This is a genomic window from Stenotrophomonas sp. INTA L402-1 (assembly GCF_059295135.1).
Map to the genome: position 1 here is coordinate 1 of NZ_JCAFWP010000027.1, position 57,671 is coordinate 57,671.

Here is a 57,671-nt window from a genome sequence, read left to right on the forward strand (position 1 = left end):
CCCCCCCCCCCCCCCCCCCCCCCCCCCCCCCCCCCCCCCCCCCCCCCCCCCCCCCCCCCCCCCCCCCCCCCCCCCCCCCCCCCACTTTACCAGCCGAAGACGCCATCCGAGATCCTCTCGGGTCTCGTGGGCTCGGTGATGTGTATAAGAGACAGGGCCGGCAACCCCATGAACGATGGCAGGATGTTGCAGTTGCCGGCCAGCGGCCGGCACTACCGGTAGATCCACGCCATGCGTGGATGGAAGCCGGCAGAATCAACCGCCGCCGCCCGCCAGTAGATCCACGCCATGCGTGGATGGAAGCCGGCAGAATCAACCGCCGCCGCCCGCCTTCCAGTAATACCTCACCACATGGAAGAACACCGGCGCGGCGAAGCATACCGAGTCCAGCCGGTCGAGCATGCCGCCATGGCCCTCGATCATGTGGCCCCAGTCCTTGATGCCACGATCACGCTTGATCGCCGACATCACCAGGCCGCCCCAGAACCCCATCAGGTTGATCAGCAGCGACAGGCCGAACGCCTGCAGCGGCGTGAATGGGGTGATCCACCACAGCGCCGCACCCAGCGCACTGGCACTCAGCACACCGCCCACGAAGCCCTCCACCGTCTTCGACGGCGACAGCTTCGGCGCAATCAGATGCCTGCCCAGCAGCTTGCCCCAGATGTACTGCAGCACGTCCGAAGACTGCACCACGATCACCAGGAAGGCGAACAGCAGCACGTTGCGCGACGGGTCATGGCCGGGCACGTGCAGGTTCAGCAGCAGCGGCACGTGCGAGATGCAGAACACGCAGATCATCAACCCCCACTGCACCTTCGCGGTCCGCTCCAGGTAGTGCGTGGTGTCACCGCCAATGGTCGACAGGATCGGCAGGAACAGGAACGCATAGACCGGAATCAACAGCGTGTACATGCCGTACCAGTCGATCCAGACCAGGTAGTACTGCCACGGCAGCACGATGTAGAACGCGGCCAGCAGGGCGTAGTAGTCGCCCGAGCGGGTCGGCGCCAGGGTGATGAACTCGCGCAGTGCGAACAGCGAGATGATCGCGAACAGCACGATCACCCCGGCACGACCGAAGAACAGCGCCAGCCCGACCACGATCGCCATCACCCACCACGCGCGGATGCGCGAGACCAGGTTGGCGATCACCGCGCTGGGCTGCCCACGCTGGCGCCAGCGCAATGTCTCGGCCACCAGCGTGGCCAGCACCAGCACCGCACCCACGCCAGCAAACAGCAGGCCGGTCTGCTGGCCGACACTCTGCGTGGCCAGGTCGCCGGACACATCGATCAGGAAACTCATGCCCTGCCCCCGTTCGGCGCCAGGTCCAGCAGCGCCTGCCGGCTGCGGGCCAGGAAGGCGGCCTTGTCCTCGTCGGCCTGCAGCCGCAGCGGCGTACCGAAGGTGGCCGTGCACAGCAGCGGCAGCGGCAGGAACCGGCCCTTGGGCATCACCCGCTTCAGGTTGTCGATCCACACCGGTACGAATTCCAGCTCCGGGCGTTGCCGTGCCAGGTGATAGATGCCGCTCTTGAACGGCAGCAGCGGCTCATCGCCCACGTTGCGGGTACCTTCCGGAAACAGGATCAGCGAGCAGTCTTCGTCCACCGCGTCACGCAGGGCCTGCAGCGGATCCTGCTGGCGCTGGCCGGCCTCGCGCTCGACCAGCACGCCGTTGAACACCGCATCGATCAGGTAGCGACGCAGGCCATCGCGCTGCCAGTATTCGGCCGCGGCCACCGGGCGCACCTGGCGCCGCAATGCCGGTGGCATCGACGACCAGATCAGCACGAAGTCACCATGGCTGGCGTGGTTGCCGTAATACACGCGCCGTTCGCTGGACGGCGCACAGCCGATCCACAGCGCGCGGGCGCCGGTCACTACATGGATCGCGCCACTGCAGGCGCGCGCAATCAATTCAGCGAACATCGGTCCCTCCCGTTCACGTCTGCGGCCACAACACGGCCAGCACCAGCAGTGCGAACTGCACTGCAGTCAGCAGGTACTGGCGCAGCAGCAGGCGACGCATGCCGGCCCAGCGCGCATCCCAGCCGCGCAGTGGCGCATCGGGCGACGCGCGGCGCAGGCCACTGGCGTGCAGCAGCTGGTCGGTGCGGCGCGCGGCGGCTTCGTCGTCCAGGCTCTCATCGCGCAGCAGCTGCAACAGGCTGGCATCCAGCGCCACCCGCCACGCGTGGTAGATCTGTGCGATGCCCGCGGCAACACTGAGCAGCAACAGGCCGGCGGCAATCACCGCCAGGCCAGGTTCGGTGCCGAGCAGCAGCAGCGCCACCAACAGCAGGCCCAGCGACAGGCCCGCCGGCCAACGGCCCTGCCGCAGCAGCAGCTGCATGGTCGCCAGATCGGGAACCGTACTCACGTGCGTACTCCCGCTGCAGCAGTGATGGCATGCAGATGCGCCGCGCCCAGCACGACGCCCGGACGTGCCGTGCGCACGATCGCCACCGCGGCATCGGTATCGGTGGCACGACCACTGCGCAGCAGCCAGGCCGCCACACTGGCAGCACTGCGCGAATAGCCCAGCGCGCAACACACCAGCAACGGTCCATGCGCACGCAGCCGCTCGATGACCTCGGCCGCCTCGCGCAACTGGTGCGGCGTGGGCACCACCAGGTCCAGCATCGGCACGCTGGCATACGCCGCGCCCGGTGCACGACAGGACAGTTCGGCACAGGCATCGACCACGCCGACCAAGGGTGCCGGCAATGCAGCGCAGGGAACACGCCCCAGCCATACACCGTCCATCACCGGCACCGGCTGCGGCGCACGCCGCGTCCACAGCCGCTAATTGATCCAGGCCGCACCCAGGTACGGCGCCAGCAACCAGCGTGCCGCCATGGTCAGGCGACCATCGGCACGCTTCTGGAACACCGCCGTACCGAGCCCCGCATACGCCAACGCCACCAGCAGCAGCGATACCACGGGCCACAGCAGCCACAACGCCGCGCCACGCAGGAGCACCACCGGCACCAGCAATGCAGCGGCCCCCAGCAGGTACAGCGCTGCCAGGCGCCAACGTCTGGCGTCACGCGCGGTGCGCCAGGCACGCAAGGGTGGCGTGCCCTGCTCCGGCCACAGCCAGACGCACAGCCAACCGGCCAGCAGGCCGGTCGGGATATCGATGAAATGATGCTGGAATGTGGTCAGCACCGAGACGCCGATCAGCAGCGCCCACACATGCAGTACCCAACGCCACACCCCATGCAGGTACTGCGCGAATTTCACCCACAGCACGATCAGCAACACGATGTGCAGTGATGGCGCCTGGTTGAACGGCTTGTCGAAGCCCAGCAGCACATCGAACAACCAACCGAACACACCGCCGATCTCCGGCCGCTCGAAACTGAAGCGCAGTGGCCACAGCAGGAAGCAGGTCACCGCGATCAACTGTGCACTGAACAACCGCAATGCATGCCGGTCCAGCTCCAACCGTTGCCGGCACAGGAAGAAGGAAACCGCATAGAACAGATCGATCGACCAGTACGGCACGATCGTCCACGGTACGAACGGAATCTGCGTTTCCCACCCGAACGCCATCACCGGCAGTTCGGCATGGCGGCCAGCCATCCAGTTGGCGAAGCCATAGCTGGCGAAGAAAAATGGGCCCAGCAGGGCCAGCCACAACAGGGCGCGCCGCCAGGGGCGCCCCTCTGCGGCCAGCGGGGATGCGGCGAGCGTCGCCATCACGCGGTCCGGCGCGCCAGCGACACCGTGAAGATGCCGAAGTCGTCGATACGCTGCGCCACCTTCTCGAACCCGGCCAGGCGCACCAGCTCGTCCATTTCCTGCTGGGTACGGCGGCGCATCACCCACGCGGCGCCGCCACGGTGGCTGGTCAGTGCGCGTGCGATGAACTCCAGCTGCGGGTGCCACGGCTGGCCGGTATAGGCCAGGTAGCCGCCCGCCGGCACCGTCGCAGCAATGCCCTGCAGCGAGCGCAGCACCGCATCGTTGTCGGGGAACAGTTCGTACAGGCCCGATACCACGGCCAGCGTCGGTGCTGGATCGACCTTGGCCAGCTGTGCCGGGTCGAACGCATCACCCTGCTCGAAGCGCGCGATGTCGGCCGCCCCCAGGCGCTCGATCAAGGCCTGACCCTGGGTGACGTTCAGATCACTGAAGTCGCGCAGCACGATGCGCTCGGCGCGCTGTTCGCCCTGGCCCAGCGCTTCCAGCACGTAGCGGCCATGGCCGGCAGCCACGTCCAGCACGCGCACCGGCGTGCCCTGCCCGCGCAGGCGCTGGGCAGCGTCGCGCAGCAGTTCCTGCAGGTGCTGGCCGCGAATGCGGATGCCGCGCCAGCCGATCGCATCCAGATAGTTGCGATCGACCATGCGCCCCAACGGGCCCTTGCCGCGCGCCTCATCGCGATAGATGTAGTCGAGCGTGCTGCCCGAATCGAATCCGGTCTGCAGACCCAGCGCGATGCCTTCGGACAACGTTCCGCCGAAGCGCAGGCCGCCACGTACCACGCGCCAGCGCAGGTCGGCCAGGCTGTTGCGTTCCGGTGGCCAGGCCAGGATCTCCGATTCTTCGAAAGTCGGCCCATGGCGGTGCGCATCGCGCCGCGACAGTTCGCGCAGCGGCTCGGCGAAACGTGCCTGGATGAAACTGCGGATACGCGCCAGCGCCGGCGCCCGATCGCGCTCGCCCAGCGTGTCGTGGAAGAAGCCCGGCAGATGCACGCGCTCCTTGATCGGGCTGGACAGGCGCTCGTAGAAGCGGTCCTGCGGGCCACGGTGCACCACGAAATCCGAGCCGGACACCAGCAGCTGCACCGGCACGCTGATCGCCTGCGCATCGGCGACGATGCGGTCGGCCGCTTCGTACAGGCCCAGCAACACGCGCACCGAGATCGGCCGGGTGATCAGCGGATCGGTGCGGTAGCTTTCCACCCGCGCCGGATCGTGGGTCAGCCACTGCGGCTTGACGTAGCTGTTGACGAAGAAATTGCCGCGCAGCTTCTGCATCAAGGCCAGGCCCGGGCGTGCGAACGGCACGTACAGCTTCACCTTGAACGCCGGCGAAGCCATCACCAGCGCGCGCAGGCGCGGCGCGTAGTCGTGCACCCAGGTGGCGGCGACCACCGCCCCCACGCTCTGTGCGATCACCACGATGTCTTCCACCGCGATGCCATGCTCGGCGCCGATGTGGGCGATGAAGCTGTCCAGATCACGCACCAGCGCCGGGAAGCCCGGGGCATCGCCACGTGCGCCGGGCGAACGGCCATTACCGCGTGCATCCCAGGCGAAGAAGGCGGTGTCGGGCAGGTCCAGCTCATCGACCAGGTGGGTGACCCGGCCAGAATGTTCATGGCCGCGATGCAGCAGCACGACAGCCTTGGTGGCTGCGGTCGCGGTGGTGCTCGCCCAGTACCGGTAGAACAGCGGTACCTGGTCGAAGCTGTGGAATTCCCGTTCCTGCGCCTGACGCATGCAATCTCCTGATTGTCTTTTTGTATCTGCTTGATTAATTCGGCGAAACCGCCGCTTCCCGCAGTCCGCGACGGACGCGATTGATCATCGTCAGCACGCACAGCACCGCCATGGCCGCGGCCACGCCAGTGACAGTCATCGCAGCCCCCCAGCCGAACGCCAGCAGCAGGCCCAGCACGCCGATGACGAACGCGCGGTCGCTCTTGCCCATCGGGCCGTCATAGCGGCGGCTGGCACCGACCATCAGCCCCAGCACGCCGGCGTACTCGCTCAGGGCCGCGGTCCAGGCCAACAACCACAGCGCTTCCGGGCGCACGCCCGGCACGCTGAGCAGGCTCAGGTACAGCGCCGCATCGGCGATCACATCGCACAACTCGTTCAGATAAGCGCCCAGCCGCGACTGCTGGCCGAACTCGCGGGCCAGCATGCCGTCCACCGCGTTGAGTGCCATGCGCAGCAGCATCCACAGCGGCAGCAGCAGGTACAGCAGGGGCTGGGACGGCGCGCAGCACCACACGGCGGCAGCCACCAGAAGCGAGACCACGGCGGCGGCCACGGTCACCGTATTGGCGGTGATCCCCATGCGGTACAGACCGCGTACGGCTGGACGCAACAGGTCCTGGAAACGTCCTTTCAATGCATAGATCGACATGATCCGTACCCGCTGATCCTTGGCAGTGCGGGCACAGCCTACCCCATCGTCGGCAGATTCCGACAACCCGGCTCCGGTCCACAGCCCAGCCCCCGGACCAGTCCGGATCGATGTGCCCGACCCGCCCTTACGTCGATTGCCATGGCAAATTGCCCCTTCCAGCGCCCGCCACCGGCCCCCACCGCCTACAATATCGGCCCCGCTCCGCTGCCGATTCTGTCCCATGACTGCTGATCTGTTGCCCGTCCGCCGGGCCCTCCTCTCCGTTTCCGACAAGACCGGTCTGGTCGAGCTGGCCACTGCGCTGGCGGCACGCGGCGTGGAGCTGCTGTCCACCGGCGGCACCGCCAAGGCGATCCGCGATGCCGGCCTGGCCGTGAAGGACGTGGCCGACGTCACCGGCTTCCCGGAAATGATGGACGGCCGGGTCAAGACCCTGCACCCGATGGTGCACGGCGGCCTGCTGGGCCGTTCGGGCCTGGATGATGCGGTCATGGCCGAGCACGGCATCGGCGCCATCGACCTGCTGGTGCTGAACCTGTACCCGTTCGAGTCGGTCACCGCCAAGGCCGACTGCACCCTGGCCGACGCGGTCGAGAACATCGACATCGGCGGCCCGGCCATGCTGCGTTCTGCGGCCAAGAACTTCGCCCGCGTGGCAGTGGCCACCGACCCGTCGCAGTACGCCGAACTGCTGGCCTCGCTGGAGGCCAACAACGGCCAGCTGACGGCCGCCACCCGCTTCGCGTTCTCGGTGGCCGCGTTCAACCGCGTCGCCCAGTACGACGCCGCGATCAGCAACTACCTGTCGGCGGTCACCGCCACCGACGCTGCGGTGCCGGCGCGTACCGAGTACCCGGCACAGATGAACTCCACCTTCGTGAAGGTGATGGACCTGCGCTACGGCGAGAACCCGCACCAGAGCGGCGCGTTCTACCGCGACCTGTACCCGGTGCCGGGCACGCTGGCCACGTTCCAGCAGCTGCAGGGCAAGGAACTGAGCTACAACAACCTGGCCGACGCCGATGCGGCGTGGGAATGCGTGCGCCAGTTCGACGCGCCGGCCTGCGTGATCGTCAAGCACGCCAATCCGTGCGGCGTGGCGGTGGGTGCCGGCAACGGCGATGCCTACGAGCTGGCCTACGCCACCGACCCGACCAGCGCCTTCGGCGGCATCATCGCCTTCAACAAGCCGCTCGACGCTGCCACTGCCAAGGTGATCCTGGACCGCCAGTTCGTGGAAGTGCTGATCGCCCCGGACTACGAGCCGGCCGCGCTGGAGTACGCGCAGAAGAAGGCCAACGTGCGCGTGCTGCGCATCCCGCATGGTGATGGCCTGAACAACTTCGACAGCAAGCGCGTCGGCTCGGGCCTGCTGCTGCAGTCCTCGGACAACCGCGGCATGACCCGCGACGAGCTGAAGGTGGTCAGCAAGCTGGCGCCGACCGACAAGCAGTTCACCGACCTGCTGTTCGCCTGGAAGGTGGCCAAGTTCGTGAAGTCCAACGCGATTGTGTACGCCAAGGACAACCGTACGATTGGCGTGGGCGCCGGCCAGATGAGCCGCGTGTACTCGGCCCGCATCGCCGGCATCAAGGCCGCCGATGCGAACCTGGTGGTCGAGGGTTCGGTGATGGCTTCCGATGCGTTCTTCCCGTTCCGCGACGGCATCGACGCCGCTGCTGCCGCCGGCATCAAGGCGGTCATCCAGCCGGGCGGTTCGATGCGCGATGCCGAAGTGATCGCCGCCGCCGACGAACATGGCCTGGCGATGGTGTTCACCGGCGTGCGCCACTTCCGCCACTGATCCGCATCACGAAGCCGGGCCCTGCCCGGCTTTTCTCTTCCGTACCCGAGAACCCTGTCCCATGAAGATCCTCGTCATCGGCTCTGGCGGCCGCGAACACGCCCTGGCATGGAAGCTGGCCCAGTCCTCCCGTGTCACCGAAGTGATCGTGGCACCCGGCAACGCCGGCACCGCCAGCGAAGACAAGTGCCGCAACGTGGCGGTGAAAGTCACCGATATCGACGGTCTGCTGGCGCTGGCCCAGGCTGAAGGCGTGGCACTGACCGTGGTCGGCCCTGAAGTACCGCTGGTGGCTGGCGTGGTAGACCGCTTCCGCGCCGCCGGCCTGCGCATCTTCGGGCCGACCACCGCCGCCGCGCAGCTGGAAGGCAGCAAGGCCTACGCCAAGGACTTCCTGGCCCGCCACAACATCCCCACCGCGTTCTACGCCGTGCACACCGACGTGGACGCCGCCCTGGCCTACATCCGCGAGAAGGGCGCGCCGATCGTGGTCAAGGCCGATGGCCTGGCCGCCGGCAAGGGCGTGATCGTGGCGATGACCCTGGCCGAAGCCGAGGACGCGGTGCGTGACATGCTCTCGGGCAACGCGTTCGGCGATGCCGGTGCGCGCGTGGTGATCGAGGAATTCCTTGACGGCGAGGAAGCCAGCTTCATTTCGATGGTGGACGGCGTGCATGCGCTGCCGATGGCCACCTCGCAGGACCACAAGCGCGTCGGCGACGGCGATACCGGCCCGAACACCGGCGGCATGGGCGCCTATTCGCCGGCCCCGGTGGTGACGCCGGAGGTGCATGCACGGGTGATGCGCGAGGTGGTGAACCCCACCGTGCAGGGCATGATCGCCGACGGCATCCCGTTCACCGGCTTCCTCTACGCCGGCCTGATGATCGATGCCAGCGGCGCGCCGAAGGTGATCGAATTCAACGTGCGCTTTGGCGACCCGGAAACGCAGCCAGTGATGCTGCGCCTGCAGTCGGACCTGGTCGAGCTGGTGGAAGCCGCCATCGATGGCCGCCTGGACCAGGTCGAAGCGCAGTGGGACGTGCGCCCGTCGCTGGGCGTGGTGCTGGCGGCCAGGCCGTACCCGGAAGCGCCGATCACCGGTGACGTGATTTCCGGCCTGGGCGATGTGCCGGCCAGTGCCAAGGTGTTCCATGCCGGCACGGCATTGGATGCGCAGGGCCAGGTCGTCAGCGCCGGCGGCCGCGTTCTGTGCGTGGCCGCACTGGGCGACAGCGTGCGCGACGCGCAGGCGAATGCGTATGCAGGCGTGGCCAAGGTGACCTGGGCCAATGAGTTCCACCGCAACGACATCGGCTGGCGCGCGATCGCACGCGAAGAGTGACGGCCGCGCCGCAGCCACGCATGGCGTGGCTCTACTGACACTGGGTAGATCCTCGCCATGCGTGGATTGAACGCCTCGGAAAAACAAAGGCCCGGCAGAACCGGGCCTTTGCTTTACAGGACTGCTTCGAGTCCCTTCCGATCAATCAGGTTAAGCAACTTCAGTGACGGTCCGCTGGGCTTCTTTTCGCCCTGCTCCCAGCTGCGTACGGTGGAAACGCTGGTATTGAGAACTCCCGCAAAGACCGGCTGACTGAGCTGCAATGACGTACGCAGGGCACGTATCTGGGCACTGCTGTACTCAGGCACCGGCTCAAGGCAAAGCGCTTCGTAGCTGCTCAATCGACGTTTATCGATGAAACCATGCGCGTGCAGACTCACAGCGGCATCATGCACCGCTTCAAGAAGCGCACTTTTCGCGCGCCGTCGCTCAGGGGTCTTCGTCATGGTCGATCTCCTGTAGATCCCCGTACTCCACGGCACGATTCAACTGCGCCGCACTCATTTTCAGGAACTCCGATGCGTACAACTGCAGCGCATCGCGTTCCGCATTCGTGATCGCAGCACGCTCATTCTTCTCGTAGCCGAAAAGTAAGAACCAATGCCCGCCTCGCTGTGTGGCGACGATGATTCGAACGCTCCCACGCTTTCCTCGCCCCGGCAAGGCAACGCGCTTCTTGAAGATTCCGCCGCCAAGATCAGCATCCACCAGACCCGCTTCCATTTCACGTACCGACCGGTACAGCGCAGCGTCGGACAGGGTGGTCCTGCGCATGCTGCGATTGAAACTTCGTGTGAGGAAGACGCGTGGCATGATCATACCGTGCCACTGCGTGGTACAGCGTGAACATCAGCATCCAGCACATGATCAGGTCGGCGCAACCACCGTCCTGGCGTCAGAATAGAGCCACGTCATGCGTAGCTAAGCCCCACAAACGAAAAAGGCCCGGCACTGCTGCCGAGCCTTTCACAATTGCGACGCCTTTCCGCTTACGCGGTGAACAGCGCCTTCATCTTCTTCAGCGCGTTCGCTTCAACCTGGCGGATGCGCTCGGCGGACACGCCGTACTCGTCGGCCAGCTCCTGCAGCGTCACCTTGCTGTCGGCATCCAGCCAGCGGCGGCGGATGATGTCGCGCGAGCGGGCGTCCAGCTCGGCGAGGCCTTCGCGCAGCAGCTGCATCTGGTTGTCTTCGCTGTCCGCGCGCTCATAGGCCATCGACGGATCTTCGTCATTGGCAACCAGGAACGCGGCCGGCGACGGCGGTGCGTGTTCGTTGTCCTCATCGGTCGGTGCATCGAAACCGATATCGCGACCCGACAGGCGCGATTCCATTTCCATGACCTCGCGCTCGGACACGTTCAGGTCCTTGGCCACCGCGCTGACTTCGGCCGCGTTCATCCAGCCCAGGCGCGTCTTCGACTTGCGCAGGTTGAAGAACAGCTTGCGCTGCGCCTTGGTGGTGGCGACCTTCACGATGCGCCAGTTCTTCAGGATGAACTCGTGCATCTCGGCACGGATCCAATGCACGGCGAAGGAGACCAGGCGCACGCCCATGTCGGGGTCGAAGCGCTTGACCGCCTTCATCAGGCCGATGTTGCCTTCCTGGATCAGGTCGCCCAGCGCAAGGCCGTAGCCGTTGTAGCCGCGGGCCACGTGCACCACGAAGCGCAGGTGCGAATGCACCAGCTCGCGGGCGGCGTCGAGATCGTTGCCGTCGCGAAAGCGACGGGCCAGGTCCTGTTCGTCATCGACCGACAGCACCGGGATCTGGTGCACGGCACCGATGTAGGCGTCCAGCGAACCGAGCGCACTGGGAATCGGGAGATTGTTTGCCACAAGGGCAGTAGAGGTGTTCTGGCTCATAGGCACCCATCTTAGCAGTCCGGCATTTGGACTGCTAAAGGAGGAAAAAGTTCCAGCATCCTATTGATGCAACACTGGTCCCAAACAGAGCCCTACCGTAGCGCGATTTGATGACAGTGGCGAGCACGCTTTTCGGGATTCACAATCCCTTGGAATTCAATCAATTACCTGCTGGAAACCGGCCGATTCCGGTCAAGCGGAGCTGAACGGGCCGTTCTTGAGGCCCATTCAGGCCAGAAGACGTTGCCGGGTGTTCAGGCCCGAAGGCTGAGGGCCGCACCTTTACTACTAAGAAACCCGTTGACAGCCATCCGGCGACATGCTCCGATGCATCAACTAATTCATACGTAGAAGCGCATGGCCCGCCCTGTCTCGCAGAATCCCACCCCCGCCGAGCAGGCCATCCTCGACATCCTCTGGGACAAGGGCGAAGCGTCCGTCCGCGATGTGGCGGATGTGCTCGGCGAACACAAGCCGGTCGCGTACACCACGGTGCTGACCATGTTCAACGTGCTGGCGAAGAAGGGCTTTGTCAGTCATCGCCAGGAAGGTCGCGCCTACATCTATCACGCCACGCTCAGCCGCGAGCAGGCCCGCCGGCAAGCGCTCGACCATCTGCTGCATCAGTTCTTCGACGGCTCACCGAACGTGTTGGCACAGCACCTGGTGGACGAACGCGAAATCGACCGCAACGAACTGCAGGCACTGCAGCAGCGCATCAGCGATGCCAGGGCCGGGAGGAAGGAATGAACCTCATCGACATGGCGATGGCACTGGGCCTTCGGCAGTTGCTGTTGTCTGCCGTTGTGCTGCTGCCCGCGCTGTGGCTGGCACGGCGGCGGGCCCTCAGTGCCGAACAACGCTCCTGGCTGCTGACCGCCGCGATGGCAGCGGCCCTGCTGTTGCCGCTCAGCGCCTTCCTGCCGGGCTGGTCAACCACCCTGCCCGCACCGGCGCCACCCGCCGCCGCGTTCCACCCCATGCCCGGCGAAGGGGCAACGGCGGGAGAGGCCATCTTCGAAGCTGGACGGCAGCCCGACATCTATTACGTCGAACTACCGAAGACCCTGCCGACAGTGCTTGCAGTGGTGTGGATGCTGGGCACCCTGTGGCTGGGCATGCGCCTGCTGGACGCGATGCTGCATGCGCGCCGGCTGCGGCGGCTGGCACAACCGGCGTCCGCCGGACTGCGCGTGGTCCTGGCCGACATCGTGCCCGCCCACGTGACGATCGCCACCTGCGCCGTCGACGGGCCGATGGTTGTCGGCCTGTGGCGCCCGCAGATCCTGCTGCCCCGCCCCTTGCTGGCACGGCTGGACAACAACGTGCTGCGCGACATCGTCCGCCACGAGGTTGCACACCTGGATCGACGCGATCTGTGGACAAGCACGCTGCTGCGGGCGGGAACAGCACTGTTCTGGTGGAATCCGCTCCTGCACCTTGCCCAGGCACGCCTGGCGGTACTGCGCGAGATGGCCTGTGATGCACGCGCTGCGATGCAGGCACGCGAACCGCTGGACTATGCAGGTTCGCTGCTGGCCAGCGTCGAACAGCTGCAGGCCCTGCGCGAGGAGGCGCCGACGCTTGCACTGGGTATGTTCAGTGCGCGCAGCCAGCTGGCGCAGCGCATTGATCAGCTGGTGGACGCCGGGCCACCCACACCCCGGCACCGCAGCCTGTTGGTGCTGGGCCTGCTGCTTCTGCTGGCCTGCACCGGCACCGCCGTGGCTATCTCACCACGGCTCGCCCCATCACCGGCTGCCAGCGCCTCCGATGCGCGCGTCATCAAGCTGTTCCAGGCCGCCAGCACGCATGACGTCGCGCAGGTCCGTCTGTTGGCGGCGGCCGGCGTCGATCTTGATGCACGCGTGCTCGGTGATGGCACGGCGCTGATCCAGGCCATCCGCGCACGCGATCCGGTGATGGTCGACGCCCTGCTGCAGCTGGGAGCCGACCCTGATCGCGCTGCGCTGGGCGAAGGCAATCCGTTGATCGTCGCCTCCGCGCTGGGCCTGCAACCCATTGTCGAGCAACTGGTGCAGGCCGGTGCAGACGTCAACCGGGTCGTGACCTATGACGAGACGCCACTGATCAACGCCTCGCGCGAAGGGCACCTGGTTACCGTGCAGTTCCTGCTCGCGCACGGCGCCGACATCAACCTGGGCGTGGAAGCCGACGGCTGGCTGGGGCGCTGGCGGACACCGCTGAACCAGGCTGGCAACGCGGCCGTGCGCGATTACCTGCTGGCGCAGGGCGCCCGCCGCGAACGACGCTGACTCCGCCGCCGCATCGCCTCCTGCGCTGCGGCGGCAACCCGTTCCACCCGCAACGACCGGACGCGGCAGGCGTGCGTGGCAACGCCTGCGCCGATCCCAACCCTCTTCCACTCCCGCAAGGATGTCGATGATGAACCGCCTGTTGCTGTGTTCGCTGCTGGTCTGCCTGACCCCGTTCCACGTGATGGCCACTGACGCCAGCGCTGAAGACGCTGCGCGCTTTGCCCAGGCAATGGCCCATGGCCTGCGCCCCAGCACCGCGCAGCTGGGCGCGGCGCTGCCGCAGTGGTCGATCGAGGAACGCCTTGCCCATTACAAGGTGCCGGGTGCCGCCGTTGCGGTGATCCGCGATGGCAAGGTGGTGTACGCCGCCGGATACGGCCTGCGCGAGGTGGGCACGCGCGACGCGGTGGATGCCGATACCGTGTTCTCGGTGGGCTCGGTCAGCAAGATGGGCGCTGCGGCGACCACCCTGAAGCTGGTTGCTGCCGGCAAGGTCTCGCTGGAGGAGAACATCGATCCCCGCCTGCGCCGCTGGCATGTGCCTGCCGATGCGCAGGGACTGCACCCGCCGATCAACCTGCGCATGCTGCTCTCGCACACCGCCGGCTTCAATGTGCATGGCTTCCAGGACTACCAGCCGGCCGAAAGCTTGCCGACCCTGCTGCAGACACTGGATGGACTGGCGCCTGCAAAGAATGAACCGATACGCCTGATCCACGTGCCCGGCCAGCAGGTCGACTATTCCGGTGGCGGCTACACGGTGGTGCAGCTGGCGATCGAAGACCTGACCGGCAGAGCATTCGCCGACGTCGCACGTCGCGAGGTGTTCGCGCCACTGGGCATGTCCCGCAGCACGTACCAGAATCCCTTGCCTGCCGGCTACGTCAACGTTGCCCATGCGCACGACAACAAGGGCCTGCCGGAGGCCCTGCCACGCGGCTGGCAGAGCTTTCCAGAACAGGCGGCGTCCGGGCTGTGGACCAGCGCCAACGACATGGGCCTGTTCGTCGCGGCCCTGCTGCGCAGCATCCGCACCAAGGATGGATGGCTGCCGCAGTCATTGGCCCTGCAGATGGTCAGCGAAGTGGCGCCGGCGGGTCGTGGCCTGGGACCGGAGCTGGCCGGCACCGGCGCCAGTCGCCGCTTCTTCCACAATGGCAGCAATGACAGCTATCACGCCGGCATCGAAGGCTACCCGGAGAGCGGCGATGGATTCGTCATCCTGACCAATGGCGACAACGGCCCCGCACTGCGCGGCGAAATCCGCAATGCCCTTTCCGACGCACTCGGCCACAATGCCAAACCAGTCATCCGCACGCTTGACCCGGCGCTTCTGCGCGACAGCTACCCAGGTTTCAGCGGCCACTTCGTACTCGATGGCGCGCTGCCGATGGACGTCCGCGGCGGTCTCGCTGACTGGTTCGAAGCCACGACGTTGGACGTACAGGCAGGCCAAGCGGGACTGGAACTGCGCCTTCCAGGACGGGGCAAGGCCGTCATGCTCCAGGCACTGACCCCTGTTCGCTTCCTCGCCGGCAGCGTAGGTGCGGAGCTGCTGTTCCACCGTGGTGGCGACGGCACGGTCCAAGCCCTCAGCGTGATTGCCGAAGGCGCGCGTGCCTACTATCGGCGCGCGGATATCGCGCCAGCAGCGGGCCATTGATCCATCGCTGGCGGCGCCGGGCTACTGCCCGGCCCGCTCAGAGCGCCGAACGCGGCGGCAGCGACCAGTCGATCGGGGCCTGCCCACGACGCTGCAGGTACTCGTTGGCCATCGAGAAATGCTGGCAGCCCAGGAAGCCGCGGTGGGCCGACAGCGGCGACGGGTGCGGCGACTTCAGCACACGGTGGCGGCGGGTGTCGATGACCTTGCCCTTCTTCTGCGCGTACGCGCCCCAGAGCATGAACACCAGGCCGTCGCGTTCGCGGTTGAGCACATCCACAACGTGGTCGGTGAAACCTTCCCAGCCACGCCCCTGATGGGCACCGGCCTGGCCCTCTTCCACCGTCAGCACGGCATTGAGCAGCAGCACACCGCGCTGCGCCCACGGGATCAGGCAGCCATGGTCCGGACGCGGGATACCGAGATCGCTCTCGATCTCCTTGTAGATGTTCAGCAGCGACGGCGGCACCGGCACTCCGGGCGCCACCGAGAAGCTCAGCCCATGCGCCTGACCGCGGCCGTGGTACGGGTCCTGGCCGAGGATCACCACCTTCACCTGCTCGAACGGCGTGGCATCGAACGCAGCGAAGATCTGCGGGCCGGGCGGGAACACCGCCGCACCGCTGGCCTTGCGCTGGCGCAGGAAGCTGGACAGCTCGCGCATCTGCGGCTGCATCAGGTAATCGCCGACATGCTGCTTCCAGCTCGGCTCGAGCTGGATCGTCGGGGTGCCAGCTACTTCATCAATCATCACGCCACTTCATCGAATCAGGGGTCCATCGTTCAACCGGGCCAGGCGCAGCTGGAACAGCACCTTGGTGACCAGCAGGCGCTCTTCGATCGGCTTGAGCACCAGGTCGTTGGCACCGGACTGCAGCAGTCCGGTCTGGTTGTGCGGGTTGCCATCGCCGGTCATCACCAGCACCGGCAGGCGACGCTTGCCGTAGCCGAAGTCCACGCGCACGCGCTGCACCACGTCGCGACCGCTCAGTTCGCCCTTCAGGGTGACGTCGGTCAGCACCAGGTCGATGCGGTGGCGACTGCGGCCCAGCGACTCGGCAGTGAGCAGGGTGAACGCTTCTTCGGCGCTGACCACGTGCAGCACGTTCAACTGCTGGCGTTCCAGCATGCGCTTGGTGGCCTCGGCGACCACGCGGCTGTCCTCGATGTAGAGGATGGTGGCGCCGGGAATGGTCTGCGGCTGCACGTAGCCGCGGATGAAGGTCGCCAGTGCCTCGTGGCCCAGCGCCTTGTCGAAATAGTCGGTGACGTACTCGGTGAAGCGGCGCTGCTCCAGATGCTGCTGGGCATCGCCGGAGACCACGATCACCGGCACATAGGCCTGGCCTGCGGCTTCGCGGACCATCCGCGCCAGTGCCAGGCCGTCGCCATCACGCAGGGTCAGCGAGGTGGTCACCAGATCCACCGGGCCCTGCGCCAGCGCCAGCTGCGCATCCTCGATGCTGTCGCAGCCGATCACTTCCACGCCCGGCAGGTCGCGCTGCAGGACGTCGGCGATCAGTTTGCGGACCAGCTTTGACCCATCGACCACCATCACCCGCGTCGCGGGCCCTTCAAGGTGCTTCAGCGCTTGCGGTTGCATGCCGGTCTCAGGTGTCGGTCGGGCGGGTCTGGCGAAGGAAATGGCCGGTCACCAGCCACGCGCCCAGCCAGCCCAGCAGCAGTGTGCCGAGCAGGACCAGGCTGCCATGCAGCAGGTCCAGGCCGTGCAGCACGAACGGGCTGCCGTAGCTGCGCGAGAGTTCGGCCAGCGGCACGCGCAAGGCGGCGCCGGCCGCAGCAATCAGGGCCAGCGCCACCGCGCCGGCACCCAGGCCATACCACGCGCCCAGGTACAGGAACGGGCGGCGGATGAAGCCATCACTGGCGCCGAGCAGCTGCAGCACGCCGATCTCTTCGCGGCGGGCCTGGATGTCCAGGCGCACGGTGTTGCCGACCACCAGCGCGGCGCCCACGCCGAGCAGCACCGACAGCACCTGCACCAGCCGCGCACCGAACGCCAGCCAGGCATCCAGGCGCTGCCGCCACAGCGCATCGTGCTGCACCAGGTCGGCCTCGGGCAGGCTTTCCAGCGCGCGCGCCAGGCGTGCGTCGTCCTTGCCCTGGCCCGGGGTGATCACCAGCAGCGAGGGCAGCGGGTTGTCGTTGAGTGCATCGATCGCCTCGCCGAGGCCGGCATCGCGCAGTTCCTGCAGGCCCTGCTCCGGCGTGCGCACGTTCACTTCGGCCACGTCATCGCGATCGCGCAGCTGGCCGGCCAGGCGCAGCGCGCCGGGACCATCGACGTTGCCCTTCAGGAACACGTTGATGTCGCGCGACTGCTGCACGCTGCCGGCGAACTGCTTGAGGTTGTCCAGCGCGATCGACAGGCCCAGCGGCAGGGCCAGCGCCAGCGCCATGACCATCACCGTCAGCAGGGTCGCCCACGGCTTGCGGCAGGCGCGGCCGAGGCTGAACACCACGCTGTGCACGTGGTGCTGGAACCAGACGCCCACACGCGACGGGGCGGCGGCTTCGCTGTTTTCGTTCTTCGCCATCGATTACTCTGCCAGGTCCTGCGGCGAGATGTCATCCACCAGCCGGCCGTGGTCAAGGATCAGCACGCGCTTGCGCATGCGGCGCAACAGCGGCAGGTCGTGACTGACCACCAGCACGCTGGTGCCGCGCGCGGGCAGTTCGGCGAACAGGGCCATGATCTCCGCCGCCAGGGTCGGGTCGAGGTTGCCGGTCGGCTCATCGGCCACCAGCAGCTTGGGCTCACCGACAATGGCGCGGGCGATGCCGACGCGCTGCTGCTCACCGGCCGACAGCTGCGAGGGCAGCGCCTTCTCGCGATGGCCCAGGCCCATCCGCTCCAGCACCGAGCGCACACGCTTGTTGATGTCGCTACGGCGGGTGCCGCGCAGGATCAGCGGCAGCGCCACGTTCTCGGCAATAGAGCGGTCCATCAGCAGGCGGTGGTCCTGGTAGACCGCGCCGACCGCGCGTCGATGGCGGGGCACGTCGCCACCGCGCACCTTCAGCAGGTTGCGCTCGTCGAACACCACCGCGCCGCGGCTGGGCCGCTCGTCCAGGTGGATCAACTTGAGCAGGGTGCTCTTGCCCGCACCGGAATGGCCGGTGACGAACAGCATCTCGCCCGGCGCGACCTCGAAGCTGACATCGGTCAGCGCCTCGTGGCCACCGGCGTACTGTTTGCTGACATTGTCGAAGCGCAGGACACTCATGCCCCGATTATGCAGGAGCGGCGCGACGTCGTGGAGACGGTCATACGATCGGTCGTGCCGGCCGCTGGCCGGCAGCGGTGTGGGTTGCCGGCCAGGGTGGGTGCCGACCGTTGGTCGGCATACCCTTGAAGCCACCCGACCAACGGTCGGGTGCTACCCGCTGATCGGCAGTACGGATCAGTTGCCCGACAGCATCCGGCGGATCTTGCGGCCGATGCGGGTCAGGAACGAATCGCCGGTATCAGCAGCCGTGCGCACCGGCTTGGCCACCACCTGCACCGGGGTGACCGGGCTGGCGCCATTGCCGGCGGCGTTCTGCACACCCTCGGCACCTTCGACCGGACGGCCGTGGCGACGACGACGGCGCTTGCGCGGCTTGTGCTCACCGTCCACCGCACCTTCCGGTGCGCCTTCAGCACGCGGCGGGCGCGGCGGACGCGGGGCCTGCGCGGCAGCGCCTTCGGCACCGGCGGCCGGGGCGGCAGCGCCCTGCTCGCCTTCCACGCGCGGCTTGCGCGGGCCACGCGAACGGCGCTCGCCGCTGCGCTCACCGTCGCGGCCACCGCGGCCACCACCACTGCCGGAACGGCCGCCACTACGGCCGCCGCCACGGCGCTCTTCCTCGGCAGCGCGGGCTTCGCGCGCTTCGCGGAAGATCTGGCCGACGCTTTCGTTGTCCTCGCCTTCCTCGCCTGCAGCCGGGGCCGGGCGTTCCGGGCGCGGCAGCGGGGTCAGCAGTTCCTTGGTGACCGGCTCGGACGGAATCTTCTGCTCGATGTAGGCCTCGATGTCCGGCAGGCCCATCGCATAGCGTTCGCAGGCGAAGCTGATCGCATCACCCTCTTCGCCCAGGCGCGCGGTACGGCCGATGCGGTGCACGTAGTCTTCGGCGTCGAACGGCAGGTCGTAGTTGTAGACGTACTTGATGCCATCGATATGCAGGCCGCGCGCGGCCACGTCGGTGGCCACCAGGATTTCCAGCTGGCCCTTCTGGAAGCGGTTGAGCAGGCTCTCACGCTTCTTCTGCGGCACGTCGCCGGACAGCACGCCGACGCGGTAGCCGGCCTTTTCCAGCGAACGGGCGACGCGTTCGACGAACACCTTGGTGTTGACGAAGACCATGGTGCGCGCGCCTTCACTGCGCGACAGCAGGCCCAGCAGCAGCGGGATCTTCTCGTCGTCGGCCGGGAAGTAGATGCGCTGGCGCACGCGCGCAGCGGTGATGGTCTCGGCTTCAACCACCAGCTTCTGCGGTTCGTTCATGTGCTCGTAGGCCAGCTCCAGCACGCGGTGGCTGAGGGTGGCACTGAACAGCAGGGTCTGGCGGGTAGTGCGCTCGGGCATGCGGCGCAGCAGGAAGCGGATGTCCTTGATGAAGCCCAGGTCGAACATGCGGTCGGCTTCGTCCAGCACGCAGATCTCGCAGGCGTGCAGCGAGACCACCTTGTGCTGCTTCACGTAGTCGATCAGGCGGCCCGGGGTGGCGATGATCACGTCCACGCCCTGCTGCAGCAGTTCGCGCTGCTTGTCGTAATCCACGCCGCCGTAGACCAGGGCGAAACGCAGGCCCAGATCGGAACCGAACTTCACTGCATCCTTGTGGATCTGGATGGCCAGTTCACGGGTCGGGGCGAGGATCAGCGCGCGCGGATCCTCCGGCTTGCGGTCGGCCAGGGCCGGACGCGTCAGCAGGCGGTTCACGACTGCGACCAGGAAGGCCAGGGTCTTGCCGGTGCCGGTCTGGGCCTGGCCGGCAACATCACCACCGGGCAGCGCGACCGGCAGGGTCAGCGCCTGGATCGGGGTGCAGCGGGTGAATCCGGCTCCTTCAAGGCCGGCCTGCAGGGCCGGATGCAGCTCGAAGGAGGAGAAGGTCAAATCGGTCAGCGGTTTGTCGCTCATGAGTCCGTCTTGGTATGGCCGCCGGCCCGTGGGGCGGCTGGCACTTCATCGTCTAGGGGCACCGTCGCAAACTGCGGCCCCTGCGGCGGGTTGGCAGGCTGGGACCACCCGGTCCGCGCGCCGCACAATGCCCCAGTTTAACGCACTCGGGCCGGCAAACCGGAATGAGCTGTCTCATAAAGTCAAGAGACGGCACCCTTCACCCAGCCACACCGGACTTGAACGGCCCTGCCAGGGCCGCTGGTGTCGCCCGCTGCCAGCCCCATGTACAGGAAGACAGTGAAATCCGACACATACCAGGCATCGAAGCGATCACGATACGCTGGGTTCCAGCCGGCGCCTGTCCCCGCCCTGCGATAGGGGTACACTGCCGGCCGTGAGCGTCCAGGCATCCCGCCGAACGCACCGCGGCAGTGCGCCGCGAGGCAACGACGAGGGTCGCGCCACCGGGCATGGCCCAGTTCACCCACCTCCGGCATGGCCGGGTGCAATCCAAGACGAGAAACCAAGATGAGCGACAAGGTTGTACATGTCGGCGACGCCGACTTTGATAGCGCAGTGCTGAATTCCAAGGAACCGGTGCTGGTCGATTTCTGGGCCGAGTGGTGTGGCCCGTGCAAGATGATCGCCCCGGCGCTGGACGAACTGGCAGATGCCTACCAGGGCCGCGCCAAGATCGCCAAGGTCAACGTCGACCACAACCGTGCGCTGGCCGCCAAGTACCACGTGCGTTCGATTCCGTACCTGGTCGTGTTCAAGGACGGCGAGAAGGTCGGCGAGCAGATCGGTGCGGTGGGCAAGGCCCAGCTGGCCGGCCTGCTGGACAAGGCCCTGGCCTGATCCTGCTGTTCTCCGGCAGCCGCCGACCGCGGCTGCCGGCGGGCGCCCCGCGCCCATGATGAATGCTGTTCCCGGCGACCCTTGCGTGGCGCCGCAGGCCGATGATAGTGTCGGCATATCCGGCCGCGTTCGCGTGCCGCACCCTCTGGACGCAGTTTCTTCCAGACCCATTCCCAACGTTCGCCGCCCCAGCCGGGCGCTCGCACCTTCAAGCGAGGAATAACGCTCTTGTCCGATAACACTTCCGAAACCGGCAGCGCCGATGCGCCCGCCGAAAAGCGCGTGCGCAAGCCCCGCGTGAGCAAGGCCGCCGCTCCGGCAGCCGCCGAAACCAGCGCCGCGCCGGCGCAGCCGACCCTGCCGCTGGCCGCCGCGCCCGAGGCACCGGCTGCTGCCCCTGCACCGAGCGCGCCCGCCGCCGAGGCCCCCGCCAGCAGTGGCGGTGGCGAAGGCGGTGAGGGTCGCGAATCCGGCCAGCCGCGCCAGCAGAACCACCAGGGGGGCGGCCAGAACCAGGGCCAGAACCCGTACAACCAGAACGGCCAGCAGGGCCAGGGGCAAGGTCAGGGCAACCGCCGTGACCGCTTCCGCAACCGCCGCGACCGTGACCGCAACAACCGCTTCCGCGACGATGGCCTGCCCAACGACGGCGGCGAGCAGCAGCCGTTCGTGCCGCGCCCGCACGCCAACGTACCCGAGGGCTTCCCGGTCTACTCGCTGAGCGACCTCAAGCGCATGCCGGCACAGAAGCTGCTGGAAATCGCCGAGCAGCTGCAGATCTCCGAAGGTGTGGCCCGTGCCCGCAAGCAGGACGTGATCTTCGCCCTGCTGAAGGTGCTGACCCGCCACGGTGACGGCGTTGCCGCCGATGGCGTGCTGGAAATCCTGCCGGACGGCTTCGGCTTCCTGCGCGCGGCCGAAGCCAGCTACCTGGCCGGCCCGGACGACACCTACATCTCGCCCAGCCAGATCCGCCGCTTCAACCTGCGCACCGGCGACCACATCTCCGGCCGCATCCGCTTCCCGAAGGACGGCGAGCGCTACTTCGCGCTGAACATCGTCGACACCATCAACGGCGAGCCGATCGAAGCATCGAAGAACAAGGTGCTGTTCGAGAACCTGACCGCACTGTTCCCGCGCCGCCGCTTCACCCTGGAGCGCGGCAACGGTTCGTCGGAAGACATCACCGGCCGCATCCTCGACCTGATGGCCCCGCAGGGCAAGGGCCAGCGCTCGCTCATCGTGTCGCAGCCGAAGGCCGGCAAGACCATGATGATGCAGCAGGTCGCCACCGCCATCACCACCAACCATCCGGACGTGCACCTGATCGTGCTGCTGATCGACGAGCGCCCGGAAGAAGTGACCGAAATGCAGCGCACCGTGCGCGGCGAGGTCATCAGCTCGACCTTCGACGAGCCGGCCGCGCGCCACGTGCAGGTGGCCGAAATGGTCATCGAGCGCGCCAAGCGCCTGGTCGAGCACAAGAAGGACGTGGTCATCCTGCTCGACTCGATCACCCGCCTGGCCCGCGCCTACAACAACGTGGTGCCGAGCTCGGGCAAGGTGCTGACCGGTGGTGTGGACGCCAACGCCCTGCACCGCCCGAAGCGCTTCTTCGGTGCCGCGCGCAACGTGGAAGAAGGCGGCAGCCTGACCATCATCGCCACTGCGCTGGTCGACACCGGCTCGAAGATGGACGAGGTGATCTACGAAGAGTTCAAGGGCACCGGCAACAGCGAAGTGCACCTGAGCCGCCGTATCGCTGAGAAGCGCGTGTTCCCGGCCATCGACATCAACCGTTCCGGCACCCGCCGCGAAGACCTGCTGATCGAACCGGAGCTGCTGCAGAAGATCTGGATCCTGCGCAAGCTGCTGCATCCGATGGATGAAATGGCCGCGATGGAGTTCCTGCTGGACAAGATGAAGAACACCAAGTCCAACGACGAGTTCTTCGGTTCGATGAAGCGCTGATCCCTGGCGCTGCATCAGAAGAAACCTGCCGCTCGCTGCGGCAGGTTTTTTTTTGCCTGCAGGGCGACGCACTTCACTTCGCTGGCGCCCGCTTTTGGCGATAATCCGCGCGATACCCTGCCCGGCCCCCGTGGGCCCTGCCACCGATTCCCGCTGTCGCCCCTTCCGGAGAACCGGTCGGGTCCAGCCTCCTGCCGGATCCGTCGACGCATGCGAACGCTGTCTCCCCGCCTCAACCTGGGCAAGCTGATCCTCGCCCTGGCCCTGCTCAGCGCCATCATCGCGCTGGCCAACACCCTGCTGGCCAGCTACCGGGTGCAGCGCGACCAGCTGGTCGGCAATACCCTGGAAGCCAACCGCGTCTACGCCACCAAGCTGGCCGAGACCACCCAGAACTTCCTGCTGGCCGCGCAGCAGCAGCTGGCCTATGCCGCGACCCGCCTGGGCGAGGACGACCTTGATCCGAAGCAGGCCCAGGATGAAGCCAGCCGCCTGCAGCTGCAGTCCAGCAGCTTCAACTCCTCGCTGGTGGTGGATGCCGACGGCCTGGTGATCGCCACCTCGCCGCAGACCCTGCAGCTGCAGGGTGAGGTGCTGCACAGTGTCGGCAACAACGCGGCACTGGCGGCGCGCCAGCCGATGATCAGCGATCCCTACCAATCGGCCACCGGCAAGCTGCTGGTGTCGCTGTCGCACCCGATCTTCGACCGCCAGGGCCGCTATCGCGGCTATGTCAGCGGCACCCTGTACCTGCGCCAGCGCAGTGCACTGCACACGCTGCTGGGCAAGCACTACTACCGCGACGGTTCCTACCTGTACGTGGTGGACCGCAATGGCCGCCTGCTGTACCACGCCGATGGCAAGCGGGTGGGTGACTACGTGGTCGGCAACCCGGCGGTGAAGGCCGTGGTGCGCGGAGAACGGGGCGCACAGCAGGTACGCAACAACCGCGGCGTGTCGATGCTGGCCGGCTATGCACCGGTGGCGGCCACCGGCTGGGGCATCATCGCGCAGCGCCCGACCGAGGCCACCCTGCAGCCGCTGTCGCGGTTGATGACCGCAGTGATCTGGAATGCGATTCCACTCGGCCTGCTGTCGCTGCTGGTCACCTGGTGGTTCGCGCGCCGCATTTCGATGCCGCTGTGGCAACTGGCGCGCAACGTGCAGGGCGGCGAGGACACCGGCAACGCGATCAACCACGTCAGCGGCATCCGCGCCTGGTACTTCGAGGTCGCCCAGCTCAAACAGGCGGTGCTGCACAGCTTCAATGCGCTGCAGGATCGTATCGGCACGCTCAACCGTGCCAGCCGCACCGACCCGCTGACCGGCCTGCTCAACCGCCGCGGGCTGCAGCAGGCGCTGGATGCGCTGCAGGTGCAGGGCATTCCGTTCGCGATCCTGGCGCTGGACATCGATCGCTTCAAGTCGATCAACGACAGTTACGGGCATGACGTCGGCGACAACGCCATCGTCCACATCGCCGACCAGATGCGCCGCTACTCGCGCGACAGCGACATCCTCTGCCGCGCCGGCGGCGAGGAGTTCCTGCTGCTGCTGCCGGGCATCAGTACTGAATCGGCCCGCCAGGCCGGTGAACGCCTGCGCCAGCACATCGCCGACCATCCGTTCGAACCGGTCGGCACCATCACCGTATCGCTGGGCGTGGCCCACTTCCCCAGCTTCCATGTCGACGCAGAACAGGCGCTGCGGCTGGCCGACAAGGCGCTGTACATGGCCAAGGAACAGGGCCGCAACCGGGTGGTGGTCTACCCGTACGCCGACTGACGCGGAGCCGGGCTGCCCGGCTCCGCAGCGGGTCTCAGCCCTGCGCCAGCGGGGTCAGCAGCCGCAGGCCGCGCTTGGCGCCGTCCACCATGTAGACGCCGCCTTCCGGCAGCAGATCGCTGCCGACCTGCTCGACCGGGTCCGCCTCGCGCCACGGGACGGTCTGCCGCGGCCCCGGAATGAAGGCGCGCCAGCGGCCATAGCGTTCCGCCACTGCATTGGGATCGTTGTTCAGGGCGAAGTTCACCGGGATGCGAACCGTCCAGCTGTCCCGGGTGCTGTCCTCGCCGGTGGTCGGCGGCTTGAAGGTCCACGTGCGGGCGGTGCTGACACTGGCTCTGGCCAGGATGTCACGCATCTTGGCCAGGGTCCGCTCAGGTGCGACCACGGCCATGTTCACCTGCTCGGCGGCCACATCGGCCACTGTTCCGTCACGGGCCACCTTGACCAACAGCAGCACCTCACCCTGGCCACCGTTACGGTAGGCCGCTTCCGGGTAGCGCGGCGGCGTCATGTGCAGCTGGGTCACCGAATCGGTGGCCTTCGGATCGTACTCGCTGAAGTCGACACTGGTCATGCTGATTTCATAACCGCCATCGGCCGCAGCCTTGCCGCGCAGGCGAACGCGCAAAGGGGCCCGCGTGGCCACCGCCTGGCCATCGCGCAGCGTGGGCTCGAAGCGCCAGCCACCGATGGTGCCTTCCACGAAGGAGGCGATGCTCGGGGCCACCATGGCTTTCTGGTCCAGCACCAGCGAACGGACCGCGCCCTCCGGCGTGACCTCGATATGACCGGACAGCACCATGCTCATTTCCGCAGTCGCACGTACAGCACGTGCGGTCTGCGCAGTGGCATCGCCTGCAAGCAGGGGGGCGCCGGCACCTACGGCCAGCGCGAGGGCGAGAAACAGTGGGGAACGCATCATTGCCGAATCCTTGGTGATGAACGGCGAGCCTATCCCAGTCCCAGCCGCGATGACAGCCGGTTCACGCCAGCCGGTGTGCGCCCGCGTAGGGCGGCGTGTCCGGATAATCACCCCGGGCGAAGCGTTCCTGCAGGCCCTGCCACCAGCCCGGGTCGAACAGGTGCCGGTAGTGCTCGCGCACGGCTGCCAGCTCCGCAGCAGGCAGGCCCATGAACGGACCGAAGCGCTCGGGAAACACGTCGCGCGGGCCGACATGGAACCACGGCTCGTCGGCCATCGCTTCCTCTGGCGTGCGTGGCTGCGGCCAGGCGCGGAACACGCAGTCGCTGACCAGGCACAGCTCGTCATAGTCATAGAACACGGCCCGGCCGTGCCGTGACACACCGAAGTTCTTCGGCAGCATGTCGCCGGGGAAGATGTTGTTGCGCGCCATGTCGGTGATCGCCTGCGCGTAGTCGAGCACCGCCGCGCGCACCGCCTCGCCGGACTGCTCGCGCAGGTACAGGTTCAAAGGACGGAAACGACGTTGCACATAGCACAGTGCGACTTCGACCTCGTCGCCATCGACACGTACGCTCTGCGCGCACTGCTGCAGCAGCTCTTCCAGCAGGGCCGGCGCGAAGCGCTCGCGCGGGAAACGCAGGTGGCGATAAGGCTGCGCATCAAGCAGGCGGCCGACACGATCGAGATTGAACACCAGCGCGTACTTCTCTTCCACCTGCTGCCGCGACATTGCCTTGGGCCAGGCGAAACGGTCGCGGATCAGCTTGAACACCAATGGATAACTGGGCAGGGTGAACACCGCCATGACCATGCCCGGCGTGCCTTCGGCATGCACCAGCCGTTCCTGCGGATGCTCGTTGAAGTGGCGGAAGAAGGTTCGGTAGCGCTCGGTCTTGCCCTGCTTGGCACGTCCCAGCACCGTGTAGATCTCGTCGATCGGCTTGCCCGGCAGCAGGCTGCGCAGGAACACCACCGCGTCGCCCACGGTGCCCAAGTCAGCCTGGAAGTAGCTGCGCGACACGCCAAACAGATGGGCGACATCGCGGCGCCGGGTCAGTACCGCATCGGCACGCAGGCCGCGCGCATCGTTGACAAGGGCAATCACGCATGGCGAAAAGCGATGCTCGCCGAACACGCGGCCAACCAGGTAAGCGCGGCGCTCGCGGTAGAACACCGTGTCGAGCAGTTCGATGCTGCGTACCGGCGTGTCCCCCCAATGGGCGAGGTCGTCCTGCAGGCGCACGGCGATGGCCGCCGCACAGCGCAGCTGGTGCGCATAGGGGATGTCGAAGCGGTAGTCGGCCAGCACGCGTTGCAGGGCCTCCACCGGCCGCGTCGGCGAGACCGCGTAGGTATGCCGCGCGACAGGATGGGTGATTGCATCGGAGGGCTCGACGTCGAAAGCAATGAATTCCAGCGCCGGGTCCACGCCGCGGGTAGCGAACAGGCGCCGCGACAGCGTGTTGTAGAAGGTCTTGTACAGCTCGGCGTCGATCAGGCCCTGCAGCAGCCCGCTGTACTGCGCGTGCACCTGCAGCCACAGCGCACGCTCGCCGATCGCGTCACCGGCGAGGCGGCGCAACGCATCCATCTGCTCGGCGATGCACAGGTCGTACAGGGCGATGCGCTCGACCGCATCCTGTCGCGCACCAGCCCAATCGCGCTGCTCGAAGCGCTGCCGCGCCCGCGCGGTGATCGCCGCGAAGCGGGCATGGTACTGCTCGAAACCATCGCGGATGGCACCGGCGATACGCGGCGCCAGCTCGGCAACGATGTCAGGCGTGGACATGCAGGGCTCATCCGGGAGGACCGGCTTCACCATACGCTGGCGTGTGTGATGCCGTCGAGCGCAGAGGTAGTGCCGGCCGCTGGCCGGCAGCCCCTGGACCGCCGATGGATCCATGCAGATGCCGGCCAGTGGCCGGCACTACCGGCTCAGATCGCCAGTTCGGCCTCCACGTCCTGCACCTTGCGCCGCGCCAGCGCCAGGTTGGATTTGGTCCGGTCCAGCACGATGTAGAAGAACAGGCCCTTCTTCTTCGCCACCGGGCGCATGATGTGGTACGCCTTGCCCAGCGAGATCAGGATGTCCTCGATGCTGTCGTTGAGGTTCAGCGACGCGGCGGTCTTCATCTTGGCGCGGATCACTTCAGTGTTGCCGGCGGCGGCCACTTCCATGTCCATGCCGGCACCGGCTTCGCCCAGCAGCATGCCGCTTTCGTAGTCGACCAGCGCCACTGCCTGCGCGCCGTCGATGCCCATCAGTGCGTTCAACGATTCATTCAATCCAGCCACGTCGCACCCCTTGTCGATGTTGGTTCGAGCCCCTCGTTCCCCTGCGGCCGGGCTCACGATCCGCCGAGTTCGGCCAGGATCGCCTGGCCACATTCCCTGCTCTGCCACAGCACCTGGCCGATCACGCTGCGCTGGTCGCAGGCCGCCATCAGCAGCAGCGGTGCGCGCCCTTCGGCCTGGATCGCCAGCATCAGCACCTTGCCGCCCGCGGCCTCCAGCATCAGCGTCTGCAGATCGCCCAGCAGCAGTTCGCGGCCAACTGCCGCGGCCAGCGCCAGCATCGCGCTGGTCATCGCCGCCAGCCGCTCACCGCGCCCTTCGGCCCCGGCACTGACCAGGGCGAAGCCATCGACACTGGCCAGCACCACCGTGCGCACGCCTTCCACGCGCTGCTGCAGGTCCTGCAGCAGCGGCTGCAGGCGCTCACGCTGACCGGCATCGGGCAGTACCGCCATCTGCCCGTCAGCCATGCGCCGCCACCAGTGCGTGCGCTTCCATTTCGCTCATCAGTACATCCATCAGCAACAGTCCCTGTTCGCGGTCGCGGGCATCCACCGCCAGCAGCGGCAGTGGTTGGTCGTCAAGGCTGGCACGGGCGGCCCAGTCATCCAGTGCGGCCTGCGGTGCCTGGTCCAGGTGGGTGACCGCCACCACCAGTGCCAAGGATGATGCGAACGGCTGCAGCACCTGCAGGTAGTCCTCCAGCTCGCTGGCCAGCCCGGCACGACGCGCATCCAGCAGCAGCACCGCGCCACGCGCGCCCTGCAGCAGGATCGGCCACAGGAAATCGAAACGCTGCTGGCCGGGTGTTCCGTACAACCGCAGGCGTTCGCCATTGGGCAGGTCGATGTCTGCGTAGTCCAGCGCCACGGTGGTGGACGCCTTGTCGGCGCCAAGGCGATCACTGTTGGCCACATCCGTGTCGACCACCGCGCCAACCGCGATGCTGCGTACGAGGGTCGACTTGCCGCTGCCCATGCCGCCCAGCACCACCACCTTGTGCTCACGCATTGCGTTCGCTCCCGCGCAGGTGCCGCCACAGGCGGGCAAGCAGGCCGTTGTCGGTGCGGGTGCCACCTGTCGCCATCAGCGGCGTCGCCGGTGCAGTCTGCAGCTGCGCGTAGCCGCACAGGTAGGCGGCATGGATGAAATCGCGCACCGCCGCAGCCGGCAAATCAAGCAGCATCACGCACTCGTCAACCGTGCACGCGCGCTTGAGCAGCAGCGAACACAGGCGGAAGCCATCATGGTCGTGGCCCAGTACGCGGAAGTCCGGCCAGCGCAGCAGCTTCACTGAAGCGCCACGCAGGCGTTCGTCCAATGCCTGCCAATGGCGGCTGCGCTGTGCCCACTGCCACAGCAGCGGTCGCAGTGGCTGGCGTGGCCGCTCACCGGCCAGCGCCTGCAGGCGTGCGGGTGTCAGCGCATCCAGTTGCAGGTGTTCGAAGGCATCGGCCAGACGCTCCACCAGCGCCGCAGCCGGTTCCTGCAGCAGCACGGCCTGGTCGTGCTCCAGATCCATCAGCAGCAGAGGCTCGCCCGCGTCACTCAACAGTGCCTGCCCCTGTCGCAGCGGCAGTCGCTCGCGCAGCAGGCGGGTGATGGCGTGTGCACCATCGGCCAGACGGATCGGTGCGGGTGCGTGCATGGCCATGGGCTCCGGTGCCAACTGCATGCGGCGCAGCGCGCGGCCGATGGCACCATCGTCAAGCACGTCCTGGTGCCCATCACCGTCACGCAGCTGGCCGCCCAGGTCTTCGATCCAGCACTGCAGTCGCGGACGCTGCTGACGCATGCGCTGGGCCGCGTTGCGCAGCGCCGGCGTATCGCGGATGACCAGCAGATCGCAATCATCCAGGTCCTGGCTGCGGCGGATCTGGCCGTCCGGCAGGGCCGATGCCACGCGCAGCCGCTGCAGCAGGGCCTGCTCGCCCTGGATGTCGGTTCCCACTACCAGCACGCGTGCCATCCGTGTTCCCCGTGCGGCCACCTCCCCGGTGGCCTCGCGTCGCCAAGGCTAGGGCATCGCCAGCGGCAGCCGTCGTGATCGACTGCTCAGATCGAGGGCGGTTGCAGGCTGTCTCCTATCCGTTCTGCGACGGCCATCGCGGGCAAGTTTCATGCCCCTTTGACGGCATTCCGACAGCCGATGGATGTCACGGTTCTGGTCCCCGGTAGATCGACGCCATGCGTGGATGAAGGGCCGCAGTAATCCCGGCCCAAAAAGAAACCCGCGCCGAAGCGCGGGTTCCGGTGTCACGGCCGAGCGGCGATGGATCAGCCGCGCAGCTGCTCCAGCGCGGCGTTGAAGGTCGCGCTCGGGCGCATCGCCTTGCTGGCCTTGGCCACATCCGGACGGTAGTAGCCGCCGATGTCCACGGCCTTGCCCTGCACCGCGATCAGCTCGTCAACGATCTTCTGCTCGTTGTCGGTCAGCGCCTTGGCCAGCGGGGCGAAGCGTGCCTTCAGTGCGGCGTCTTCGTCCTGCGCGGCCAGCGCCTGCGCCCAGTACAGCGCGATGTAGAAGTGGCTGCCGCGGTTGTCGATGCCACCCAGCTTGCGCGACGGCGACTTGTCGTTGTCCAGGAACTGGCCGTTGGCTTCGTCCAGCGCCTTGGCCAGCACACGGGCAGCGGCGTTGTCGTAGCGGTTGCCCAGGTGTTCCAGCGACGCGGCCAAGGCCAGGAATTCGCCCAGCGAATCCCAGCGCAGGTAGTCCTCTTCAACGAACTGCTGCACGTGCTTCGGGGCCGAACCACCGGCGCCGGTCTCGAACAGGCCGCCACCGGCCATCAGCGGCACGATCGACAGCATCTTGGCGCTGGTGCCCAGCTCCATGATCGGGAACAGGTCGGTCAGGTAGTCGCGCAGCACGTTGCCGGTCACCGAGATGGTGTCCTCGCCCTTGCGGATGCGGTCCAGCGAGAACGCGGTGGCTTCCACCGGCGGCAGGATGCGGATATCCAGGCCGCTGGTGTCGTGGTTCTTCAGGTACTGCTCGACCTTGGCGATGACCTGCGCGTCGTGGGCGCGGGCGGCATCGAGCCAGAACACGGCCGGGGTGCTGCTCAGGCGGGCGCGTTCGACGGCCAGCTTGACCCAGTCCTGGATCGGCGCGTCCTTGGTCTGGCACATGCGCCAGATGTCACCGGCTTCCACGGCGTGCTCGAACACCACGGTGCCGGCATCGTCAGTGACCTTGACCACGCCATCGGCAGCGATCTGGAAGGTCTTGTCGTGCGAGCCGTACTCTTCGGCCTTCTGCGCCATCAGGCCGACGTTCGGCACCGAACCCATGGTGGCCGGGTCGAAGGCGCCGTGCGCCTTGCAGTCGTCGATGACGGCCTGGTACACACCGGCGTAGCAGCGATCCGGAATGACCGCCTTGGTGTCCTGCAGCTTGCCTTCGGCGTTCCACATCTTGCCGGAGTCGCGGATCATCGCCGGCATCGAGGCGTCGACGATCACGTCGCTCGGCACGTGCAGGTTGGTGATGCCCTTGTCCGAGTTGACCATGGCCACGCCCGGACGCTGTGCGTACTCGGCGGCGAGGTCGGCTTCGATCGCAGCGCGGGTGGCTTCCGGCAGCGACGGCAGGCGTGCGGCCAGGTCACCGATGCCGTTGTTGGCATCGAAACCCGCCTGCTTGAGCACGTCGGCGTGCTTGGCCAGCACGTCCTTGTAGAACTCGTTGACCGCCACGCCGAACATGATCGGGTCGGAGACCTTCATCATGGTCGCCTTCAGGTGCAGCGAGAACAGCACGCCCTGGGCCTTGGCATCGGCGATCTGCTCGCCGATGAAGGCGGCCAGTGCCTTGCGGCTCATGACGGCGGCGTCGACGATCTCGCCGGCCTTCACCGCGGTCTTTTCCTTCAGCACGACGGTGCTGCCGTCCTTGCCGTGGAAGGTGATCTTCAGCGAACCGGCGTTGGCCAGGGTGGCCGACTTTTCGCTGCCGTAGAAATCACCGGCAGCCATGTGCGCGACGTGCGACTTCGAATCCGAGGCCCAGGCGCCCATGCGGTGCGGGTGCTTGCGCGCATAGTTCTTCACCGACAGCGGTGCGCGGCGGTCGGAGTTGCCTTCGCGCAGCACCGGGTTCACCGCGCTGCCCTTGACCTTGTCATAGCGCGCCTTGTAGTCGCGCTGCTGGTCGCCAGCCGGGGTTTCCGGGTAATCCGGCAGCGGATAGCCCTGGTCCTGCAGTTCCTTGATGGCCGCCTTCAGCTGCGGCACCGAAGCGGAGATGTTCGGCAGCTTGATGATGTTGGCGTCCGGGGTGGTCGCCAGCTGGCCCAGCTCGGCCAGGTCGTCGCTGACCTTCTGCGCGTCGCTCAGCAGTTCCGGGAACAGCGACAGGATGCGGCCGGACAGCGAGATGTCACGGGTTTCCACCGCGATGCCTGCGGTGGAGGTATAGGCGTCGACGATCGGCAGCAGCGACTGGGTGGCCAGGAACGGTGCTTCGTCGGTCAGCGTGTAGAGGATCTTGGACATGGGGGACTTGGACTCTGTAGCAATGCTCAGGGGAAGGCCGGCGCCAGCGCCGGGCCACGTGCAACCGTGTCACTTCCCCCGCCGCCGTCAGGGTGGGCGCGCGGCGGGGAAACCCCTGCATTGTCGCGTTTTCAGCCGCGCGGGGCAAAGCCGCGCCATACGCGGCGGTACTGCGTGCCGGCAACGCTGTGATCCATCCACGCACGGTGTGGATGAAGCACGGCCCGGTTGTCAGTAGATCCACGCCATGCGTGGACAGCGCCAACCGTCGCCCAACAAAAAAGGACGCAGCCTCGCGGCTGCGTCCATCGTGAGCCCTGCCGGGAGAGAGTCGGCAGGACTTACTTGACCTCAAACTCCTGCGGCGTTCCGGCCGCCTTGCCATCGACGGTGACTTCGGCGCGGTACTTGCCGGCCGGCCAGCCCTTTGCATTCTTGAAGGTGACGTTGGTGGTTTCCGCACCGCTGGTGTTCAGGGTGGCGTTCTGTTCGCCAGCCACCTGGCCGTCCTGGTAGGTCAGCTTCGCGCCAACGGTGACGTTGTTGGCGGCGCCGTCGGTCTTGACCGAGACGATGACGTCATCCTTCGGTGCGAACAATGCTGTCGTTGCAACCGACTTGTCGGCGGCTGCGGTCTTGCCGACGGTGACGGCCGAGACGCTGACAGCAGCGGCTTCTGCCATCGGCGGCGGTGCGCCGGTCATCGGCGCCGGTGCTGCCGGTTCGGCCGGAGCGGTCGCTGCCGGGGCGGCGTTGCTGTCGGTCGACTCTTCTTTCTTCTTGCAACCGACCAGGGCAACGCTGCCCAGCAGGGCGGCGATGAGGGCGGTCTGGAGCGGGGTGGTCTTGATCATTCGGGGTTCCTCCCAGGGATTGTCGGACGGCGTTCGATCGCCGTTTACTTCGGCGGCAGTTTCAGGGTCTGGCCCGGAAAGATCTTGTCCGGGTCGTCAAGCACATCGCGATTGGCTTCGAAGATCTTCTTCCAGGCATTGGCGTCGCCCAGATGCTGCTTGGCGATCTTCGACAACGAGTCACCCTTCTGCACGGTGTAGGTGCCGCCGCTGACGACGTCTGCGGTGCTGTCCACCGAAGCGCTGACGCCAGAGAAGTCCGCCTTCGGCACCTGCTCGGCGGTACTGTCGACGCTGCCACTGACGCCGGAGAAATCGGCTTTCTTCTCGGTACTCATCCACAACTCCCGTCTGCATGACTACGTGGTTCGCACGTTGCCATGACGGTTGTTAAATGGGGATGGTGCAGATGTGAAGCCGCCCCCGGGGGCGGCTGAACAATCGGGAGAGACGGTGCCCGGTAGTGCCGGCCGCTGGCCGGCTGTGCCAGGGGGATCCGGCCTTGGCCGATTGCCGGCCAGCGGCCGGCACAACGAGCAACCGCCTGCGGCGGTTACTGCCGCAGCTCGCGGTAGGTCGCAGCCGGGGCGGCAATGCCGGGGCTGGCACGCCAGGGATTGATATCCAGGCCACCACGGCGGGTATAGCGGGCCTCCACTTCCAGCCACTGCGGCTGGCAGCGGGCGGACACTTCGCTGAAGATCCGCTCAACGCACTGCTCGTGGAACTCGGCGTGCTCGCGGTAGCTGACCAGGTAGCGCAGCAGGCCCGCGCGGTCGATCTTCGGCCCACGGTAACGCAGGCTGACCGTGGCCCAGTCCGGCTGGCCGGTGACCGGGCAGTTGGACTTCAGCAGCGACGAGACCAGGGTCTCCTCCACCACCTCGCCTGCATCAGCGGCGAGGAAGTCCGCCTGCGGCGGACCGTAGCAGTCGATCTCCACGTCCAGCCCGTCGATGGATTCACCGAGCGGTGTCTCGCGCAGGCCCGGCAGGCCGAACTCGACCTGGACCGGCGCACCGGCGCAGGCTGACAGGTCGGCTACCAGGCGCTCGCGCAGTGCCTCGGCGCTGTCGACGCGGGTGCTGTTGAGGGAGTTGAGGTACAGCTTGAACGACTTCGATTCGATCAGCCGCGGCGAGGTACACGGCACCTGCACGGTGGCGACGGCGACCTGCGGCTTGCCACGCGGGTCGAGCCAGCTCAGCTCGAAGGCATGCCAGCGGTCGTGGCCAACGAACGGCAGCGCGGCGTCATCGAGGCCGATCTCGGCGCGGGCACCGCTGCGGGGGATGGGAAACAGCAGGCCGGGATCGTACTGCGACGGGTAACTGACCTCGCGACCGAGGCTGGAATCCTGTGGGGTGTTCATGGGGGTCATTGTATCGCGCGGAGGGCGGGCCTTCGGCCGGGCCGGCCAACGGCGGAGCCCCTCCGTGGTGGGGGGCGCCGAAAGCCGGGATTCCCTGAAGTGGCCCGGGCGGGTGGAGCTGGCGGGGACGCCGTGAATCCTTCCCTGGAGGCTTAGCCGCGCCATCCATGGCGCGGATACCCCGCCACCTCCACCCGCCCGGCCCCGGACACATTTCTGCCACCGAGCCACCACGGGAAAGATCAGAAAATCAAAATCAGAATCAAAATCCAATCGTTCAGACAGTACCGATGTCTGCCCGTGTCGACCAAGGTCGACACCTACCAGAGCAAAACGCCGTTCCGACAGATCGCGGAAAACTGTCGAAGGCGGGGTGGGTCCGGTGGCAGGGGCGTGAGCCGCATGGATGCGGCGACCGAGCTTACAGGGACGTACTTGCAGCGTCCCCTGCCACCGGACCCACCCCGCCAACCCTCAGGAAACCAGCTTTTGACGTTGACGTGGCTCTGGCTTCGGCGGGTGCAGGGCTGCAAGCCCTGCTGGAAACCCTCACCCCGCAGGAGTGCCGGCACCGTTCAAGTAATCCAGGCTCACCTGCAGCAGCGCGCGCAGTCCCACATCCAGCGCCTTCTCATCCAGCAGGAACTTCGGCGAATGATTCGCCGGTGCCGTCGCCGGGTCGATGCCCACGCTGGTCGAACCGACGAAGAAGAACATCCCCGGCACTTCCTTCGCGTACAGCGAGAAATCCTCCGCACCCATCTGCAGCGGTGGCTCGTACACGTTGTCCTTGCCCACCACCGCCTGCAGGCTCGGCAGCATCTTCGCGGTCAGCGCCGGGTCGTTCACCGTGGCCGGATTGCCCTCTGACTCGTAGATGTCCGTCACCGCCTTGGCACCGTGCGCGGCGGCGGTGTGCTCGGCCACGTTGCGCAGGTCGGCGAAGATCTGCTGCCGCATGCCTTCGTCGAAGGTACGGATGGTGCCGACCATTTCCACTTCATCCGGAATGATGTTGTAGCGGATGCCCCCGTTGATCGCGCCGAAGGTCAGCACCGCCGGCTGCTTGGACAGGTTCGCGCGGCGGCTGACGATGGTCTGCGCGGTGCCGACCAGGTCAGCGGTGGCCACGATCGGATCAACACCGTTCCACGGCGCCGAGCCATGCGTCTGGCGACCGATCACCTTGATCCCGAAACGATCCGAGGCGGCCATCAGCGGGCCACCGCGCACCGCGATCTGCCCAGCCTGCACGCTGGAGAACACATGCAGGCCAAACACGGCTTCCGGCTTGAAGTCGGCGAACAGGCCTTCCTTCAGCATCAGGGCAGCACCACCCTCTTCCGGCGGCGGTGCACCCTCTTCGGCCGGCTGGAAGATCAGCATCACCTGGCCCGGCAGATCCTTCTTCATCGACACCAGTGCCTCGGCCACGCCGAGCAGGGTGGCGGTGTGCGCGTCATGGCCGCAGGCATGCATCACGCCCACGGTCTGCCCGCGGTACTGGTCGGTGGCTTTCGAGGCGAACGGCAGGCCGGTCTGTTCGGTCACCGGCAGCGCGTCCATGTCCGCGCGCAGGGCGATCTTCGGCCCGGGCCTGCCGCCTTCGATGATCGCCACCACGCCGTGGTGGGCGATGCCGGTCTTCGGCTTCAGGCCCATCGCACGCAGGCGCTTGGCGACCTCGGCCGAGGTGCGCACCTCACGGTTGGACAGTTCCGGGTGCTGGTGGAAGTCGCGCCGCCATTCCACCACCTTGGCCTGCAGCCGCTGGGCGGCAGCGGTCACCTCCGGGCGCTGCCCGTCCTGGGCATGGGCAAGGGCCGGCAAGGCCAGCAGCAGGGCGGACAGCAGCAACGAACGGCGCATCACGATCTCCACGGCAGGGGGTTCCAGCTGAATGTAGGGCAACACCGCCGCTACGGGAACCTCCGCGGCCGGATCCGGTCTTAGCGCCCGTCCCATCCGTCATGCAGGAAACGTGATGTGGCGCAGGTATGCTTTGCGCATTGCCAACCGGGGCCGTGCCCCGTCCAGCCCTCTTGGAGTCCTTGAATGTCACGTGTTTGGAAGATCGTGCTGCTGGTCGTGGCGGTACTGGTGCTGGCCGTGGTCGGCCTGCGCGTACTCGGCGGGGGCAAGGACAAGGCCGGTGGCCCGGCGGCAGCTGCGCGCCAGGGCGGTGAAGACCCGGATGCCGGCCCGGTGCCGGTGACCGTGGTGGATGCGGCACGCCAGGACGTGCCGGTCTATGCCAGCGCGCTGGGTACGGTGACGGCGATGAACACCGTCACCGTCAGCCCACAGGTCGGCGGCCAGCTGATGAGCCTGAATTTCCGCGAAGGCCAGGAAGTAAAGAAGGGCGATGTGCTGGCGGTGATCGACCCGCGCACCGCCCAGGCCAGCTACGACCAGGCGGTGGCATCCAAGCGCCAGAACGAGGCGCTGCTGGCCACCGCGCGTTCCAACTACCAGCGCTCGAACGCGCCGGAATATCGCCAGTTCGTCGCCAAGACCGATCTGGATACACAGCGAAACCAAGTGGCACAGTACGAAAGCGCAGTCGCGGCGAACGAGGCCAGCATGCGCTCGGCGCAGGTGCAGCTGCAGTACACCAAGGTCACCGCGCCGATCACCGGCATCGCCGGCATCCGCGCGGTCGACGCCGGCAACGTGGTCAACGCCGGCACCGCGCTGGTCACGCTGACCCAGATCCATCCGATCCACGTGCTGTTCAACCTGCCCGAGCGCCAGCTCGGCGATGTGCGCCAGGCGCAGGCCGCCGGTGCGGTACCCGTCGCGGCACTGGACCGCGCCGATTCGCACGTGCTGTCCGGCGACGGCAAGCTTGACGTGGTCGACAACCTGATCAGTGCCGACAGCGGCACGTTCAAGGCGCGCGCGATCTTCGACAACACCGACAACGGCCTGTGGCCGGGCCAGTTCGTCAACGTGCGCATGCAGCTGCGCACGATTGCCGGTGGCGTGGTCATTCCGACCCAGGCCGTACTGCGTGGCCCGGACGGCGAGTACGTCTATGTGGTGCAGGGCGACAACACGGTGAAGATGCAGACCGTGCGCAGCGGCGTGGAAGTGGGTGACAGCCAGGTGCAGATCGCCGAGGGCCTGAAGGGCGGCGAGCGGGTGGTCAGTGAAGGCCAGTTCCGCTTGAAGCCGGGCAGCAAGGTCACCGCGCTGAAGCCGGGCGAAACCCCGGCGGTGCCGACCGAAGCCGAGCTGAAGGCCGCCGAGCAGAAGAACGGCGGCGGTGGCCGTCGTGGCGGCGGCCCGCGCTGAGCGCAGGCTACCGACCTCCCTCGCGCCGGCAAGCCTGCCGGCGCCGACATTGAAGTGCCAGCAAGGATCAGTCCGTGGGCTTTTCGACGATCTTCATCCGCCGCCCCATCGCCACCTCGCTGCTGATGGCGGGCCTGTTGCTGCTGGGCATCCTCGGTTACCGCAAGCTGCCGGTGTCGGCGCTGCCGGAAATCGATGCGCCCAGCCTGGTGGTCACCACCCAGTACCCCGGCGCCAACGCCACCACCATGGCCTCGCTGGTCACCACGCCGCTGGAGCGCCAGTTCGGGCAGATCTCCGGGCTGGAGCTGATGACCTCCGACTCGTCGGCCGGGTTGTCCACGATCATCCTGCAGTTCTCGATGGACCGGAACATCGACATTGCCGCGCAGGACGTGCAGGCGGCGATCCGCCAGGCCACCCTGCCCTCGTCGCTGCCCTACCAGCCGGTCTACAACCGGGTGAATCCGGCCGACGCGGCCATCGTTACCCTGAAACTGACCTCTGACACGCGCCCGCTGCGCGACGTCAACAACTACGCCGACTCGATCCTGGCCCAGCGCCTGTCGCAGGTGCAGGGCGTGGGCCTGGTCTCGATCGCCGGCAACGTGCGCCCGGCCGTGCGCATCCAGGTCAATCCGGCCCAGCTGTCGAACATGGGCCTGACCCTGGAGCAGCTGCGCAGCGCGCTGACCCAGGCCAACGTCAACGCGCCGAAGGGTTCGCTGAACGGCAAGACCCAGTCCTACAGCATTGGTACCAACGACCAGCTCACCAGTGCCGCCGAGTACCGCGACACCATCATCAGCTACAAGAACGGACGTCCCGTGCGTTTGTCCGACGTGGCCGAAGTGGTTGATGGCGTGGAGAACGACCAGCTGGCCGCCTGGGCCGATGGCAAGCCGGCGGTGCTGCTGGAAGTGCGCCGCCAGCCCGGCGCCAACATCGTGCAGACCGTCGAGCGCATCCGCGCGATCCTGCCGCAGCTGCAGGGCGTGCTGCCAGCCGACGTGCACCTGGAGATCTTCAACGACCGTACCGAGACCATCCGCGCCTCGGTGCATGAGGTGCAGTTCACCCTGATCCTGACCATCGGCCTGGTGGTGGCGGTGATCTTCGTGTTCCTGCGCCGCCTGTGGGCCACGATCATTCCCTCGGTGGCGGTGCCGTTGTCGCTGGCCGGCACCTTCGCGGTGATGGCCTTTGCCGGCATGTCGCTGGACAACCTCTCGCTGATGGCGCTGGTGGTGGCCACCGGCTTCGTGGTCGACGATGCGATCGTGATGATCGAGAACATCGTGCGTTACATCGAGCAGGGCAAGAGTGGCAAGGAAGCGGCCGAAATCGGTGCGCGCCAGATCGGCTTCACCGTGCTGTCGCTGACCGTTTCGCTGGTGGCGGTGTTCCTGCCGCTGCTGCTGATGCCCGGCGTCACCGGCCGCCTGTTCCACGAGTTCGCGTGGGTGCTGAGCATCGCCGTCATGCTGTCGATGCTGATCTCGCTGACGCTGACCCCGATGATGTGCGCCTACCTGCTCAAGCCCGACGCCTTGCCCGAAGGCGAGGACGCACATGAGCGTGCGGCGGCGGCCGGCAAGCAGAACCTGTGGACGCGCACCGTCGGCCTGTACGAGCGCAGTCTGGACTGGGTGCTGGACCACCAGCGCCTGACCCTGGCCGTGGCCGGCGGCGCACTGGTGCTGACCGTGCTGCTGTACGTGCTGATTCCCAAGGGCCTGCTGCCCGAACAGGACACCGGCCTGATCACCGGCGTGGTCCAGGCTGACCAGAACATCGCCTTCCCGCAGATGGAGCAGCGCACCAAGCAGGTGGCCGAAGCGCTGCGCCAGGACCCGGACGTGACCGGCGTGTCAGCCTTCATCGGCGCGGGCAGCATGAACCCCACGCTCAACCAGGGCCAGCTGTCGATCGTGCTGAAGGAACGCGGCGAGCGCGACGGCCTGGACAAGATCCTGCCGCGCCTGCAGAAGGCCGTCGCCGGTATTCCGGGCGTGGCCCTGTACCTGAAGCCGGTCCAGGACGTGACGCTGGATACCCGCGTGGCCGCCACCGAGTACCAGTACTCGCTGTCGGACGTCGATCCGGCGACCGTGGCCACCCAGGCCACACGCCTGACCGAAGCGCTGCGCAAGCGCCCGGAACTGGCCGACGTCGACAACAACCTGTCCAACCAGGGCCGCGCGCTTGAACTGAACATCGACCGCGACAAGGCCAGCGTGCTGGGCGTGCCGATGCAGACCATCGACGACACCCTCTACGATGCGTTCGGCCAGCGCCAGATCTCGACCATCTTCACCGAACTCAACCAGTATCGGGTTGTGCTGGAAGTGGCGCCGGAGTTCCGCACCAGCACCGCGCTGATGGAACAGCTGGCCGTTGCCTCCAATGGTGCCGGTGCACTGACCGGCACCAATGCCACCAGTTTCGGCCAGGTCACCTCGTCGAACTCATCGACGGCTACCGGCATCGGCGCGCAGAACACCGGCATCACCGTCGGCGCGGGCAGCATCATTCCGCTGTCGGCACTGGCCGAAGGCAAGGTCAGCAGTGCGCCGCTGGTGGTCAGCCATCAGCAGCAACTGCCGGCAGTGACGGTCTCGTTCAACGTGGCGCCGGGCTATTCGCTGTCCGAAGCCGTGCGTGCAATCCAGGAGACCAAGGACAGCCTGGACATGCCCACCCACCTGCATGCCGAATTCATCGGCAAGGCCGCCGAATTCACCGGCAGCCAGACCGATGTGGTGTGGCTGCTGCTGGCCTCGCTGGTGGTGATCTACATCGTGCTGGGCGTGCTGTACGAGAGCTACATCCACCCGATCACGATCATCTCCACGCTGCCGCCGGCCGGTGTCGGTGCGCTGCTGGCGCTGATGCTGTGCGGGCTGAGCCTGTCGGTGGATGGCATCGTTGGCATCGTGCTGCTGATCGGTATCGTCAAGAAGAACGGCATCATGATGGTGGACTTCGCGATCGAGGCACGCCGCGCCGGTGCCAACGCGCACGAAGCGATCCGCCGCGCCTGCCTGCTGCGTTTCCGCCCGATCATGATGACCACCGCCGCGGCCATGCTCGGCGCGCTGCCGCTGGCGCTGGGTACCGGCATCGGTTCGGAGCTGCGCCGCCCGCTGGGCATCGCCATCGTCGGCGGCCTGCTACTGTCGCAGCTGGTGACCCTGTACACCACGCCGGTGATCTACCTGTACATGGAACGCTTCTCCGAGTGGCTGGCACGCCGCCGTGAACAGCGCGCGCTGCGCGATGGTTCGCTGCAGGAGCCGCAGGCATGATCCACGCCCCGCTGCTGCGGGGGGCCGCACGATGAACCTGTCCGGTCCCTTCATCCGCCGCCCGATCGGCACCGCGTTGCTGGCCATCGGCCTGTTCATGGTCGGCCTGATCTGCTACCTGCGGCTGGGCGTATCGGCGCTGCCGAACATCGAGATCCCGGTGATCTTCGTGCACGCCAGCCAATCGGGCGCGGACGCGGCGACCATGGCCTCGACGGTCACCGCACCGCTGGAACGCCACCTCGGCCAGCTGCCCGGCATCGACCGCATGCGCTCGTCGAGTTCGGAAGGCAGCTCGCTGGTGTTCATGATCTTCCAGAGCGGCCACAACATCGATTCGGCCGCGCTGGACGTACAGACCGCGATCAACTCGGCGCAGGCCGACCTGCCCTCGGGCATGGGTTCGCCGATGTACCAGAAGGCGAACCCGAACGACGACCCGGTGATCGCCATCGCGCTGACCTCGCAGACGCAGTCGGCCGACGAACTGTACAACGTCGCCGACTCGCTGCTGGCGCAGCGCATCCGCCAGATCAGCGGCGTTGCTTCGGTCGACATCGCCGGTGCCTCGACGCCGGCGGTGCGTGTGGACGTCAACCTGCGCCTGATGAACGCACTCGGCCTGACCGCCGATGACCTGCGCAACGCGGTGCGTGCGGCCAATGTGACCTCGCCCACCGGCTTCCTCAGCGATGGCAACACGACCACCGCGATCATCGCCAACGATTCGGTCGCACGCGCTGCCGACTTCGCCGACCTGGTGGTGAAGACCCAGGGCGACGGCCGGGTGATCCGGCTGAAGGACATCGCCAACGTCTACGACGGCCAGCAGGATGCCTACCAGGCGGCGTGGTTCGACCACAAGCCGGCGGTGGTGATGTACGTGTTCACCCGCGCCGGCGCCAACATCGTGGAGACCGTGGACCGGGTCAAGGCACAGATCCCCTCGCTACGCGACTACCTGCAGCCCGGCACCACGATGACGCCGTACTTCGACCGTACGCCGACCATCCGCTCGTCGCTACATGAAGTGCAGATCACTCTGCTGATCAGCCTGGCGATGGTGGTGCTGACCATGGCGCTGTTCCTGCGCCGGCTGGCACCCACGCTGATCGCCGCAGTGACCGTGCCGCTGTCGCTGGCCGGTGCCGCGCTGGTGATGTACGTGATGGGTTTCACCCTGAACAACCTGAGCCTGCTGGCGCTGGTGATCGCGATCGGCTTCGTGGTCGACGATGCGATCGTGGTGATCGAGAACATCATGCGCCACCTCGACGAAGGCATGCCGCGGATGCAGGCAGCGCTGACCGGCGCGCGCGAGATCGGCTTCACCATCGTCTCGATCACCGCCTCGCTGGTGGCGGTGTTCATCCCGCTGCTGTTCGCCAGCGGCATGATGGGCGCGTTCTTCCGCGAGTTCACCGTCACCCTGGTGGCGGCCATCGTGGTCTCGATGATCGTCTCGCTGACCCTGACCCCGGCACTGTGCAGCCGCTTCCTCAGCGCCCACGACCACACGGCGCCGCCGTCGCGCTTCGGCCGCTGGCTGGATGCCGGCCACGAGCGCATGCTGCGCATCTACACCGTGTTCCTGGATTTCTCGCTGCGCCATGCGCTGCTGCTGTCGCTGACGCCGCTGCTGCTGATCGGTGCCACCGTCTTCCTGTTCGGCGCGGTGAAGAAGGGCGCGTTCCCGCCGCAGGACACCGGCCTGATCTGGGGCCGCGCCAACTCCAGCGCCACCGTCTCCTTCGAGGACATGGTCGCCCGCCAGCGCCGCATCACCGACATGCTGATGGCCGACCCGGCGGTGAAGACCGTGGGTGTGCGCCTGGGCAGCGGTCGCCAGGGCTCCAGCGCACAGTTCAACGTCGAGCTGAAATCACGCAAGGAAGGCCGCCGCGAAACCACCGCACATGCCCTGGCGCGACTGAGCGCCAAGGCCGACCGCTACCCCGACCTGCAGCTGCGCCTGCGCGCGATCCAGGACCTGCCCAGCAACGATGGCGGTGGCTCCAGCCAGGGCGCGCAGTACCGCATCTCGCTGCAGGGCAATGACCTGGCGTCACTGCAGGAATGGCTGCCCAAGCTGCAGGCGGAGCTGAAGAAGAACCCGAAGCTGCGCGACGTCGGCACCGATGTGGACAATGCCGGGCTGCGCCAGAACATCGAGATCGACCGTGCCAAGGCCGCCCGCCTGGGTGTTTCGGTCGGCGCCATCGACGGCGCCCTGTACGGTGCGTTCGGCCAGCGCCAGATCTCGACCATCTATTCGGACATCAACCAGTACAGCGTGGTGGTCAACGCCCTGCCCTCGCAGACCGCTACTCCGGCGGCGCTGGACGAGGTGCATGTGCGTGCGCGCAACGGCGATATGGTGCCGCTCACGGCGGTGGCCAAGCAGGTGCCGGGGCTGGCGCCTTCGCAGATCACCCATGAGAACCAGTACACGACGATGGACCTCAGCTACAACCTGGCGCCGAACGTGAGCATGGGCGAGGCCAAGGCGATCATCGACGCGACCGTGGCCGGCATGCGCATGCCCGGCGACATCCGCCTGGCTGATGACGCCGGCTTCGGCTTCAACTCCGACCCCAGCGACATGCTGATCCTGGTGTTTGCCGCGATCCTGACCGTGTACCTGGTGCTGGGCATGCTGTACGAGAGCCTGATCCACCCGGTCACCATCCTGTCCACGCTGCCGGCGGCGGGCGTGGGTGCGCTGCTGGCGTTGTTCGGCACCAATACCGAACTGTCGGTGATCTCGATGATCGCGCTGGTGCTGCTGATCGGCATCGTCAAGAAGAACGCGATCATGATGATCGACTTCGCGCTGGTGGCGCAGCGGGAACATGGGCTGGCACCGCGCGAAGCGGCACGCGAGGCCAGCATCGTGCGCTTCCGCCCGATCATGATGACCACGATGGTGGCGATCCTGGCTGCTGTGCCGCTGGCGATCGGCCTCGGCGAAGGGTCCGAGCTGCGGCGTCCGCTGGGTATCGCGATGATCGGCGGCCTGCTGTTCTCGCAGAGCCTGACCCTGCTCAGCACGCCGGCGCTGTACGTGATCTTCTCCTGCCTGGCCGAGCGCTGGCGCGCACGTCGCGCACGCAGGCGCGAAGCGAAGCTGCTCAAGCGCGCGCAACGGGCGTAGAAGGGCCCATCCACGCAGGGCGTGGATCTACTGGTAGCGCCGGCCGCTGGCCGGCGTTCTCCGTACAGCCAATCTGCCGGCCAGCGGCCGGCACTACCGTGGGAGCGGATGGTGGGTACGAACCGTGGGCACGGATGGTGGGTGCGGACCGTTGGTCCGCATACCTCCGGGTTTGACGCACGGTAACGAAAAGAGAACAATTCTCATCCAGCCATGGTCCTGCGCCCCTTCGCGGCGCCCCGCTGCCATCTCCGGCCAGCCTGCGTGATCCCAGCCACTGCCCCTTCCCCCACCCGTGGGCGGATGGCCTGTGGCCGTCCGTCGAGGACCACCATCGATGCTGCCTTCCCGTTCCCCCCGCCTGGCCCTGCTGGCCATCGCCCTGTCAGCCGCCTGCGCTGCCCATGCCGAAGCGCCGGCCGTCAGCCGTAACGCCACCGATCTGGATGCGGTGAAGGTCACCGCCGAACGCAGCCATACCGACGCTGGCGCACTGGGCGACCGCGCCCTGCGCGACACTCCGTTCGCGATCACCGCTGTTGGCCGCGAGCAGATCGAGCAGCGCCAGGTGGTCTCGCTGGGCGAAGCCTTCCTGCTCGACCCTTCGGTCAGCACCCAGGTCAGCGCCTATGCCAGTGGCTGGAGCTCGCCCATCCGCAACCGCGGTCTGGAGCTGAACTACGACAGCTACCGGGTCAATGGCCTGCAGGTCTCTTCCTGGGGCACCGAATGGCCGCTGGAAGTGATGGAACAGGTCGATCTGCTGAAAGGCCCGGGCGGATTCCTGTATGGCTTCGGCACCCCCGGCGGCATCGTCAACTACATCACCAAGAAGCCGACGGACACGCCCACCTTCTCCGCCCAGCTGGGCTGGCGCGAACAAGGCATCGTCAGCGGCGGCATCGACGTTGGCGGCCGCTTCGGCAACGAGCAGATGTTCGGCTACCGCTTCAACGCCTTCCAGGAAAAAGGCGAGACCTTCAATGGCGGACACGTCGATCGCAAGGTGGGCGCACTGTCGCTGGACGCGCGCCTGAGCGATGCGCTCACCTGGACCTTCGACGGTGTGTTCCAGTCGCGCGACCTGCGCGAGGAATCGCCGCAGTACTACTTCCGTGGCCTGACCTCGTTGCCGCGGCCGATCGCCGGAGATACCGACAACAGCGTGCCCGGCACCTACTACGACACACGCTCCAGCCTGCTGTCGACCGGCTTGAACTGGCAGATCAACAGCGACTGGAAAGCCAGCCTGAGTTACGGCGTCACCACCTCGTGGAATGACGTCAACAAGATCTTCGCCTACATCGACGATCTCAACGGCGACTACGACGTCAACGTCTACGAACTGGGTGGCAAGAGCGAGTGGAAGCTTGCCCAGGCGATGCTGCAGGGCAGCTTCCGCACCGGCCCCCTTCAGCATCAGGTGGTGGCGGGCATCAGCCACCAGACCGGACTGGGCTGGGACCGCCCCTACGAGTGGAACCTGATTGGCCGCGCCAACCTGTACCAGCGCCATGCCATCCGCCACGACGCCGTTGGTTCGCGGGTGATGACCCGCGGCGACGAGACGGTGCAGCAGGCGGTGTTCGCAAGCGATACGGTGAACCTCGGCAGCGGCTGGTCGGTGCTGGTGGGCTGGCGCTACAACGACTTCGAAACCAAGGGGCGGTACCACACCTACCCGGTCACCCCGACCTACGCCGTGATGTTCAAGCCCAGCGAGGCGGTCACCCTCTACGCCAGCTACATCGAGTCGCTCGAAGCGGGCAGCCGCGTAGGCAACAGCTACATCAACGCCGGTGACGTGCTCGATCCCACCATCAGCAAGCAGTACGAGATCGGCGCGAAGGTCGAGGCAGCACGCTGGAATGCCAACCTGGCGGCGTTCCGGCTGGAGCGTGGCGCCAACATTGATGAACTCACGCCGGCCGGCAAGCGCCTGGTACAGGACGGCATCACGCTGTACGAAGGCATCGAAGCCAGTGCCGACCTGCACCTCAACGATGCACTGAGCATCGGTGGCGGCGTCACCTGGCTGGACCCGACCTACGACAAGCTGTCCCCGGGCAGCGCCGCACAGGAAGGTAACCGTACCGCCGGTGCTGCGCGCTGGAGCGGGGTACTGCATGCCACCTACCAGCTGCCATGGGTGGATGGACTGGAGACCTACGCCGCCGTGCGCTACTACGGCGATGTCTGGTATGACGCCGACAACACCCTGAAGCTGCCTGACTACACGCTGGTCAATGCAGGCATCGGCTATCGCCTGCTGGCGTCCGGCCATCCGGTGACCCTGCGTGCCAGCGTCGAGAACCTGGCCAACCGGAAGTACTGGTCCAACGCCGGCGCCGGCCTGCCGCGCACGTTCGCGGTGAGCGTGCGCTGGGAGATGTAAGGTGCCGGTCCCCGCCGTCCATGCGGACGACGGGCCCGCACATGGACGGTGGGTGCGGACCGTTGGTCCGCACTCCATATTTCACCCCGCACCCGCAATAATGGTGGAAGCCCCTTCCACCGAGCCTGCATGTCCGCCCGCGAATCCCGCCTCAGCCGCCTGTGGGCCCACGAAAAGGCCAGTTATGGCCTTCGGGTGTTCATCGCCCTGACCGCAGCGCTTGCTGTGTGTTGGCAGCTGGACGCGCTCACGGCCCTGCCCGGCGTGTTCCTCGGCATCATCGCCAGCGCCATCGCCGAGACCGATGACAACTGGTGGGGCCGTACCAAGGCGGTACTGCTGTCGCTGCTGTGCTTCTGCCTCGCCGCCGCCTCGGTGATCTGGCTGTTCCCCTGGCCGTGGATCTTCATCGGCGCGCTGGCGCTGTCCACCTTCGGGTTGACCCTGCTGGGTGCGCTCGGCGAGCGCTACGCGTCCATCGCCCAGGCCACGGTAACGCTGGCGATCTACACCATGATCGGGCTGGAGCAGCATGGCGCCAGCGACCTGCACAGCGCGCTGGACGCGGTCAGCCACCTGCTGGCCGGTGCGGTCTGGTACGGCCTGCTGTCGATCCTGTGGACCGCACTGTTCGCCAACCGTCCGGTACGCGAACGCGTGGCGCGACTGTACGTTGAACTGGGCCGCTACCTGCAGTTGAAGGCAACACTGTTCGAGCCGGTGCGCGAGGCCGACCTGCAGCGTCGCCAGCTCGACCTGGCCGAACAGAACCGGCGCGTGGTCGGTGCATTGAATGAAGCCAAGACCGCGATCCTGGCCCGCTTCGGCCGTTCCGGACGGCCCGGCGTGAACTCCGGCCTGTACCTGCGCCTCTATTACATGGCACAGGATTTCCACGAGCGCGCCAGCTCCTCGCATTACCCGTACGGCGCGCTGGTCGATGCCTTCTTCCACAGCGATGTGCTGTACCGCTGCCAGCGCCTGCTCGACCTGCAGGGGCAGGCCTGCGCACGGCTGGGTGAGGCGATCCGCCTGCGCCGTCCGTTCGTGTATGGCGAAAGCAACCAGCAGGCCGGGCGCGACCTGGCCGATGCGCTGGCCTATCTGCGCGACCAGCAGCGGCCGCAGTGGCAGCGACTGCTTGGCTCGCTGGATCTGCTGGTGCACAACCTGCGCAGCATCGAGCGCCGCCTGCTGGATGCGGAGCGTTCCGAGGCCAGCCTGGACAACGTCGATACCCGCCTGCGCGACAGCAACCCGCACACCCTGCGCGAGATGGGCGTGCGCGTGCGCCAGCAGTTCACGCCCGGCTCGGTCCTGTTCCGCCACGGCCTGCGCATGGCATTGGCCCTGATCGCCGGCTTCGCGGCGATTCGGCTGTTCAACGCCCAGAACGGCTCGTGGGTGCTGCTGACCATCGTGTTCGTGTGCCGCCCCAACTTCGGCGCGACCCGCCAGCGCCTTGCACAACGCATCGTCGGCACCGTGGCCGGCCTGGTACTGACCTGGGCGCTGCTGCAGCTGTTCCCGCAGCTGCACGTGCAGCTGCTGATCGCGCTGCTGTCGGCACTGTTGTTCTTCTTCACCCGCACCGACCGCTACCTGGTGGCATCGGCGGCGATCACGGTGATGGCCCTGACCTGCTTCAACCTGATCGGCGATGGCTTCGTGCTGATCGTGCCGCGCATGGTCGATACGCTGCTGGGCTGCGCGATCGCCGCCGCCGCCGCGTTCCTGATCCTGCCCGACTGGCAGGGCCGCCAGCTGCACCTCGTGCTGGCGCGCGTGCTGGACACCGCCGCGCGCTACCTGGATTCGGTGCTGGGCCAGTACCGCAGCGGCATGCGTGACGATCTGGCCTACCGCATCGCCCGCCGCGACATGCACAACGCCGACGCCGCGCTGTCCACCGCGCTGTCGAACATGCTGCGCGAGCCGGGCCATGTGCGCCGCAACCTGGATGCCGGTTTCCATTTCCTGGCGTTGTCCAACACACTGCTCGGGCACCTGTCGGCGCTGGGTGCACACCGCGACCAGGTGGACAGCTACGCTGGCGATCCGCTGGCGCTGGCTGCCGGTGAGCGCGTGCGCAAGGCGCTGCAGCAGCTGGCGACGGCCCTGACCGCTCGGCAACCGGTCGCGGAAGAGGACAATGATGCGGACCGCGCGGTGGCCGCCGAGCTGGAGCAGATCGACGAGGCGATGCCGCCGAAGCTGCAGCTGATCCGTACGCAGATGGCACTGGTGCTGCGGATGCTGCCGAAGGTGCGGGCAGCGGCGAATGAGGCGGTGACCAGCCTGACCTGATCCCTCATCGCTGGTCGGACATTCCATCCACGCATGGCGTGGATCTACTGCACCGCGTGCAACCGTGTGTTGCGTATGGCGATGCGCCCCGATCACGTTCCCGCGCGGATACTGGGCGATCCCTGCTCCCCCGGATTCCCCATGAAGATTGAACTCTCCGGCCGTACCGCGCTGGTCACCGCCTCCACCGCCGGCATCGGCCTGGCGATTGCCCAGGGCCTGGCCAACGCGGGCGCGCGGATCATTCTCAACGGCCGCAGCACCGACAGCGTCGAACGCGCCCGCCAGCGCCTGCTCGACGCCGTTCCGGGTGCCGACGTGCTCGGCGTGGCCGCCGACCTCTCCGATGCGGCCGGCGTCGACACGCTGCTGGCAGGCCTGCCCAAGGTCGACATCCTGGTCAACAACGCCGGCATTTTCGGCCCCGAGGACTTCTTCGAGACCGAAGACGCAACCTGGGAGCGCTACTGGCAGACCAATGTGATGTCCGGCGTGCGCCTGTCGCGGGCACTGCTGCCGGCGATGGTCGATGCCGGCTGGGGTCGCGTGCTGTTCATCTCATCCGAATCGGCACGCAACATTCCGGCCGACATGATCCACTACGGCGTCAGCAAGACCGCGCAGCTGTCGCTGTCGCGCGGCCTGGCCAAGCGCGTGGCCGGCAGCGGCGTCACCGTCAACGCGGTGCTGCCCGGCCCGACCCTGTCTGACGGTTTCGCGGCGATGTTCGAAGATGAACGCCAGCGCAGCGGCAAGCCACTGGAGCAGATCGGCCGCGAGTTCGTGATGACCCACCGGCCGTCTTCGGTGATCCAGCGCACCGCCACGGTCGAGGAAGTGGCCAACATGGTGGTGTATCTGGCCTCGCCGCAGGCCTCGGCGACCTCGGGTGCGGCGCTGCGCGTGGATGGCGGCGTGGTCGACGATATCGTCTGAGACCTATCAAGGTGTGCGGACCAACGGTCCGCACCCACAGTTGTGGGGCTTCAGTAGATCCACGCCATGCGTGGATGCATCCCGCCATGGTCCCGGCGGATAGGCAGGAATGCTAGGCTGCGCCGGTCAAGGAGGCTCCATGTCCGGTCACAACCAGTTCGCACTGCTGCGCCAGCGCCGTTTCCTGCCGTTCTTCGTCGTCCAGGCACTCGGAGCGTTCAACGACAACGTGTACCGGCAGGCGATCATCAGCATGTTGCTGTTCATGGCCGTACCGGAGGAAGAACTGGGGCTGTACGCCACGCTGGCACCGGCCATCTTCATCCTGCCGTACTTCCTGTTCTCGGCGCTGGCCGGGCAGATCGCCGACAAACTGGAAAAATCGCGGCTGATCGTGATCACCACCACCATGGAGATCGTGATCATGTCGCTGGCAGCCACCGGCTTCCTCACTCAGAGCCTGCCGGTGCTGCTGGTCGCCCTGTTCTGCACCGGCATGCAGTCGACCCTGTTCGGCCCGGTGAAGTACTCGGTGCTGCCGTCGGTGCTCAAGCCCGAAGAGCTGACCGGTGGCAACGGCCTGGTTGAAATGGGCACCTCGATGTCGATCCTGTCCGGCATGATCGTCGGCGGCCTGGTGTTCACCGTGGCCGGCAGCCACGGCACGGTGGTGGCGGCCTGCGCGATCATCGGCCTGGCGATCTGCGGCAACATCGCCGCGCGCCTGATTCCCAAGGTCGATGCCGGCGACCCGAACCTGAAGATCAACTGGAACCCGCTGCCCGAATCACTGGCGGTGCTGCGCATGGCGCGCCAGCAGAAGGCGGTGCGCAATTCAATCCTGGGCGTGTCCTGGTTCTGGTTCGTCGGCACCGTGCTGACCTCGCAGCTGCCGGCCTATGCCGTGACCAACCTCGGCGGTGAGCCGACCCTGTATATCTTTGCGCTGGCCCTGTTCTCGGTCGGCACCGGCATCGGTTCGCTGCTGTGCGAGAAGCTGTCGGCGCGCACGGTGGAAATCGGCCTTGTCCCGTTGGGCGCGTTCGGCATGACTGCGTTCCTGCTCGACCTGTACTTCGCGCGCAGTGGCGAAGCGACCGTGCACGGACTGACCATCGGCGCCTTCCTGCAGCAGCCGGGCAGCATCCGCATCGTCATCGACCTGATCGGCATCGGCCTGTTCACCGGCATCTTCGTGGTGCCGCTGTTCGCGCTGATCCAGAGCCGCACGCCGAAGGCACAGATGTCGCGCGTGTTCGCCGCGCTGAACATCCAGAATTCCGGCTTCATCGTCGGCGCAGCCCTGCTGTCGCTGGCCGCGCACAAGCTGCTGCACTGGTCCATCCCGCAGCAGTTCCTGGCGCTGGCCATCGCCAACGCACTGGTGGCGATCTACATCTTCACCATCGTCCCCGAATTCCTGATGCGCTTCCTCAGCTGGCTGATGGTGCGCACCCTGTACCGGCTGCGCCCGCACGGCATCGAGGCCAACGTGCCCGACGAGGGCGCCGCGCTGCTGGTCTGCAACCATGTCAGCTACATGGACGCACTGATCCTGTCGGCGACGATCCCGCGCCCGGTGCGCTTCGTCATGTACTACAAGATCTTCAACATCCCGGTGATGCGCTGGATCTTCCGGACCGCCAAGGCGATCCCGATCGCCGGTGCGCGCGAAGACCCGGCGCTGATGCAGCGCGCGTTCGATGACATCGACGCTGCGCTGGCCGAAGGCGAGCTGGTCTGCATCTTCCCGGAAGGCGCGCTGACCAAGGATGGTGCGATGGCACCGTTCAAGTCCGGCGTCGAGAAGATCCTCGAACGGCGGCCGGTGCCGGTGGTGCCGATGGCGCTGCGCGGCATGTGGTCGAGCATGTGGAGCCGGCGCGACAGCCGCCTGGGCCGCATGCGCGTGCCGCGCCGTTTCCGCGCCACCGTCGAGGTGGTGGCGGCAGCGGCCGTGGATGGCCACAGCACCAGCGCGCCGGTGCTGGAGGCCCAGGTGCGGGCCCTGCGCGGCGATCACGCCTGACGAGATGGGCCCGCCGAGCGGGCCCAGCGGACTCCCCCACATACGTCACCGTCCAGTGGTGTACGCGACATGTCGTGACTGTAAACGCATACATGCAACGCAGGTTGCGGTAGATTACGCACCCACAGGGGGGAGGTCCGGCCGATTCATCATGGCCGGCCACCAAGGAATGGAGTCTCGCTTTGAATCAACCACCACCGCTCAGCCGTCCGGTCTACATCCCCAACCATCTGGTCTGGGCGATCCTGACGACGCTGTTCTGCTGCCTGCCGTTGGGCGTGGTGTCGATCGTGTACGCCTCCCAGGTCGATGGCCGCCGCGCGGCCGGCGACCTGCCGGGGGCCTACAGTGCGTCGCGCAAGGCGGGCTGGTGGGCGGTGGCTTCGGCCGTGGCCCTGCCGGTCCTGTTGCTGTTGTGGTTCGGGCTGTTCGGCGGCTTGGCCGTACTGGGCGCTCTTTCCGACCAATGATTCACCACCACCACCCATCAAGGAGCTTGAACCCATGAATACTGCTACTCCGCAGGTCCCGAACAACCTGGTCTGGGCGATCCTGACCACCCTGTTCTGCTGCCTGCCGGCCGGCATCGTGTCGATCGTCTACGCCGCCCAGGTCAACGGCAAGCTGGCGGCCGGCGACATCGCCGGCGCCCAGGACTCCGCCGCCAAGGCCAAGAAGTGGGCCATGTGGTCGGCCATCGCCTGGGTCGTGCTGGTCGTGCTGTACGTGCTGTTCTTCGTTGTGCTCGGCGGCATGGGCGCGATGAGCAACGGCAACTACTGATACGCCTGGACGGATCCGGCGCCTGCGCCGGATCCGTTGTTGCATGTCCGCGCTTCCCGCTCGTTCCCGACTCGCCCGCTGGGCACCGCTGCTGGTTTCCGCCGGCCTGGCCGTGGGTGCCACGGTGGTGCTGCGCAACGTCAATCCGTATGTCGCCGGCAATCCCCTGCCGAGCTGCCCGCTGTACGCGCTGACCGGCCTGTACTGCCCGGGCTGTGGCAGCACGCGCTGCCTGTATTCCCTGGTCCACTTCGACCTGCCCGGCGCGATGGCGATGAACCCGCTGCTGGTCATCAGCCTGCCGTTCCTGTTGTTGATGCTGCTGAACATCGCCGGCATCCGCCCGCGTGCGCTCGACCCGCTGATGCGGGTGCTGGCCAATCCGGTGTTCTGGCTCTGGGTGCTGCCCGGGTATGCGCTGCTGCGCAACCTGCCGTGGGCACCGTTCACTGCACTGGCACCGATCTAGGTTTCCAGCCAACGGCGCAGCCCCTCGTGGTGGGCGGCGTTTGAAGGTAGAAGCCTTGGGGTTGGCCGGGTGGGTGGGCTGCGCAGGGGGCGCTGCAAGTACGTCCATGTAAGCTCGGTCGCCGCATCCATGCGGCTCACGCCCCTGCGCAGCCCACCCACCCGGCCACGGACAGTTTCCGAGTGCGTCCACCACGGAAAAGAAAGAGAAGATCAAAAGCGGAAGCGGATCGCTTCGCTCTGCATCCACGCATGGCGTGGATCTACCGTGTCGACCAAGGTCGACACCTACCGGCAATCGCAGTTCATCCACCGTCACCGGGAATGTGTCGGGGGTGGGGCGGTGTGGGGCTGCAGGACCGTTGGCGCCATGGATGGCGCCATCGAGCCCCCAAGGACGGGTTTACGGCGTGTCCTGCAGCCCCACACCGCCCCGCTCAACCATCACCAATCCAGAGCTGCTGTTGCTGTTGCTGTTGCTTCTGCAGGTGCAGGGCTGCAAGCCCTGCAAAGCAACTACGTCACCCAGCCTGCAATCACCAGCAGGGCGAGGATCGCCAGCCACAGCAGCAGCATCCTCCACACCAGGCTCATCGCATCCCGCAGGTCCGGCAACCGCTGCCACACCGGCAACAGCCCCGCCTCGGTGTAATCGTGCGCATCCTCGCGCAGCTCGGCATTGACGCTGGCCCGCGCCACCGCGCCCAGGAAGCCGATGTTGCCGGCCAGGCGCTCGCCGTGGGCCTGGCGCCAGGCCTTCCACGCCGTATCGAAGTTGCCCACCAGCGCCATCGAAAATGCCATCAGCTGCGCCACCGGCCACTCGATCCAGCCCAGCAGGCGCTGCGCCAGCGCCAGCGGCTCCACCGGCACGCGGGCACGCATCGGGCTTTCCGCCATCAGCGCCAGCAGCCGGTAACCGAGAGCACCGGCCGGGCCCAGCAGCAGGAACCAGAACAGCACCGCGAACCAGCGCCGCAAGGCGTTGAGCACGGTTGCCTCGACCAGTGACGGAATGTCCTCGCGCAGGCTGCCACCGGCCGCCTGCAGGTTACGCACCGCGGCCTGGCGCGTCGCCGCGTCATCGGCATCGATGATCGCTTCGATATCGCGGTCCAGATCGCGCGGGCCCCAGCACCACGCCAGCACCGCCACGCCCAGCAGCAGCGACGGCAGGCCGAACAGCACCCCACGCAGCAACCACGCCAGCAGCGCCATCAGCAGCAGCGGCGGCAGCAGTGCCAGGGCAACGCCTGCCGGCCCCTGCCAGGCCTTGCCACCGCGCGCGTCCAGCCAGCCCAGCCAACGCCGGAAGCCGTCGAAACGGCGCAGCGAGGCGGCAGCGGCCGGGGCAACATGGCCCAGGGCCAGTGCCACCAGCACGGCGGCCAGAGTGGTGAACATGGCAGGTCTCCCTACGAAACAGAACGCTCGGCGTCGCTACCTTACCTGTCGCAGCGGCGCCCTCAGCGGTGAACCGGACTGTAACCCGGGCCGTGTTCAGGTGGCGGCAATACAGGCGCCACCGTCAGCCCCGCTCAGCCCTTCTGCTGCCGGTACCAGTGTTCGATCAGGCCGCGCGAAATCGAGATCGGCGGCGACAGGCGGATGCCCTGGCCATCGTCCTCCACATCGCGTGCCAGTGCAGCACCGACCTCGTCGGCACTGAACCAGCGCGCATCTTCCAGCTCGCCATCCACGGTCGGCAGGTCATCCTGCGCCTGTGCACGGAAACCGATCATCAGCGCGCCCGGGAACGGCCACGGCTGCGAACCGAGGTACTGGCAGGCGGTCACCCGTACCTTGCTCTCCTCGTGCACTTCACGCACCACGGTCTGCTCGAAGGTCTCGCCGGGTTCGACGAAGCCGGCCAGCACCGAGTAACGCCGCGGTGCCCAGTTCGACTGCCGGCCCAGCAGCAGCCGGCCCTGGTTTTCCACGGCGACGATCACGGCGGGATCGACACGCGGGTAATGCTCGGTGGCGCACTGCGCGCAACGGCCAACGAAGCCGCCACGGGCAAACGCCACGGCACCGCCGCACACGCCGCAGAAGCGGGTGCGCGAGTGCCAGTAGGACATGCCCCGGGCATAACTGAAGGCGGTCGCATCCGCCATCGGCCACAGCAGTGCGGCCTGGCGCAGGTCGAGCCGGCGGGGCGCAGTAACCGTAACGCTGGCGGCTTCGACCGAAAACCAGGCCTGCTCGCCACGCAGGCCGAGGAAGATCGCGGCACCCGGGCCGCCGCCGATGTCGGCGCCGGTCAGCACCAGCGGCTGGTCGTCATCGCCGGTGAAGGCGCTGCCGTCCTGATCGAGCACGAGAATGCGCGCGCCCGGCCACAGGCGCGCCAGTGCATCGGCATCGTCGCGCAGGGCATCGGCGCGCTCCAGCGGTTCGCCAACGAAGGCGAAACCGGAAAGCGGCGAAGGAGTATTGGGCATCCGGCAAGCGTGCCGCCAATCGATGCAGGTGGCAAGTTCGGCGCTGTGCGCAATCTGCCGGTGTGGGCGTGCAGGCACAGCATCCACGCATGGCGTGGATCTACTGAGGTGCCAACCTTGGTTGGCACCTTCCGGCCACAGGCCTCTTACATGCTGAAGCTGCTGCCGCAGCCGCAGGTGGTCTTGGCGTTCGGGTTGCGGATCACGAACTGGGCACCGGTCAGGCTCTCGGTGTAGTCCACCTCGGCGCCCATCAGGTACTGCAGGCTCAGCGGGTCGACCAGCAGGGTCACCCCGCTGGTCTGTACCGCCAGGTCATCCTCGGCACGGTTCTCGTCGAACTCGAACCCGTACTGGAAGCCCGAACAGCCACCGCCTTCGATGTACACGCGCAGGGCCAGGTCGGGGTTGCCCTCTTCCTGGATCAGGGATTTGACCTTGGCGGCCGCCGACTCGGTGAAGTTCAGCGGGCGCTCCAGCGACTGGTAATCGGGCGCGGCAACCGGGGTGGCGCCGGGCAGGGAGACTAGCGTGCTCATGGTGTCAGCATGGGGGTGCCGACGATGGCTTTCAAGCCATCGCCTCGGCCAGCTTGCGGCGTGCGGCGGTGTCACCCTTGCCGCCATTGGCCTCATCACCTTCCGGGGCCGGCAGGGCCGCCATCGGGGCGCTGGCATGGATCAGGCGGCCGTTCAGCTGGGCACCCGCATTCATCTCCACCACCTGGTAATGGACATTGCCATTGACCCGCGCGCTCGGGGTCAGTTCGACCTTCTCGGTGGCATGCACGTCGCCGTCCAGGCGTCCACTGATGACCACCACCTGGGCACGGATCTCACCTTCGATCACGCCATGCTCGGCGACCGTCAGGGTCGCGCCACTGGCGCCTTCGGCGGCGATCACCTTGCCATGGATGCGGCCTTCCACATACAGGCCACCACTGAATTCCACATCACCGCGGATCACCACCTGGTTGCCGATCAGGGCATCCACCACCAGCTGGCCTTCACGGTTGGATTTGCTGCTTCCGAACATCTGCCTACTCCCCTTTGGCGGCCGGCGCACCGGCCTGTTTCCAGTCGAATACCTGGGTGGTACCCCCCGTACCACTCCCCAATGTCACCCGCACGCGTTGCGGGGTGAAGTCAGCCGGCAGCATCACGCTGCCGGTGAGCTGCTGGAAGTACCGGAACGAGTAATCCTGTCCCGGTACCTTGCTGCGCTGGTGCAGATCATCCCAGCTGATCGTGGCCAGCTTGCCGTTCTTGACGCCTTCCACGGTGAAACGCATCTGCCCCTGGCTGATGGCGCCGCGGTTGAGGTTCTGTGTCAGCACGGCGGTGTACTGCCAGGTGCCGGCCGCTTCCGGGCTGAACTCGATCGAATGGGTGTTCAGGCCCTTGCGCTGGCTGGTCGAACCCACCAGGCGCTCATAGAAGGCAACGTCGGCGCGCAGGCCGGCGATTTCCTCATCGCGTTCGGCCAGCGAGGACTGCACCTCGGTGTTGGCGGCGCGGCTGATGCGGTCGGAGGCTTCCAGCGTGGCCTGCTTCTGGCGCAGTTCGGTCAGCTGCGCCTGCAACGTCTCGGCGCGCTTCTCGGCGGCCTGCAGGCGCTGGCCCTGTGCATCGCGCGGCGTGGCCATCCAGCAGCCACCCAGCACGGCCAGCACCAGGCTGAGCAGCCAGATGCCGCCGATCACCAGCAGGCGGCGACGGTCGGCCGGCGGTTGCGGCGCGCCGGGCAGGCGAACCTGCACGCGCATGGGAGGACGGTTGGTCAT

General features: G+C 67.0%; 47 protein-coding genes and 1 pseudogene. 18 read left to right on the forward strand and 30 right to left on the reverse strand.

Going from position 1 to position 57,671, the window contains the following annotated elements:
- Positions 1-312 precede the first annotated feature (312 nt).
- The 6 genes and pseudogenes from AC5O77_RS15035 to AC5O77_RS15060 form a co-directional block, all read right to left on the reverse strand.
- Complete coding sequence (locus AC5O77_RS15035; protein ID WP_032129555.1) at positions 313-1,308, reverse strand: phosphatidate cytidylyltransferase; 996 nt, start codon at positions 1,306-1,308, stop codon at positions 313-315.
- Positions 1,305-1,934, reverse strand: coding sequence for a lysophospholipid acyltransferase family protein (locus tag AC5O77_RS15040; RefSeq protein ID WP_197615949.1), 630 nt, complete (start codon positions 1,932-1,934; stop codon positions 1,305-1,307). The genes AC5O77_RS15035 and AC5O77_RS15040 overlap by 4 nt, the downstream gene beginning before the upstream one ends.
- 13 nt (positions 1,935-1,947) lie before the next feature.
- Positions 1,948-2,385, reverse strand: coding sequence for a hypothetical protein (locus AC5O77_RS15045; RefSeq protein ID WP_494506939.1), 438 nt, complete (start codon positions 2,383-2,385; stop codon positions 1,948-1,950).
- Positions 2,382-3,686, reverse strand: a pseudogene (locus AC5O77_RS15050) (phosphatase PAP2/dual specificity phosphatase family protein). Before AC5O77_RS15050 ends, AC5O77_RS15045 begins: the two are co-directional and overlap by 4 nt.
- 23 nt (positions 3,687-3,709) lie before the next feature.
- Positions 3,710-5,461: a bifunctional alpha/beta hydrolase/class I SAM-dependent methyltransferase gene (locus tag AC5O77_RS15055; protein WP_494506940.1), complete on the reverse strand. Its 1,752-nt coding sequence runs from the start codon at positions 5,459-5,461 to the stop codon at positions 3,710-3,712.
- 34 nt (positions 5,462-5,495) lie between these two features.
- On the reverse strand, positions 5,496-6,113 hold the full coding sequence (locus tag AC5O77_RS15060) for a CDP-alcohol phosphatidyltransferase family protein (protein WP_478057472.1): 618 nt from the start codon (positions 6,111-6,113) through the stop codon (positions 5,496-5,498).
- Between the two features lie 223 nt (positions 6,114-6,336).
- Here AC5O77_RS15060 and purH point away from each other — a divergent pair, with 223 nt between their 5' ends.
- Both purH and purD read left to right on the forward strand, forming a co-directional pair.
- Positions 6,337-7,920: a bifunctional phosphoribosylaminoimidazolecarboxamide formyltransferase/IMP cyclohydrolase gene (gene purH, locus AC5O77_RS15065; protein WP_154353444.1), complete on the forward strand. Its 1,584-nt coding sequence runs from the start codon at positions 6,337-6,339 to the stop codon at positions 7,918-7,920.
- Positions 7,921-7,981: 61 nt separating this feature from the next.
- On the forward strand, positions 7,982-9,265 hold the full coding sequence (purD, locus tag AC5O77_RS15070) for a phosphoribosylamine--glycine ligase (protein ID WP_478057473.1): 1,284 nt from the start codon (positions 7,982-7,984) through the stop codon (positions 9,263-9,265).
- Positions 9,266-9,378: 113 nt separating this feature from the next.
- Here the strand turns inward: purD and AC5O77_RS15075 are convergent, their stop codons facing one another.
- From AC5O77_RS15075 to rpoH, 3 genes are all read right to left on the reverse strand, one after another.
- A complete protein-coding gene (locus AC5O77_RS15075) occupies positions 9,379-9,711 on the reverse strand; it encodes a helix-turn-helix domain-containing protein (RefSeq protein WP_019338970.1) in 333 nt (110 codons plus the stop codon).
- Entirely contained in the window at positions 9,695-10,078 is a 384-nt protein-coding gene (locus AC5O77_RS15080; RefSeq protein ID WP_183080207.1) for a type II toxin-antitoxin system RelE/ParE family toxin, read from the reverse strand. The genes AC5O77_RS15075 and AC5O77_RS15080 overlap by 17 nt, the downstream gene beginning before the upstream one ends.
- Before the next feature lie 176 nt (positions 10,079-10,254).
- Entirely contained in the window at positions 10,255-11,130 is an 876-nt protein-coding gene (rpoH, locus tag AC5O77_RS15085; RefSeq protein WP_006473441.1) for an RNA polymerase sigma factor RpoH, read from the reverse strand.
- Positions 11,131-11,487: 357 nt separating this feature from the next.
- Here rpoH and AC5O77_RS15090 point away from each other — a divergent pair, with 357 nt between their 5' ends.
- The 3 genes from AC5O77_RS15090 to AC5O77_RS15100 all read left to right on the forward strand — a co-directional run bounded on the left by AC5O77_RS15090 (position 11,488) and on the right by AC5O77_RS15100 (position 15,072).
- Positions 11,488-11,880, forward strand: a complete 393-nt coding sequence (locus tag AC5O77_RS15090; RefSeq protein WP_032129544.1) for a BlaI/MecI/CopY family transcriptional regulator — start codon at positions 11,488-11,490, stop codon at positions 11,878-11,880.
- Complete coding sequence (locus AC5O77_RS15095) at positions 11,877-13,406, forward strand: M56 family metallopeptidase (protein ID WP_494506941.1); 1,530 nt, start codon at positions 11,877-11,879, stop codon at positions 13,404-13,406. Before AC5O77_RS15090 ends, AC5O77_RS15095 begins: the two co-directional genes overlap by 4 nt.
- Before the next feature lie 130 nt (positions 13,407-13,536).
- Positions 13,537-15,072 carry a serine hydrolase domain-containing protein gene (locus AC5O77_RS15100; RefSeq protein WP_494506942.1) on the forward strand — a complete coding sequence of 512 codons (1,536 nt, stop codon included), beginning with the start codon at positions 13,537-13,539 and terminating at the stop codon, positions 15,070-15,072.
- A gap of 37 nt (positions 15,073-15,109) precedes the next feature.
- On the opposite strand, the gene ung is transcribed toward AC5O77_RS15100, so the two are convergent.
- The 5 genes from ung to rhlB all read right to left on the reverse strand — a co-directional run bounded on the left by ung (position 15,110) and on the right by rhlB (position 20,222).
- Complete coding sequence (gene ung / locus AC5O77_RS15105; protein WP_049400766.1) at positions 15,110-15,823, reverse strand: uracil-DNA glycosylase; 714 nt, start codon at positions 15,821-15,823, stop codon at positions 15,110-15,112.
- A gap of 9 nt (positions 15,824-15,832) precedes the next feature.
- Positions 15,833-16,675, reverse strand: coding sequence for a response regulator (locus AC5O77_RS15110; protein WP_032129540.1), 843 nt, complete (start codon positions 16,673-16,675; stop codon positions 15,833-15,835).
- 7 nt (positions 16,676-16,682) lie between these two features.
- Positions 16,683-17,630 carry a permease-like cell division protein FtsX gene (gene ftsX, locus AC5O77_RS15115; protein WP_010481047.1) on the reverse strand — a complete coding sequence of 316 codons (948 nt, stop codon included), beginning with the start codon at positions 17,628-17,630 and terminating at the stop codon, positions 16,683-16,685.
- 3 nt (positions 17,631-17,633) lie between these two features.
- Entirely contained in the window at positions 17,634-18,320 is a 687-nt protein-coding gene (gene ftsE / locus AC5O77_RS15120; RefSeq protein ID WP_032129538.1) for a cell division ATP-binding protein FtsE, read from the reverse strand.
- A 177-nt stretch (positions 18,321-18,497) separates the two neighbouring features.
- Entirely contained in the window at positions 18,498-20,222 is a 1,725-nt protein-coding gene (gene rhlB, locus AC5O77_RS15125) for an ATP-dependent RNA helicase RhlB (RefSeq protein WP_478057478.1), read from the reverse strand.
- Positions 20,223-20,732: 510 nt separating this feature from the next.
- Here rhlB and trxA point away from each other — a divergent pair.
- The 3 genes from trxA (at position 20,733) to AC5O77_RS15140 (ending at position 24,818) form a co-directional block, all read left to right on the forward strand.
- Complete coding sequence (gene trxA, locus AC5O77_RS15130) at positions 20,733-21,062, forward strand: thioredoxin (protein ID WP_005411275.1); 330 nt, start codon at positions 20,733-20,735, stop codon at positions 21,060-21,062.
- A 228-nt stretch (positions 21,063-21,290) separates the two neighbouring features.
- A complete protein-coding gene (gene rho, locus AC5O77_RS15135; protein ID WP_029379723.1) occupies positions 21,291-23,033 on the forward strand; it encodes a transcription termination factor Rho in 1,743 nt (580 codons plus the stop codon).
- A 210-nt stretch (positions 23,034-23,243) separates the two neighbouring features.
- On the forward strand, positions 23,244-24,818 hold the full coding sequence (locus AC5O77_RS15140) for a sensor domain-containing diguanylate cyclase (RefSeq protein ID WP_032130287.1): 1,575 nt from the start codon (positions 23,244-23,246) through the stop codon (positions 24,816-24,818).
- A gap of 34 nt (positions 24,819-24,852) precedes the next feature.
- Here the strand turns inward: AC5O77_RS15140 and AC5O77_RS15145 are convergent, their stop codons facing one another.
- From AC5O77_RS15145 to AC5O77_RS15195, 11 genes are all read right to left on the reverse strand, one after another.
- Positions 24,853-25,743 (reverse strand): energy transducer TonB, encoded by an 891-nt coding sequence (locus AC5O77_RS15145; RefSeq protein WP_032130286.1) that lies wholly within the window; start codon positions 25,741-25,743, stop codon positions 24,853-24,855.
- 61 nt (positions 25,744-25,804) lie between these two features.
- Positions 25,805-27,535: a bifunctional isocitrate dehydrogenase kinase/phosphatase gene (gene aceK / locus AC5O77_RS15150; RefSeq protein ID WP_071229347.1), complete on the reverse strand. Its 1,731-nt coding sequence runs from the start codon at positions 27,533-27,535 to the stop codon at positions 25,805-25,807.
- A gap of 146 nt (positions 27,536-27,681) precedes the next feature.
- Entirely contained in the window at positions 27,682-28,041 is a 360-nt protein-coding gene (locus AC5O77_RS15155; RefSeq protein ID WP_005419760.1) for a hypothetical protein, read from the reverse strand.
- A 53-nt stretch (positions 28,042-28,094) separates the two neighbouring features.
- Positions 28,095-28,511, reverse strand: coding sequence for a roadblock/LC7 domain-containing protein (locus AC5O77_RS15160; RefSeq protein WP_049401646.1), 417 nt, complete (start codon positions 28,509-28,511; stop codon positions 28,095-28,097).
- Entirely contained in the window at positions 28,504-29,052 is a 549-nt protein-coding gene (locus AC5O77_RS15165) for a GTP-binding protein (protein WP_071229345.1), read from the reverse strand. Before AC5O77_RS15165 ends, AC5O77_RS15160 begins: the two co-directional genes overlap by 8 nt.
- The gene (locus AC5O77_RS15170; protein WP_329913737.1) at positions 29,045-30,010 is read right to left on the reverse strand and encodes a hypothetical protein; all 966 of its coding nucleotides are present in this window, start codon (positions 30,008-30,010) and stop codon (positions 29,045-29,047) included. Before AC5O77_RS15170 ends, AC5O77_RS15165 begins: the two co-directional genes overlap by 8 nt.
- Positions 30,011-30,318: 308 nt before the next feature.
- On the reverse strand, positions 30,319-32,541 hold the full coding sequence (locus AC5O77_RS15175) for an NADP-dependent isocitrate dehydrogenase (protein ID WP_478057481.1): 2,223 nt from the start codon (positions 32,539-32,541) through the stop codon (positions 30,319-30,321).
- Positions 32,542-32,882: 341 nt separating this feature from the next.
- Positions 32,883-33,395 (reverse strand): hypothetical protein, encoded by a 513-nt coding sequence (locus tag AC5O77_RS15180; RefSeq protein ID WP_032130280.1) that lies wholly within the window; start codon positions 33,393-33,395, stop codon positions 32,883-32,885.
- A gap of 44 nt (positions 33,396-33,439) precedes the next feature.
- Complete coding sequence (locus tag AC5O77_RS15185; RefSeq protein WP_005419771.1) at positions 33,440-33,733, reverse strand: LysM peptidoglycan-binding domain-containing protein; 294 nt, start codon at positions 33,731-33,733, stop codon at positions 33,440-33,442.
- A 215-nt stretch (positions 33,734-33,948) separates the two neighbouring features.
- Positions 33,949-34,767, reverse strand: a complete 819-nt coding sequence (gene queF, locus AC5O77_RS15190) for an NADPH-dependent 7-cyano-7-deazaguanine reductase QueF (protein WP_049424070.1) — start codon at positions 34,765-34,767, stop codon at positions 33,949-33,951.
- A gap of 549 nt (positions 34,768-35,316) precedes the next feature.
- Entirely contained in the window at positions 35,317-36,636 is a 1,320-nt protein-coding gene (locus AC5O77_RS15195; protein WP_478057482.1) for a M20 family metallopeptidase, read from the reverse strand.
- 186 nt (positions 36,637-36,822) lie between these two features.
- Here AC5O77_RS15195 and AC5O77_RS15200 point away from each other — a divergent pair, with 186 nt between their 5' ends.
- From AC5O77_RS15200 to AC5O77_RS15245, 10 genes are all read left to right on the forward strand, one after another.
- The gene (locus AC5O77_RS15200) at positions 36,823-38,064 is read left to right on the forward strand and encodes an efflux RND transporter periplasmic adaptor subunit (protein ID WP_032127184.1); all 1,242 of its coding nucleotides are present in this window, start codon (positions 36,823-36,825) and stop codon (positions 38,062-38,064) included.
- Positions 38,065-38,138: 74 nt separating this feature from the next.
- Positions 38,139-41,372 (forward strand): efflux RND transporter permease subunit, encoded by a 3,234-nt coding sequence (locus AC5O77_RS15205; protein WP_478057483.1) that lies wholly within the window; start codon positions 38,139-38,141, stop codon positions 41,370-41,372.
- 31 nt (positions 41,373-41,403) lie between these two features.
- Positions 41,404-44,526 carry an efflux RND transporter permease subunit gene (locus tag AC5O77_RS15210; RefSeq protein WP_478057484.1) on the forward strand — a complete coding sequence of 1,041 codons (3,123 nt, stop codon included), beginning with the start codon at positions 41,404-41,406 and terminating at the stop codon, positions 44,524-44,526.
- Between the two features lie 337 nt (positions 44,527-44,863).
- Positions 44,864-46,921, forward strand: a complete 2,058-nt coding sequence (locus AC5O77_RS15215) for a TonB-dependent siderophore receptor (protein WP_478057485.1) — start codon at positions 44,864-44,866, stop codon at positions 46,919-46,921.
- Positions 46,922-47,050: 129 nt separating this feature from the next.
- Positions 47,051-49,228, forward strand: coding sequence for a YccS family putative transporter (gene yccS / locus AC5O77_RS15220; RefSeq protein ID WP_478057486.1), 2,178 nt, complete (start codon positions 47,051-47,053; stop codon positions 49,226-49,228).
- Positions 49,229-49,369: 141 nt separating this feature from the next.
- On the forward strand, positions 49,370-50,164 hold the full coding sequence (locus AC5O77_RS15225) for an SDR family NAD(P)-dependent oxidoreductase (protein WP_478057487.1): 795 nt from the start codon (positions 49,370-49,372) through the stop codon (positions 50,162-50,164).
- Positions 50,165-50,303: 139 nt separating this feature from the next.
- Entirely contained in the window at positions 50,304-52,193 is a 1,890-nt protein-coding gene (locus AC5O77_RS15230; protein WP_478057488.1) for an MFS transporter, read from the forward strand.
- Between the two features lie 182 nt (positions 52,194-52,375).
- Positions 52,376-52,663 (forward strand): CD225/dispanin family protein, encoded by a 288-nt coding sequence (locus tag AC5O77_RS15235; RefSeq protein ID WP_005419784.1) that lies wholly within the window; start codon positions 52,376-52,378, stop codon positions 52,661-52,663.
- Positions 52,664-52,697: 34 nt separating this feature from the next.
- Positions 52,698-52,976, forward strand: a complete 279-nt coding sequence (locus AC5O77_RS15240; RefSeq protein WP_032127177.1) for a CD225/dispanin family protein — start codon at positions 52,698-52,700, stop codon at positions 52,974-52,976.
- A gap of 43 nt (positions 52,977-53,019) precedes the next feature.
- The gene (locus tag AC5O77_RS15245; RefSeq protein ID WP_088027581.1) at positions 53,020-53,445 is read left to right on the forward strand and encodes a DUF2752 domain-containing protein; all 426 of its coding nucleotides are present in this window, start codon (positions 53,020-53,022) and stop codon (positions 53,443-53,445) included.
- 515 nt (positions 53,446-53,960) lie between these two features.
- Here the strand turns inward: AC5O77_RS15245 and ampE are convergent.
- The 5 genes from ampE to AC5O77_RS15270 form a co-directional block, all read right to left on the reverse strand.
- Positions 53,961-54,848, reverse strand: coding sequence for a regulatory signaling modulator protein AmpE (ampE, locus tag AC5O77_RS15250; RefSeq protein WP_032127176.1), 888 nt, complete (start codon positions 54,846-54,848; stop codon positions 53,961-53,963).
- Between the two features lie 134 nt (positions 54,849-54,982).
- Positions 54,983-55,888 (reverse strand): NAD(+) diphosphatase, encoded by a 906-nt coding sequence (nudC, locus tag AC5O77_RS15255; RefSeq protein ID WP_478057489.1) that lies wholly within the window; start codon positions 55,886-55,888, stop codon positions 54,983-54,985.
- A gap of 146 nt (positions 55,889-56,034) precedes the next feature.
- Complete coding sequence (gene erpA, locus AC5O77_RS15260) at positions 56,035-56,427, reverse strand: iron-sulfur cluster insertion protein ErpA (RefSeq protein WP_005419789.1); 393 nt, start codon at positions 56,425-56,427, stop codon at positions 56,035-56,037.
- 31 nt (positions 56,428-56,458) lie between these two features.
- Entirely contained in the window at positions 56,459-56,923 is a 465-nt protein-coding gene (locus AC5O77_RS15265; RefSeq protein WP_006398829.1) for a bactofilin family protein, read from the reverse strand.
- Positions 56,924-56,927: 4 nt separating this feature from the next.
- Complete coding sequence (locus AC5O77_RS15270; protein WP_019336613.1) at positions 56,928-57,671, reverse strand: DUF6776 family protein; 744 nt, start codon at positions 57,669-57,671, stop codon at positions 56,928-56,930.

What these genes read in the sequence shown, in the direction of transcription:
- AC5O77_RS15035 (WP_032129555.1), bottom strand. Translation starts at nt 1,308, where the DNA reads ATGAGTTTCCTGATCGATGTGTCCGGCGACCTGGCCACGCAGAGTGTC.
- AC5O77_RS15040 (WP_197615949.1), bottom strand. Translation starts at nt 1,934, where the DNA reads ATGTTCGCTGAATTGATTGCGCGCGCCTGCAGTGGCGCGATCCATGTA.
- AC5O77_RS15055 (WP_494506940.1), bottom strand. Translation starts at nt 5,461, where the DNA reads ATGCGTCAGGCGCAGGAACGGGAATTCCACAGCTTCGACCAGGTACCG.
- AC5O77_RS15060 (WP_478057472.1), bottom strand. Translation starts at nt 6,113, where the DNA reads ATGTCGATCTATGCATTGAAAGGACGTTTCCAGGACCTGTTGCGTCCA.
- purH (WP_154353444.1), top strand. Translation starts at nt 6,337, where the DNA reads ATGACTGCTGATCTGTTGCCCGTCCGCCGGGCCCTCCTCTCCGTTTCC.
- purD (WP_478057473.1), top strand. Translation starts at nt 7,982, where the DNA reads ATGAAGATCCTCGTCATCGGCTCTGGCGGCCGCGAACACGCCCTGGCA.
- AC5O77_RS15075 (WP_019338970.1), bottom strand. Translation starts at nt 9,711, where the DNA reads ATGACGAAGACCCCTGAGCGACGGCGCGCGAAAAGTGCGCTTCTTGAA.
- AC5O77_RS15080 (WP_183080207.1), bottom strand. Translation starts at nt 10,078, where the DNA reads ATGCCACGCGTCTTCCTCACACGAAGTTTCAATCGCAGCATGCGCAGG.
- rpoH (WP_006473441.1), bottom strand. Translation starts at nt 11,130, where the DNA reads ATGAGCCAGAACACCTCTACTGCCCTTGTGGCAAACAATCTCCCGATT.
- AC5O77_RS15090 (WP_032129544.1), top strand. Translation starts at nt 11,488, where the DNA reads ATGGCCCGCCCTGTCTCGCAGAATCCCACCCCCGCCGAGCAGGCCATC.
- AC5O77_RS15095 (WP_494506941.1), top strand. Translation starts at nt 11,877, where the DNA reads ATGAACCTCATCGACATGGCGATGGCACTGGGCCTTCGGCAGTTGCTG.
- AC5O77_RS15100 (WP_494506942.1), top strand. Translation starts at nt 13,537, where the DNA reads ATGAACCGCCTGTTGCTGTGTTCGCTGCTGGTCTGCCTGACCCCGTTC.
- ung (WP_049400766.1), bottom strand. Translation starts at nt 15,823, where the DNA reads ATGATTGATGAAGTAGCTGGCACCCCGACGATCCAGCTCGAGCCGAGC.
- AC5O77_RS15110 (WP_032129540.1), bottom strand. Translation starts at nt 16,675, where the DNA reads ATGCAACCGCAAGCGCTGAAGCACCTTGAAGGGCCCGCGACGCGGGTG.
- ftsX (WP_010481047.1), bottom strand. Translation starts at nt 17,630, where the DNA reads ATGGCGAAGAACGAAAACAGCGAAGCCGCCGCCCCGTCGCGTGTGGGC.
- ftsE (WP_032129538.1), bottom strand. Translation starts at nt 18,320, where the DNA reads ATGAGTGTCCTGCGCTTCGACAATGTCAGCAAACAGTACGCCGGTGGC.
- rhlB (WP_478057478.1), bottom strand. Translation starts at nt 20,222, where the DNA reads ATGAGCGACAAACCGCTGACCGATTTGACCTTCTCCTCCTTCGAGCTG.
- trxA (WP_005411275.1), top strand. Translation starts at nt 20,733, where the DNA reads ATGAGCGACAAGGTTGTACATGTCGGCGACGCCGACTTTGATAGCGCA.
- AC5O77_RS15140 (WP_032130287.1), top strand. Translation starts at nt 23,244, where the DNA reads ATGCGAACGCTGTCTCCCCGCCTCAACCTGGGCAAGCTGATCCTCGCC.
- AC5O77_RS15145 (WP_032130286.1), bottom strand. Translation starts at nt 25,743, where the DNA reads ATGATGCGTTCCCCACTGTTTCTCGCCCTCGCGCTGGCCGTAGGTGCC.
- aceK (WP_071229347.1), bottom strand. Translation starts at nt 27,535, where the DNA reads ATGTCCACGCCTGACATCGTTGCCGAGCTGGCGCCGCGTATCGCCGGT.
- AC5O77_RS15160 (WP_049401646.1), bottom strand. Translation starts at nt 28,511, where the DNA reads ATGGCTGACGGGCAGATGGCGGTACTGCCCGATGCCGGTCAGCGTGAG.
- AC5O77_RS15165 (WP_071229345.1), bottom strand. Translation starts at nt 29,052, where the DNA reads ATGCGTGAGCACAAGGTGGTGGTGCTGGGCGGCATGGGCAGCGGCAAG.
- AC5O77_RS15170 (WP_329913737.1), bottom strand. Translation starts at nt 30,010, where the DNA reads ATGGCACGCGTGCTGGTAGTGGGAACCGACATCCAGGGCGAGCAGGCC.
- AC5O77_RS15175 (WP_478057481.1), bottom strand. Translation starts at nt 32,541, where the DNA reads ATGTCCAAGATCCTCTACACGCTGACCGACGAAGCACCGTTCCTGGCC.
- AC5O77_RS15180 (WP_032130280.1), bottom strand. Translation starts at nt 33,395, where the DNA reads ATGATCAAGACCACCCCGCTCCAGACCGCCCTCATCGCCGCCCTGCTG.
- AC5O77_RS15185 (WP_005419771.1), bottom strand. Translation starts at nt 33,733, where the DNA reads ATGAGTACCGAGAAGAAAGCCGATTTCTCCGGCGTCAGTGGCAGCGTC.
- queF (WP_049424070.1), bottom strand. Translation starts at nt 34,767, where the DNA reads ATGAACACCCCACAGGATTCCAGCCTCGGTCGCGAGGTCAGTTACCCG.
- AC5O77_RS15195 (WP_478057482.1), bottom strand. Translation starts at nt 36,636, where the DNA reads ATGCGCCGTTCGTTGCTGCTGTCCGCCCTGCTGCTGGCCTTGCCGGCC.
- AC5O77_RS15200 (WP_032127184.1), top strand. Translation starts at nt 36,823, where the DNA reads ATGTCACGTGTTTGGAAGATCGTGCTGCTGGTCGTGGCGGTACTGGTG.
- AC5O77_RS15210 (WP_478057484.1), top strand. Translation starts at nt 41,404, where the DNA reads ATGAACCTGTCCGGTCCCTTCATCCGCCGCCCGATCGGCACCGCGTTG.
- AC5O77_RS15215 (WP_478057485.1), top strand. Translation starts at nt 44,864, where the DNA reads ATGCTGCCTTCCCGTTCCCCCCGCCTGGCCCTGCTGGCCATCGCCCTG.
- yccS (WP_478057486.1), top strand. Translation starts at nt 47,051, where the DNA reads ATGTCCGCCCGCGAATCCCGCCTCAGCCGCCTGTGGGCCCACGAAAAG.
- AC5O77_RS15225 (WP_478057487.1), top strand. Translation starts at nt 49,370, where the DNA reads ATGAAGATTGAACTCTCCGGCCGTACCGCGCTGGTCACCGCCTCCACC.
- AC5O77_RS15230 (WP_478057488.1), top strand. Translation starts at nt 50,304, where the DNA reads ATGTCCGGTCACAACCAGTTCGCACTGCTGCGCCAGCGCCGTTTCCTG.
- AC5O77_RS15240 (WP_032127177.1), top strand. Translation starts at nt 52,698, where the DNA reads ATGAATACTGCTACTCCGCAGGTCCCGAACAACCTGGTCTGGGCGATC.
- AC5O77_RS15245 (WP_088027581.1), top strand. Translation starts at nt 53,020, where the DNA reads ATGTCCGCGCTTCCCGCTCGTTCCCGACTCGCCCGCTGGGCACCGCTG.
- ampE (WP_032127176.1), bottom strand. Translation starts at nt 54,848, where the DNA reads ATGTTCACCACTCTGGCCGCCGTGCTGGTGGCACTGGCCCTGGGCCAT.
- nudC (WP_478057489.1), bottom strand. Translation starts at nt 55,888, where the DNA reads ATGCCCAATACTCCTTCGCCGCTTTCCGGTTTCGCCTTCGTTGGCGAA.
- erpA (WP_005419789.1), bottom strand. Translation starts at nt 56,427, where the DNA reads ATGAGCACGCTAGTCTCCCTGCCCGGCGCCACCCCGGTTGCCGCGCCC.
- AC5O77_RS15265 (WP_006398829.1), bottom strand. Translation starts at nt 56,923, where the DNA reads ATGTTCGGAAGCAGCAAATCCAACCGTGAAGGCCAGCTGGTGGTGGAT.
- AC5O77_RS15270 (WP_019336613.1), bottom strand. Translation starts at nt 57,671, where the DNA reads ATGACCAACCGTCCTCCCATGCGCGTGCAGGTTCGCCTGCCCGGCGCG.